The organism is Methylocystis heyeri (assembly GCF_004802635.2).
Lineage (GTDB): Bacteria > Pseudomonadota > Alphaproteobacteria > Rhizobiales > Beijerinckiaceae > Methylocystis > Methylocystis heyeri.
In genome coordinates this window covers 2,042,125-2,097,059 of the sequence record NZ_CP046052.1, presented here as the reverse complement: position 1 = coordinate 2,097,059, position 54,935 = coordinate 2,042,125, and the positions used below count along the sequence as shown (strand labels likewise).

General features: G+C 63.9%; 54 protein-coding genes (2 of these 54 only partly in view). 24 read left to right on the top strand and 30 right to left on the bottom strand.

Going from position 1 to position 54,935, the window contains the following annotated elements; translation table 11 throughout:
• From H2LOC_RS09575 to H2LOC_RS09565, 3 genes are all read left to right on the top strand, one after another.
• Window positions 1–1,310 carry the 3' portion of a cation diffusion facilitator family transporter gene (locus tag H2LOC_RS09575; protein WP_246207097.1) on the top strand. 136 nt of this gene lie to the left of the window's left edge, so 1,310 of the gene's 1,446 nt are visible here — the last part of the coding sequence; its start codon lies beyond the left edge, outside the window; it ends in the stop codon at window positions 1,308–1,310.
• 77 nt (window positions 1,311–1,387) lie between these two features.
• Complete coding sequence (locus tag H2LOC_RS09570) at window positions 1,388–1,636, top strand: exodeoxyribonuclease VII small subunit (RefSeq protein WP_136496196.1); 249 nt, start codon at window positions 1,388–1,390, stop codon at window positions 1,634–1,636.
• Window positions 1,637–1,722: 86 nt separating this feature from the next.
• Complete coding sequence (locus H2LOC_RS09565; protein ID WP_136496195.1) at window positions 1,723–2,277, top strand: hypothetical protein; 555 nt, start codon at window positions 1,723–1,725, stop codon at window positions 2,275–2,277.
• Between the two features lie 562 nt (window positions 2,278–2,839).
• Here H2LOC_RS09565 and H2LOC_RS09560 read toward each other — a convergent pair.
• The 3 genes from H2LOC_RS09560 to H2LOC_RS09550 form a co-directional block, all read right to left on the bottom strand.
• Complete coding sequence (locus H2LOC_RS09560; RefSeq protein ID WP_162009741.1) at window positions 2,840–4,936, bottom strand: TadE/TadG family type IV pilus assembly protein; 2,097 nt, start codon at window positions 4,934–4,936, stop codon at window positions 2,840–2,842.
• A 307-nt stretch (window positions 4,937–5,243) separates the two neighbouring features.
• A complete protein-coding gene (locus H2LOC_RS09555; protein WP_154331613.1) occupies window positions 5,244–6,557 on the bottom strand; it encodes a DUF3422 family protein in 1,314 nt (437 codons plus the stop codon).
• Between the two features lie 134 nt (window positions 6,558–6,691).
• A complete protein-coding gene (locus H2LOC_RS09550) occupies window positions 6,692–8,320 on the bottom strand; it encodes an alpha-D-glucose phosphate-specific phosphoglucomutase (RefSeq protein ID WP_154331612.1) in 1,629 nt (542 codons plus the stop codon).
• A gap of 502 nt (window positions 8,321–8,822) precedes the next feature.
• On the opposite strand from H2LOC_RS09550, the gene H2LOC_RS09545 reads away from it, so the two are divergent.
• Complete coding sequence (locus H2LOC_RS09545) at window positions 8,823–9,605, top strand: SDR family oxidoreductase (protein ID WP_136496193.1); 783 nt, start codon at window positions 8,823–8,825, stop codon at window positions 9,603–9,605.
• Window positions 9,606–10,276: 671 nt separating this feature from the next.
• On the opposite strand, the gene H2LOC_RS09540 is transcribed toward H2LOC_RS09545, so the two are convergent.
• The gene (locus tag H2LOC_RS09540; RefSeq protein WP_136496192.1) at window positions 10,277–10,927 is read right to left on the bottom strand and encodes a glutathione S-transferase family protein; all 651 of its coding nucleotides are present in this window, start codon (window positions 10,925–10,927) and stop codon (window positions 10,277–10,279) included.
• Between the two features lie 363 nt (window positions 10,928–11,290).
• On the opposite strand from H2LOC_RS09540, the gene H2LOC_RS09535 reads away from it, so the two are divergent.
• On the top strand, window positions 11,291–13,468 hold the full coding sequence (locus tag H2LOC_RS09535; protein ID WP_136496191.1) for a TonB-dependent receptor: 2,178 nt from the start codon (window positions 11,291–11,293) through the stop codon (window positions 13,466–13,468).
• 192 nt (window positions 13,469–13,660) lie between these two features.
• Window positions 13,661–14,107, top strand: coding sequence for a hypothetical protein (locus H2LOC_RS09530; protein WP_136496190.1), 447 nt, complete (start codon window positions 13,661–13,663; stop codon window positions 14,105–14,107).
• Window positions 14,108–14,363: 256 nt separating this feature from the next.
• Here H2LOC_RS09530 and H2LOC_RS09525 read toward each other — a convergent pair whose 3' ends face one another.
• From H2LOC_RS09525 to H2LOC_RS09510, 4 genes are all read right to left on the bottom strand, one after another.
• Complete coding sequence (locus tag H2LOC_RS09525) at window positions 14,364–14,810, bottom strand: Crp/Fnr family transcriptional regulator (protein ID WP_136496189.1); 447 nt, start codon at window positions 14,808–14,810, stop codon at window positions 14,364–14,366.
• A gap of 81 nt (window positions 14,811–14,891) precedes the next feature.
• Window positions 14,892–15,575: a winged helix-turn-helix domain-containing protein gene (locus H2LOC_RS09520; protein WP_202620559.1), complete on the bottom strand. Its 684-nt coding sequence runs from the start codon at window positions 15,573–15,575 to the stop codon at window positions 14,892–14,894.
• Window positions 15,572–17,587 (bottom strand): PAS domain-containing sensor histidine kinase, encoded by a 2,016-nt coding sequence (locus H2LOC_RS09515; protein ID WP_136496188.1) that lies wholly within the window; start codon window positions 17,585–17,587, stop codon window positions 15,572–15,574. Before H2LOC_RS09515 ends, H2LOC_RS09520 begins: the two co-directional genes overlap by 4 nt.
• 115 nt (window positions 17,588–17,702) lie before the next feature.
• Window positions 17,703–18,137, bottom strand: a complete 435-nt coding sequence (locus tag H2LOC_RS09510) for a four-helix bundle copper-binding protein (protein ID WP_136496187.1) — start codon at window positions 18,135–18,137, stop codon at window positions 17,703–17,705.
• Window positions 18,138–18,234: 97 nt separating this feature from the next.
• Here H2LOC_RS09510 and H2LOC_RS09505 point away from each other — a divergent pair, with 97 nt between their 5' ends.
• The gene (locus H2LOC_RS09505) at window positions 18,235–18,837 is read left to right on the top strand and encodes a L,D-transpeptidase family protein (protein ID WP_246207095.1); all 603 of its coding nucleotides are present in this window, start codon (window positions 18,235–18,237) and stop codon (window positions 18,835–18,837) included.
• A gap of 19 nt (window positions 18,838–18,856) precedes the next feature.
• On the opposite strand, the gene H2LOC_RS09500 is transcribed toward H2LOC_RS09505, so the two are convergent.
• Together H2LOC_RS09500 and H2LOC_RS09495 are read right to left on the bottom strand one after the other, a co-directional pair.
• The gene (locus tag H2LOC_RS09500) at window positions 18,857–19,360 is read right to left on the bottom strand and encodes a GFA family protein (protein WP_136496186.1); all 504 of its coding nucleotides are present in this window, start codon (window positions 19,358–19,360) and stop codon (window positions 18,857–18,859) included.
• Between the two features lie 36 nt (window positions 19,361–19,396).
• Window positions 19,397–21,067: a DUF3300 domain-containing protein gene (locus H2LOC_RS09495; protein ID WP_136496185.1), complete on the bottom strand. Its 1,671-nt coding sequence runs from the start codon at window positions 21,065–21,067 to the stop codon at window positions 19,397–19,399.
• A 347-nt stretch (window positions 21,068–21,414) separates the two neighbouring features.
• Between H2LOC_RS09495 and H2LOC_RS09490 the strand changes: the two genes are divergently transcribed.
• Together H2LOC_RS09490 and H2LOC_RS09485 are read left to right on the top strand one after the other, a co-directional pair.
• Window positions 21,415–21,768 carry an HIT family protein gene (locus H2LOC_RS09490; RefSeq protein ID WP_136496184.1) on the top strand — a complete coding sequence of 118 codons (354 nt, stop codon included), beginning with the start codon at window positions 21,415–21,417 and terminating at the stop codon, window positions 21,766–21,768.
• A 34-nt stretch (window positions 21,769–21,802) separates the two neighbouring features.
• Window positions 21,803–22,342, top strand: a complete 540-nt coding sequence (locus H2LOC_RS09485) for a hypothetical protein (RefSeq protein ID WP_136496183.1) — start codon at window positions 21,803–21,805, stop codon at window positions 22,340–22,342.
• Between the two features lie 37 nt (window positions 22,343–22,379).
• On the opposite strand, the gene H2LOC_RS09480 is transcribed toward H2LOC_RS09485, so the two are convergent.
• The 9 genes from H2LOC_RS09480 to H2LOC_RS09440 all read right to left on the bottom strand — a co-directional run bounded on the left by H2LOC_RS09480 (window position 22,380) and on the right by H2LOC_RS09440 (window position 30,338).
• Window positions 22,380–22,802, bottom strand: coding sequence for an MAPEG family protein (locus tag H2LOC_RS09480; RefSeq protein WP_136496182.1), 423 nt, complete (start codon window positions 22,800–22,802; stop codon window positions 22,380–22,382).
• An 82-nt stretch (window positions 22,803–22,884) separates the two neighbouring features.
• Window positions 22,885–23,493 (bottom strand): hypothetical protein, encoded by a 609-nt coding sequence (locus H2LOC_RS09475; RefSeq protein WP_136496181.1) that lies wholly within the window; start codon window positions 23,491–23,493, stop codon window positions 22,885–22,887.
• A gap of 138 nt (window positions 23,494–23,631) precedes the next feature.
• Complete coding sequence (thiD, locus tag H2LOC_RS09470) at window positions 23,632–24,456, bottom strand: bifunctional hydroxymethylpyrimidine kinase/phosphomethylpyrimidine kinase (protein WP_136496180.1); 825 nt, start codon at window positions 24,454–24,456, stop codon at window positions 23,632–23,634.
• A 5-nt stretch (window positions 24,457–24,461) separates the two neighbouring features.
• Complete coding sequence (locus H2LOC_RS09465) at window positions 24,462–25,469, bottom strand: WD40 repeat domain-containing protein (RefSeq protein WP_136496179.1); 1,008 nt, start codon at window positions 25,467–25,469, stop codon at window positions 24,462–24,464.
• A gap of 82 nt (window positions 25,470–25,551) precedes the next feature.
• Window positions 25,552–26,793 (bottom strand): hypothetical protein, encoded by a 1,242-nt coding sequence (locus H2LOC_RS09460; RefSeq protein ID WP_136496178.1) that lies wholly within the window; start codon window positions 26,791–26,793, stop codon window positions 25,552–25,554.
• A gap of 49 nt (window positions 26,794–26,842) precedes the next feature.
• The gene (locus H2LOC_RS09455) at window positions 26,843–27,901 is read right to left on the bottom strand and encodes a DNA methyltransferase (protein WP_154331611.1); all 1,059 of its coding nucleotides are present in this window, start codon (window positions 27,899–27,901) and stop codon (window positions 26,843–26,845) included.
• Window positions 27,902–27,970: 69 nt separating this feature from the next.
• Window positions 27,971–29,101, bottom strand: a complete 1,131-nt coding sequence (gene queG / locus H2LOC_RS09450) for a tRNA epoxyqueuosine(34) reductase QueG (RefSeq protein ID WP_136496177.1) — start codon at window positions 29,099–29,101, stop codon at window positions 27,971–27,973.
• Between the two features lie 72 nt (window positions 29,102–29,173).
• Window positions 29,174–29,866, bottom strand: a complete 693-nt coding sequence (locus H2LOC_RS09445) for a glutathione S-transferase family protein (RefSeq protein ID WP_136496176.1) — start codon at window positions 29,864–29,866, stop codon at window positions 29,174–29,176.
• Between the two features lie 262 nt (window positions 29,867–30,128).
• Window positions 30,129–30,338, bottom strand: coding sequence for a cold-shock protein (locus tag H2LOC_RS09440; protein WP_136496175.1), 210 nt, complete (start codon window positions 30,336–30,338; stop codon window positions 30,129–30,131).
• Between the two features lie 372 nt (window positions 30,339–30,710).
• On the opposite strand from H2LOC_RS09440, the gene H2LOC_RS09435 reads away from it, so the two are divergent.
• Entirely contained in the window at window positions 30,711–30,977 is a 267-nt protein-coding gene (locus H2LOC_RS09435) for an acyl carrier protein (protein ID WP_136496174.1), read from the top strand.
• Between the two features lie 277 nt (window positions 30,978–31,254).
• On the opposite strand, the gene H2LOC_RS09430 is transcribed toward H2LOC_RS09435, so the two are convergent.
• A complete protein-coding gene (locus H2LOC_RS09430; protein ID WP_162009740.1) occupies window positions 31,255–31,923 on the bottom strand; it encodes a peptidoglycan recognition protein family protein in 669 nt (222 codons plus the stop codon).
• Window positions 31,924–32,157: 234 nt separating this feature from the next.
• Between H2LOC_RS09430 and H2LOC_RS09425 the strand changes: the two genes are divergently transcribed.
• Entirely contained in the window at window positions 32,158–32,784 is a 627-nt protein-coding gene (locus H2LOC_RS09425; protein WP_136496172.1) for a hypothetical protein, read from the top strand.
• Window positions 32,785–33,093: 309 nt separating this feature from the next.
• Window positions 33,094–34,926, top strand: coding sequence for a dihydroxy-acid dehydratase (gene ilvD, locus H2LOC_RS09420; RefSeq protein ID WP_136496171.1), 1,833 nt, complete (start codon window positions 33,094–33,096; stop codon window positions 34,924–34,926).
• A 210-nt stretch (window positions 34,927–35,136) separates the two neighbouring features.
• Here ilvD and H2LOC_RS09415 read toward each other — a convergent pair whose 3' ends face one another.
• Complete coding sequence (locus tag H2LOC_RS09415; RefSeq protein WP_154331610.1) at window positions 35,137–36,099, bottom strand: 2Fe-2S iron-sulfur cluster-binding protein; 963 nt, start codon at window positions 36,097–36,099, stop codon at window positions 35,137–35,139.
• Between the two features lie 13 nt (window positions 36,100–36,112).
• Window positions 36,113–36,478: a group I truncated hemoglobin gene (locus H2LOC_RS09410; protein ID WP_136496170.1), complete on the bottom strand. Its 366-nt coding sequence runs from the start codon at window positions 36,476–36,478 to the stop codon at window positions 36,113–36,115.
• A gap of 77 nt (window positions 36,479–36,555) precedes the next feature.
• On the opposite strand from H2LOC_RS09410, the gene H2LOC_RS09405 reads away from it, so the two are divergent.
• Window positions 36,556–36,990, top strand: a complete 435-nt coding sequence (locus H2LOC_RS09405; protein WP_154331609.1) for an RrF2 family transcriptional regulator — start codon at window positions 36,556–36,558, stop codon at window positions 36,988–36,990.
• 53 nt (window positions 36,991–37,043) lie between these two features.
• Here H2LOC_RS09405 and H2LOC_RS09400 read toward each other — a convergent pair whose 3' ends face one another.
• Entirely contained in the window at window positions 37,044–37,463 is a 420-nt protein-coding gene (locus H2LOC_RS09400) for a Uma2 family endonuclease (RefSeq protein ID WP_136496169.1), read from the bottom strand.
• A gap of 44 nt (window positions 37,464–37,507) precedes the next feature.
• On the opposite strand from H2LOC_RS09400, the gene H2LOC_RS09395 reads away from it, so the two are divergent.
• Both H2LOC_RS09395 and H2LOC_RS09390 read left to right on the top strand, forming a co-directional pair.
• Entirely contained in the window at window positions 37,508–38,014 is a 507-nt protein-coding gene (locus H2LOC_RS09395) for a DUF3280 domain-containing protein (RefSeq protein WP_136496168.1), read from the top strand.
• Between the two features lie 67 nt (window positions 38,015–38,081).
• Window positions 38,082–38,672 (top strand): L,D-transpeptidase, encoded by a 591-nt coding sequence (locus tag H2LOC_RS09390; RefSeq protein WP_136496167.1) that lies wholly within the window; start codon window positions 38,082–38,084, stop codon window positions 38,670–38,672.
• A 2-nt stretch (window positions 38,673–38,674) separates the two neighbouring features.
• On the opposite strand, the gene H2LOC_RS09385 is transcribed toward H2LOC_RS09390, so the two are convergent.
• The 3 genes from H2LOC_RS09385 to H2LOC_RS09375 all read right to left on the bottom strand — a co-directional run bounded on the left by H2LOC_RS09385 (window position 38,675) and on the right by H2LOC_RS09375 (window position 41,904).
• Window positions 38,675–39,883: an MFS transporter gene (locus tag H2LOC_RS09385; protein ID WP_136496166.1), complete on the bottom strand. Its 1,209-nt coding sequence runs from the start codon at window positions 39,881–39,883 to the stop codon at window positions 38,675–38,677.
• A gap of 256 nt (window positions 39,884–40,139) precedes the next feature.
• Window positions 40,140–40,964: a Hint domain-containing protein gene (locus H2LOC_RS09380; protein ID WP_162009739.1), complete on the bottom strand. Its 825-nt coding sequence runs from the start codon at window positions 40,962–40,964 to the stop codon at window positions 40,140–40,142.
• A 322-nt stretch (window positions 40,965–41,286) separates the two neighbouring features.
• Entirely contained in the window at window positions 41,287–41,904 is a 618-nt protein-coding gene (locus H2LOC_RS09375; protein ID WP_136496164.1) for a helix-turn-helix domain-containing protein, read from the bottom strand.
• A gap of 547 nt (window positions 41,905–42,451) precedes the next feature.
• Between H2LOC_RS09375 and H2LOC_RS09370 the strand changes: the two genes are divergently transcribed.
• On the top strand, window positions 42,452–43,261 hold the full coding sequence (locus tag H2LOC_RS09370; protein ID WP_136496163.1) for a UDP-2,3-diacylglucosamine diphosphatase: 810 nt from the start codon (window positions 42,452–42,454) through the stop codon (window positions 43,259–43,261).
• Window positions 43,261–44,328 carry a glycosyltransferase family 4 protein gene (locus tag H2LOC_RS09365; protein ID WP_136497051.1) on the top strand — a complete coding sequence of 356 codons (1,068 nt, stop codon included), beginning with the start codon at window positions 43,261–43,263 and terminating at the stop codon, window positions 44,326–44,328. The genes H2LOC_RS09370 and H2LOC_RS09365 overlap by 1 nt, the downstream gene beginning before the upstream one ends.
• Window positions 44,329–44,627: 299 nt before the next feature.
• Here the strand turns inward: H2LOC_RS09365 and H2LOC_RS09360 are convergent, their stop codons facing one another.
• Together H2LOC_RS09360 and H2LOC_RS09355 are read right to left on the bottom strand one after the other, a co-directional pair.
• A complete protein-coding gene (locus H2LOC_RS09360; protein ID WP_136496162.1) occupies window positions 44,628–44,831 on the bottom strand; it encodes a hypothetical protein in 204 nt (67 codons plus the stop codon).
• Between the two features lie 56 nt (window positions 44,832–44,887).
• Window positions 44,888–45,232: a hypothetical protein gene (locus tag H2LOC_RS09355; RefSeq protein WP_136496161.1), complete on the bottom strand. Its 345-nt coding sequence runs from the start codon at window positions 45,230–45,232 to the stop codon at window positions 44,888–44,890.
• 111 nt (window positions 45,233–45,343) lie between these two features.
• Between H2LOC_RS09355 and H2LOC_RS09350 the strand changes: the two genes are divergently transcribed.
• Together H2LOC_RS09350 and H2LOC_RS21555 are read left to right on the top strand one after the other, a co-directional pair.
• Window positions 45,344–45,745, top strand: coding sequence for a VOC family protein (locus H2LOC_RS09350; RefSeq protein WP_136496160.1), 402 nt, complete (start codon window positions 45,344–45,346; stop codon window positions 45,743–45,745).
• 133 nt (window positions 45,746–45,878) lie between these two features.
• On the top strand, window positions 45,879–46,499 hold the full coding sequence (locus tag H2LOC_RS21555) for a DUF805 domain-containing protein (RefSeq protein WP_202620557.1): 621 nt from the start codon (window positions 45,879–45,881) through the stop codon (window positions 46,497–46,499).
• 13 nt (window positions 46,500–46,512) lie between these two features.
• Here the strand turns inward: H2LOC_RS21555 and ppdK are convergent, their stop codons facing one another.
• Together ppdK and H2LOC_RS09335 are read right to left on the bottom strand one after the other, a co-directional pair.
• On the bottom strand, window positions 46,513–49,194 hold the full coding sequence (gene ppdK / locus H2LOC_RS09340) for a pyruvate, phosphate dikinase (protein WP_136496159.1): 2,682 nt from the start codon (window positions 49,192–49,194) through the stop codon (window positions 46,513–46,515).
• A 402-nt stretch (window positions 49,195–49,596) separates the two neighbouring features.
• Window positions 49,597–50,178, bottom strand: coding sequence for an HdeD family acid-resistance protein (locus H2LOC_RS09335; RefSeq protein ID WP_136496158.1), 582 nt, complete (start codon window positions 50,176–50,178; stop codon window positions 49,597–49,599).
• 253 nt (window positions 50,179–50,431) lie between these two features.
• On the opposite strand from H2LOC_RS09335, the gene H2LOC_RS09330 reads away from it, so the two are divergent.
• The 5 genes from H2LOC_RS09330 to H2LOC_RS09310 form a co-directional block, all read left to right on the top strand.
• Window positions 50,432–51,328: an alpha/beta hydrolase gene (locus H2LOC_RS09330; RefSeq protein WP_136496157.1), complete on the top strand. Its 897-nt coding sequence runs from the start codon at window positions 50,432–50,434 to the stop codon at window positions 51,326–51,328.
• Window positions 51,329–51,367: 39 nt separating this feature from the next.
• Window positions 51,368–51,559 (top strand): DUF1192 domain-containing protein, encoded by a 192-nt coding sequence (locus tag H2LOC_RS09325; RefSeq protein ID WP_136496156.1) that lies wholly within the window; start codon window positions 51,368–51,370, stop codon window positions 51,557–51,559.
• Window positions 51,560–52,010: 451 nt separating this feature from the next.
• Entirely contained in the window at window positions 52,011–53,795 is a 1,785-nt protein-coding gene (aspS, locus tag H2LOC_RS09320) for an aspartate--tRNA ligase (protein ID WP_136496155.1), read from the top strand.
• 384 nt (window positions 53,796–54,179) lie between these two features.
• Window positions 54,180–54,854 carry an HAD-IA family hydrolase gene (locus H2LOC_RS09315; RefSeq protein WP_136496154.1) on the top strand — a complete coding sequence of 225 codons (675 nt, stop codon included), beginning with the start codon at window positions 54,180–54,182 and terminating at the stop codon, window positions 54,852–54,854.
• Between the two features lie 79 nt (window positions 54,855–54,933).
• Window positions 54,934–54,935, top strand: partial view of a ClC family H(+)/Cl(-) exchange transporter gene (locus H2LOC_RS09310; RefSeq protein WP_136496153.1) — a 2-nt sliver only. It continues 1,387 nt past the right edge of the window; just 2 of its 1,389 coding nucleotides fall inside the window; the start codon is cut by the window's right edge — 2 of its three bases fall inside, at window positions 54,934–54,935; its stop codon lies beyond the right edge, outside the window.

The following is a 54,935-nucleotide window of genomic DNA, read 5'->3' as shown; positions in this document are numbered from 1 at the left end:
TCGCCAAGCTTGCGGCGGGGCTCTGGTCCGGGTCGCTGTCGCTCCTTTCCGAGGCCGGCCACGCCGGGGTCGACACCGGCGCGACGATCCTGACCTATTTCGCCGTGCGCGCTGCGGACAAGCCCGCCGACGAGGAGCACCACTACGGCCACGGCAAGATCGAGTCTCTCGCCGCTCTGGTGGAGACCGGGTTGCTCTTCGGGCTGGCGCTGGTGGTGGTGGCGGAGGCGGTGCGCCGGCTCGGCGAAGGCGACCATGACATCGACGCCGGCTGGCCCGTCTTCGCCGTGCTGGGCGGCTCGATCCTGATCGATTTCGTCCGCTCCCGGCAGCTGTCCCGAATCGCCGAGGCGGAGGGCAGCGAGGCGCTCGCCGCCGACGCGCTTCATTTCGCGAGCGACCTCATTTCTTCCGTGCTCGTGCTGCTGGGGCTCGCGGCGACGCATTTCGGCTTCGTGGCCGGCGACGCCGTCGCCGCGTTCGGCGTCGCGCTGTTCATCGCGGTGGCGGGGTTTCGGCTCGGCCGGCGCACCATCGAGACCCTGCTCGATGCGGCGCCGAAGGAGCTGGTTCCGCATTTCAACCAGATCATCAACGACGTTCCCGGCGTCATCGCTCTGGAGAGCCTGCGGCTGCGCACCGTGGGCGCCAAGGTCATCGGAGAGGCCTCCATCGCGGTTTCGCGCACTTTGAGCGTCGAACAGGCGGCGCGCATCAAGGCCTTGGTCAATCGCGCCATCGCGGCGGATTCCGCCAATGCGGAAATCACGGTCACCATCGAGGCGCGCGCGCTGGACGACGAGACCATGATCGAACGCATCCTGCTCGTCGCGGCGCGGCGGCATCTGCAGTCGCATCACATCGTCGTGCAGCAGCTCGACGAAAAACTCTCCATCAGCCTGGACATGGAAATGGAAGGGGAGCTGGAGCTCGCCCGCGCCCATGCCGTCGCCTCGGAATTCGAGAGCGCGCTGCGGGACGAGTTCGGGGCCGATACGGAAATCGACACCCATCTCGAGCCGCTGGCGCCGCATGTTCTCATCGGCCGCGACGCCGACCCCGCCATGCGCGCCGCGGTCGAGAACTCGCTGCAGCGCCATGCCGCTGCGGAAGGGGCCGTTCACGACGTCCACGACGTGCGCGTTCGCGGCACCTCGAGCGGGCTGGTGGTCAATTATCACTGCCGTTTCGACGAAATGCTGACGGTCGAGGCCGTGCACGAGGCGCTCGACGGCATGGAGCGCAAGCTGCGCGAGGAGTTTCCGACCATCTTGCGCATCGCCGGCCACCCCGAGCCGATCGGCGCGTGACCGCCCGCCAGGGCGTTCGCAATTTCCCGGGCGATCGGGTAGAACTCTCGCAACCGCCGAAATCAAGAGAATATCCCTTGTCCGAAGCCCTCGCCGAAATCGACTCCATGCCTTTCGAGAAGGCTATGCAGGAACTCGAGGAAATCGTTTCCAGGCTGGAAAAGGGCTCGGTTTCGCTCGATGAATCCGTGAAGCTCTACGAGCGCGGCGACGCGTTGAAGAAGCGCTGCGACGCCTTGCTGGCGCAGGCCGAGGCGCGTATCGAAAAAATCAATCTCGGCGACAACGGCGCGCCCAAAGGCGTGGCTCCGCTCGACGTCGGCTGATTTGCCAAGGTGGGCGAAACAGGCGAAGCTGCCGCCCGCCCGGCTTCGGGCGCACAGGGAAATCTTTTTTCGCAGGAGTTGAGGTCATGGCCGAGCAACAGGGCGAATCGACGGCTCACGGCTTTTTCAGGCGCGACTGGCCCTATATCGCGATGCTTATCGCCGCCATCGTCGGCGTCGCCTTCGCCAGCGTCATGCCCGTGGCGACGACCTATTATTGGGAATTCCTCGTCCCCTGTTTCGCCGCGGTCTGCGTCTGGACCCGCCTGCACGACGCGCAGCATCAGGCGCTTCTCGGGCGCCTCATTCGCATCGAGGCGCTGCATTGGGGCGCGGTCTTCGTCGCCATGCGCATCGTCACCATGTCCGACGTCAGCCAGATGGTGAATGTGGTCGCCACGCCTCTGCTGGTTCTCACAGTGCTGGCGCTCGGCACTTTTACCGCGGGGGCGCAGATCGGGGCCTGGCGCATTTGCGTCGTCGGCCTGATCCTGGGAATCAGCGTGCCTTTCATCGCCTGGCTCGATCGCTCGACCCTGCTCGTGACGCTGATAGCGCTCGTCGTCGGCGCCATCGCCGCCTTCGTCTGGGGCCATCATAAGGGGTCGCCGAGGGCGTCCTCCTCGCATTTGCGGCTGTAGAATTCCGCGCGGCGCCGACAGGGGCGCGGATGGGGTTTGTGGTCGCCGGCGTGAGAGCGGCGACCGCGCGTCGAAGACCTTTCTATCGTCCGCTGCACTGGAAATTCCGACCCGAAGCCGAATTCAATAAAAATATCCTTCTATTTCCGACTGGTTGAATCGGTCTCAGAGCATTTTCAAGCTTGGACATTTACGGATCGGCGGTCGCTTCTCGTCGTCATGACCGGGCATTCGCGCCAAGACGCAGCGAACCGAAATCAAGCAAGACTGCATTATTTTCAGGATCTGCGCGGCTTCGTGGCGTGGCGGCTGCGACAAGCACAGGCACGGCGCCGGCATTGACCCGCTAGAAGCCTAGCCACTGATGGGAGTGGGCAGTTTGGCTCGCTCTGGTCGCCCGTGGTCCGATACTGGTTTCACGAGAGGGGCAGAGCGTTTCCAGCCGAAGTGGGCGCCGTTTCGGCGTGGGAAACGCGTAAAACACTCTAGCGACGCAGCAAGGAACCCAGGGATTGCTCATCCCTGGGTCCCTTGCCGCACTCTCAATCAGTCGAGGTCCAAATTACTTCGTCAGATGCAGCGGCGCCGCCGTGGCCGAACTCGCGATCGCGCTGAAGGCGCTGTTCAGCGAGACCGAGTCGGTCGCGAGATAAGCGTAGGTCGGCTGCGACGCGCATTGCTGCAGAAGCGAGGTGACATGGTTCTGTTGCGCCGTGGTCAGAAAGCCGGCGTGATTGAACATGACGGTGTAGATCTTCACCCCAGCCGCTTTGGCGTTGGTGCAGGCCGCCGTCAGGCGATTATCGAAATAGGTCGCCGCGGCGGTGTAGGTCTGAGCGCTGTTGGCGGACCAGAGCCGGTTGGCGCCGAGATAGCCATAGGCCGAGTAGTCGGAAACATTCGGCGTGTTGATGCTGGTCGAATTATTGCCGTTGTCGATCAGCTCGTTGACGCCGTCGGTCATCAGAACGATCACCTTCTGCACGCCGGGGGTGTTGTAAGCCTTGCCGTCGGAATAGGGCGCGTTGGGCGACAAGGTGCGCCATGCCCACATCAGACCTTCCGAGATCACCGTGCCGCCGCTCATCCAGTAGTTGAGGTTGGAGATCGCGGAGATGACATTGCCCTGGTTGTTGGTCAGGCGCACGACCGGGTCGGGGCAGCCGGCGTTGGGGCCGTAGGTGTAGCCTGCGGCGTCGGGGGTCTCCTGGATGATCGCGGCCTTGGTGGTTCCGTCGTATTTCAGGAGATATTGGCCGCCGCTCCAATTGGGATAGGACAGCGCCGCCCATCCCCAATTGTTCGGAATGGTTCCGTCATAGAGGTAGTTGTTGTGGAACCCCTTGGTCGTGGACGAGTAGGCTCCCGCGGCCACCGTGCTCCAGGTGAAGGGGGAATAATCCGGCTCGTCGGGCCAGAAGTAAGGCACGAATTTCGACAGCGGATCGCTGGCCGAGGGGGGCGTGTCGGTCACGTCGTAATCCTGCGACGCGGTCAACGACGTTCCGTAAGTGCCATTGTACCATGAGACGTCGGTCTTGGTCGGACGCGCCTCCACGCAGCCTTTCCAGGTGGCCGCTTTGCCAGTGCTGGTCATGACGCGGCTGAACAGGTCGTAATTGCTGATGACGCCCGGACCGGGATTTTCCAGCCACTCGCAGCCGCCCGTCGAATGCAGCCCCCAAATATCCTTGCCGACGGTGAGAAAGCCGTTCGGAACGGTGTAGGTCTTCTTGGTCTGGGGCGATTTCCAGCTATAGGTCAGCAAAGGCGGGATCGTATTGGGCGTGATGCCGCTGCTCGCCGCATGGGCCGAGGCGACGCCGAACAATTCCTGGGCGATGCGCCGGAAAGGATTGATCATCTCGATCAGATCATTGGCGTCGCCGCTTCCGCCGGCGCCGGCGCCGCCGCTTCCGCCGCCGCCGGACGACGATCCCCAATTCGGCGTGCAGCCGCTGTTTTGCGTCAGCCAAGTCCAGACATACCAGTTGCCGTTCCAGGGCGAACCGGCTGTCGTGTCGACCATGCTCATGTCGGTCAATCCGGGATTGACCGCAGCCACATAAGGCACGACCGAAACGCGCACAGAGCCGTTCTGCCCCGCCGACATCACCGTCTGGACGAGGGTCGTCGCGGCGCTTTTCAGGTCGGACATATTGTTCATCATGGAGCCGGTGTTATCCAGCGCGAGCGCCAATTCCAGCGGCGCCTGAGAAGAGACGCCGATGGTCTGCGCCGTCGACGTCACGCTCACATTCAGCGAATTGATGTGCGCGATCTTCATCACCGTCGTCGGCAGCGTCGCCGTGACGTTCACCGTGTAGGTGCCGGGCAGCGGCTCCGATTCCGTCGCCTGCAGGTTGACGGTCGACGCCAGCGATCCCAGATTCGCCTGCAGCGCATTCAGGACGATCTGCTGGCGCGCCGCCTGGGTGAGCGCTGATCTTGCTCCTGCGCTCAAGACGGCGGCGTCCGCCGCCTGCTGCAGCCGCGACTTCAGGGAAGCCGTGCGCGCATAGTCGGCGGCGACGCCCAGGGCCAGCATGAGCGGCACTGCCGCCAGGGCGAACAGAATCGCGACCGAGCCCGAGCGCTCTTTCAGCGCAGCGCGTAAATCACGGATGGGGGCAGCAGAGGGACGAGTCTCATTATCCATTGTTTTCATTCCACCAATGCAGTCCGCGAAAACATCCGGGCTAGAAATTAAAAAAGAGTGGTTTGAACCGCAGAGAATTCAGCCGTTTGAAAGCATTTTGCGCCTTCGTCGGCGCTTTATGCTTGTGGAGAATAAGTTTAGGCCGAAGAGGCGGCGTTCGAATTTTTGGTTGAGAAATGCTCAATAGCAATATCGCAGGATTTCATGCCTGTTCCAGCCGATCGGATGACGAGCGAAGCAAGCTCCCATCGAGCGGATATCCCATCATCATTCGGTGAAAACCGGTTCGGCGACCCCGAAAAAGGCCTCAGTCGACCTGCTCCTCCTTGGCCGCTTTCTTGGAAAGATGCCGCAGCCGTTCCATGAACAGCCAGGAAGCGAGAATCGACAAGGGAAGGGACAGCGCCGTGACTTCCTCTGCGGTCATTGCGGCGGGCAGCCAGCCGGCGTCCTCCACGCCCTTGGCGACGAAAGCGCTCAGGCCCAGGAGGTAATAAGTCAGCGCCGCGGTCGAGATGCCCTGCACGATGCGCTGCAGGCGCAGCTGCAGCCGCGCGCGGCGGTTCATGTCGTCCAGCAGGCTGCTGTTCTGGCGCTCCAGCTCGAAGGTGAGGCCCGTGCGCATCAGGGTGATCGCGCGCTCGACCTGGCTGGAAAGACGCGCCTCCCGCGCCTCCACGGCGTTGCAGGTCTCGATCGCGGGATCGAGCCGGGCGCGCAGGAAGGCGGAAAGCGTGACATATTCGCCCTCCTTGGTTTCCTGCAGCAGCTCCAGCCGGTGCTTCACCAGCGCGTGGTAAGCGCGGCTCGCGCCGAAGCGGAAGGCGGTCCTGGTCGCCAGCGCCTCGCTCGCCGCCAGAAGGTCCGACAGTCTCTGCAACAGATCCTGATTGGTGCGGGCGTCCTGCAACTGGCTCAGCGCATGGGTGATGCCGGAAACCTCGCGCTCCATCGCGCGCAGCTCGGGGCTGGCGCGGCGCGCCTCGGGCAGGCCGAGCAGCGCCAGCGTGCGATAGGTTTCGACCTCCAGCGCGCGCTGCGCGACGCGGCCCGCGCCGAGTTCGCCGGCGGCGTTGTAGCGGATCGCCATGCGGGTGAAGCCGTAGGCGTCGAGCGCGAAATCCGTCAGCACATGGGCCGCGCCCTTTGCGGCGCCGATGACGCAGAGGCTTTGCGAATTGAACAGCGCCGCGAGGCTTTCGAGATCATGCCCGCCGTCCACGACGCAAAGATGCGTCGCCACGATCAGCCGGCCGGGCGCGCGAAAGTCGATCTCGCCGCTTCTCAACGGGTCGGGATGCGAGAAGGGCGTTTGCGCGCCTTCTGAGGTGGACCAGGTGTAGGTGGTGAATTCGGTGTGCTGCTCCCAGCGCAATTCCCAGGCGCCGAAGCTCATCGTCAGGAATTTGGCGTCGCTCGCCGCCTCGCCCGGATGCGCCGTGGCGAGGCGTTCGATCTCCTCGCGGTCGTTACGGGCTTCGTCCTCATTGGTCGCGAAGGCGAAATGATAGACGCGGCGCGGCGTCGCGAGCGGCAGAAAAGGCCGGGCGTGAAGCTCGGCCATGATCGCTGCGCGCGATTCATGCTCGGGGAAAGAGCCGCGGGCGACGGACTGCAACATGGCTTGGCCTCTTATACGGCTTCCGCGAGATCGCTTCGCGATACGCGGACGCGACCGCCGCAAAAATCACCGATCGGCATCGATTTCTGCGGCGAAGGGATATGAAATGCCGCTCCAAAAGAGCGGAATTCGCATCAGGTGATCACGCTCGGCTCGGCGCGGCCGGTGAAGCGCTCGATATCCGCGATCGAGCGCGACTGGCCGATGAGATCCGAAAGCGCGGCCTGGGTTTCGATGTCCTGTAGCGCCGCGTCGGGCTGGTAGCGCTCGATATAGACGCGTAGCGTCGCGCCCGCGGTGCCGGTGCCGGAGAGTCGATAGACGATGCGCGAACCGTCCGCGAACATCAGGCGCAGGCCCTGATTGGCGGAGTCGGAGCCGTCGACCGGATCGTGATAGGCGAAGTCGTCGGCGTCGGCGATTTCGAGCCCGCCGAAGGTCTTTCCCTTTAACGTCGGCAGTCCGTCGCGCAGATTTTTGATCAGCGCATTGGCGCCGTCGGCGTCGACTTCTTCGTAGTCGTGACGCGAATAATAATTGCGGCCGTAGGTCGCCCAATGCTCTCGCACTATCTCGTCGACGCTTCTCTTGCGCGCGGCGAGAATATCGAGCCACAGCAGCACCGCCCACAGCCCGTCTTTTTCGCGCACATGGTTGGAGCCCGTGCCCGCGCTTTCTTCGCCGCAGATCGTCACCAGCCCGGCGTCGAGCAGATTGCCGAAAAACTTCCAGCCGGTGGGCGTTTCGTAAATGGCGATTCCCATCTTTTGCGCCACGCGGTCGGCGGCGCCGCTGGTCGGCATGGAGCGGGCGACGCCGGCGATCCCATTGCGGTAGCCCGGGGCGAGATGGGCGTTGGCGGCGAGAATGGCGAGACTGTCGGAGGGCGTCACGAAACGCGAGCGTCCGATGATGAGATTGCGGTCGCCGTCGCCGTCTGACGCCGCGCAGAGATCAGGCGCCAGGGCGGACATCGCGAGGTCGTAGAGATGCCTGGCGTGGACGAGATTGGGATCGGGATGGTGATGGCCGAAATCGGGCAGGGGCACGCCGTTGAGCACGCTGCCTTTGGCCGCGCCCAGCGCGTCTTCGAGGATCGCGCGCGCATAGGGGCCGGTCACGGCCGACATGGCGTCGAATTTGATCGCAAAGCCGCGTCTGAAGGCGTCGCGGATGCGGTCGAAGTCGAACAGCGTCTGCATCAGCGCCTGATAATTCTGCACGCTGTCGACGATTTCGATTTTCATGTCGCCGATTTGCGAGACGCCGAGTCGGTCGAGTTCGACGTCGCTCGCCTCTATGATCTTGTATGAATCGATGATGCGGGTGCGGGCGTAGATCGCCTCGGTGATCTTTTCCGGCGCCGGGCCGCCGTTGGAAATATTGTATTTGATGCCGAAATCGCCGTCCGGCCCGCCGGGATTATGGCTGGCGGAAAGCACGATTCCGCCGAAGGCTTTTATCGAGCGGATCAGCGCCGAGACGGCGGGGGTCGAGAGAATGCCTCCCTGTCCGACCACCGCGCGGCCAAAGCCGTTGGCGGCCGCGATTTTCAGGATTTTCTGCACCGCCTCGCGATTGTAGTAACGGCCGTCGCCGCCGACCACGAGAGTCTGGCCCGCAAAGCCTTCGAGGCTGTCGAAAATCGCCTGGACGAAGTTCTCGACATAATTGGCCTGCTGGAAGACGGGGACTTTCTTGCGCAGCCCGGAGGTGCCGGGGCGCTGGTCCTGATAGGGCGTGGTCGGAACAGTCTTTATCATCGGCGGGCGCTCCAGGGTGTTTTCGAGCGAAGTGGATACCGGTTCGCCTGAAGAAAACACGATAAAACTATCAAACCTTGGAGTCTTTCCGGTCAAAACCGGAAACACTCCAAGGCTGCGGCGGGGGCGAATCGCGCCCCATGGCCGGAGACCCCTTTGTTAAAGCGAAATGTGGCGGATTAGGAAGTGGGGGCGGGCGGCGCTACGATTGGGTGAAGCTGTCGCTTTCCCAACATCATCCTGAGGGCTCGCGGCGCGCTTTCCGCTCGAACGGATTCGTTCGAGCGATAAGAAATCGTGCCAGAATTAGATTGTGGGGCCGCATTCGTCTCGCAAAAGTCTTTCAACTTTTGCGGAATGCGCCCAAGCGGGCGTCTCGAAGGATGTGCAAAGGGAGAAATCTCCTAAACTCTGCGGGCGGCCCATCCCTTGAGACGGCCTCCTTCGAGGCCTCCTCGGGATGAGGGGATTGGCTCGGATCAACATAATTTGAGGAGCCCCAATGGATCTCGGCATTAAGGGCAGGCGCGCGATTGTTTGCGGCAGTTCGAAAGGGCTGGGGCGCGGCGTCGCCGAGAAATTGGCGGAGGCCGGCGTTGGTTTGACGCTCAACGCCCGCACCGCGGAAACGCTGGAGCGAACCGCAAAAGAGATAAGCGCGCGCTATGGCGTCGAGGTGCGCACAGTCGCCGCGGACGTGACGGTTGAGGCGGGGCGGCGGCTATTGCTCGAAGCGGAGCCCGCGCCCGATATTCTCATCACCAATGCCGGGGGGCCGCCGCCGGGCATGTGGTCGGATTGGGATCGGGACGCCTGGCTCGGCGCCATCGACGCCAATATGCTGACGCCCATCATGCTGATCAAAAGCGTTCTGCCCGGCATGATCGACCGCGGCTGGGGTCGGATCGTCAACATCACTTCGGCGACGGTCAAATCGCCGGTCGAGGAGTTGGGATTGTCCAATGCGGCGCGAAGCGGCCTTACCGGCTTCGTCGCGGGCGTGGCGCGGCAGGTGGCGAGACATGGCGTCGTCATCAACAATCTTTTGCCGGGGATGCACGAAACCGATCGTATCGCCTCGCTCCTTCAGAAAACGGCGAGCGCCCGGGGGATGTCGGTCGAAGAGATCAGAAACGAAGCCTACGCCGCCAATCCGACGGGGCGTTTCGGCTCTCCGCAAGAATTCGGCGCGATGGCGGCATTCATGTGCAGCCGATATGCCGGCTATATGATCGGCCAGAACATCCTGCTCGACGGCGGGGCCTTCAGGTCGACGATGGGGTAGCGGAGCTCCGCAAGCGTCAGTGGTTCACAACCACGCCGTCATCGCGAGCCGCAGGCGAAGCGGTCCAGAGCCGTAACAATCCCCTGGACTGCTTCGTCGCGTTGCTCCTCGCAGTGACGGCGCGCTCGCCCAATGAGGCGACCGCCCGACAGACGAAGGCCCCGCAGCGCGTTGAGCGCTACGAGGCCGACGAGACGACTTCGCCTTGCGAAACATCTCTGGGAATACCCAGCTATCGGCAGGCATGTGGCGCGCTTGGCCTTCGCGTTCCGCTTCCCGCTCGGAGATGTGTGATCGATATTGGCGTGTCTGGAATGTCAGTGTGGAGTTCTTCGAGACTTAGCGACCCTGGAGAGGCCGCCCCTTGCTACCCGGTGGAGTCATGCACACCTCGCTTACCTCTCGAAAGGATGAGCTCTGTTATCGCGCCGATTTGCGAGGTCCCTCTCGCCAAGGGCGGGTTGACTTGCCTGCCCTCACGCTCGCGATATGACACAAAGGTGAACCCATAAACCGCTTTCGTCAATGACGAATCAGCTGTTGCGACAATTTTGTTTTGCGCGCCTGCCATTTGCTCGGAGCGTCTCTTTCGTCTGCAACAGTCGTCAACGCCTCGCCCACTCTGGCCCGCTGGCGCGCTCTACCGCGCCGGCGTTTCGCCGCCTGCGCTACTACAGCTCATACCTCTCCAGAATCCACTCTTCCCTTGCCCCCTCGCGGAGCCATTCTTTCCATGAGGAAAGCCCCTTTATCGCCTCCATATAGGCGCGGGCTTGCGGAGAAACGGATAGGTCATAGCCTTCGATGCGAATGACCACGGGCGCGAACATGGCGTCGGCCGCGCTGAAGGCGCCGAACAGGAACGGCCCGCTCTCGCCGAAACGCGCGCGGGCGTCTCGCCAGGCTTCGTCGATGCGGGCGAGATCCGCGCGCGCGGCCTCGGACAGTGAGACCGGCTTGGGCCGGCGGCAGAAATTGGTCGGGCATTCGCTGCGCAGGGCGCCAAACCCCGAATGCATCTCGCAGGCGAGCGATCGGGCAAAGGCGCGGGCGGCGGGTTCGCGCGGCCAGATCGGCCGGTCAGGGAAAAGCTCGGCCAGATATTCGATGATCGCGAGAGAGTCCCATATGCTGCGTCCCTCGTGCAGGAGCGTTGGAACTTTTCCCGCCGGCGAATAGGCCAGAAGCTTCGCCTTGGAGTCGTCGCGATAGAGCGGGACCACTTCCTCGTCGAACGGAATCCCGAATTCCTTCAAAAGAATCCACGGCCGCAGCGACCATGACGAATATCGCTTGTTGCCGATGATCAGCTTGAAACTCATGCCTGCGCGCTCCGTTTGCATGCGTTCGCCCGATTTCGAGCTTGTCATACCCTCTTAGCACGGCGCGCCTTGCACCCTCCCGCCCCGGTCGATCTGCGTCAGTTTTTTCGCGCCGGCGGCGTTCCGGCGCCGGAAGCTGGACGGCTCTCTTGTAATGTTATATTGTTACATGTAACGTTATAACATGCTGGCTCTGAAACAGCCGGCGAGGGGCCGCCAATGATGAATCGAAGAGCGAGAGACGGAGCAATCCACGACGCCGCGGTCGGTCAGGCGATTCAGCTTTCGCTTATTCCTACAGATGTATGGTGTAACATGCTTCTAAATAGACCCTCCACTGGCCAATTTTCCGAGTAAGAAGCAATGAAAAGTCGAAAAGCCTGGCGGCTATTGTCCCTCGCAGGGGTAGGTTTAACGAGCTGCAACTGGGCGGCTTCGGCTCAGGAGGCGCTACCCACGATCGAGGTGGGATCGGCGTCCTCCGACATGGCGAAGCCGGCCCCGGCAGAACCCGCTCCCGCGCAAACCCCGCCGCCGACGCCGGCCGCTGCGTCCGACCCGCGCGCGGCCGCGCTGGAAAGGCTGCTGCCGAAGGAGGGGGCGAATGTCTATGCCCTCGACCGCAAGGACATCGAGTCCTTGCCGCAGGGCAATGAGACGCCGCTCGACAAGATTCTGCTTCAGGCTCCCGGCGTGACGCAGGATTCCGCGGCGGGCGGCAATCTTCATGTGCGCAACGAGCACGCCAATCTGCAATATCGCGTCAATGGCGTCATGCTGCCGGACGGCGTCGCCGGTTTCGGGCAGGTGATGGAGACCGGCTTCATCGGCTCCATGTCGCTCGTGACCGGCGCTTTGCCGGCGCAATATGGCCTGCGCACCGCGGGCCTCGTCGATATCGTCTCGCGCGAGGCGCCGGCCGCGCCTTACGGAAGCGTCACGGCCTATGGCGGCAGCCATGGAACCGGGCAAGGCGCTTTCGAATATGGCGCGAAGAGCGGCCAATGGGAGGTCTTCGCCGCCGGGCGGCTGACGCAAAACAACCTCGGCATTGAAAATCCGACGCCGAGCCATGAGGCGATTCACGACCTGACCCAGCAGGGGAAGTTCTTCGGCTATGCCTCCTACGCCATCGACGGCGCCAACCGGCTCACTTTCTTGACCGGAACCTCGGTCGCCAATTTTCAGATTCCGAACAGCCCGGGACAGGCGCCGCAATTTTCCGCTTTCGGAATCGGCTGGTTCAACTCCGCCAAGCTCAACGAGACCCAGGTGGAGCGCAATTTCTATAATGTGATGGCGGCGACCCATTCGGCGGGGGACGTCGACGCACAGCTTTCCTTGTTCTCGCGCTATTCGACCGTGCATTTTCTGCCCGACCAGATCGGGGACATGGTCTTCAACGGCGTCGCCTCGAACGTCTATCGCGCGAGCCTCGTCAACGGCCTGCAAGGCGACGGCGCCTGGCGTCGCGACGGCGGCCATACGCTGCGCGCCGGCTTCGTCGTCAGCGGAGAGCGCACGCGCAATGTCTCGAGTTCGTCGCTGGAGCCGCTGGACGGCGACGGCAATCCCATTGATGCGCCTTTCGGGGTTTATGATCTCGCCGCAAAGACCGGCTGGACCGCCGGCGTTTACGCGCAGGACGAATGGAAGATACGCGATAATCTGACGTTGAACGGCGGCCTGCGCTTCGATCAGATGTGGCAATATGTCGACGCCAATCAGCTCAGCCCGCGCGCTTCGATTCTTTTCAAGCCCGAGGAAGACACGACCTTCCATGTCGGCTATGCGCGTTATTTCACGCCGCCGCCGCAGGCGCTGGCGTCGCCGCCCAATCTTGCGCTTTACAACAACACGACGCAGCAGCCGGGGATCGCTCTTTCCGGCGCCGTAAGGCCCGAGCGCGCGGATTATTTCGACGGCGGCGTGACGCAGAAATTCAGCCGCGAATTCGAAGCGGGACTGGACGTCTACAACAAGCGGGCGAAAAATCTGCTCGACGACGGCCAGTTCGGCCAGGCTCTGGTTCAGACCGCCTTCAATTACGATCGGGCCTACAACACCGGGGTCGAGTTCAAGGCGAAATACGAGAGCGGCGATTTGCGCGCCTACGCCAATCTCGCTTGGGCGCGCCAGCGCGCGCGTTTTGTGTCGTCAAACCAGTTCCTGTTCGATCCCGACGAATACGCCTATATCGCAAGCCATTATATTTATACCGACCACGCCCAGACCTGGAGCGGCTCGGCCGGGGCTTCCTATGTGCTGTCGGGCGTGCGCGCTTCGGCGGATCTCGTCTTCGGCTCGGGCTTGCGGGCCGGTTTCGCCAATACGGCCCATGTTTCGCCATATACCCAGGTTAATTTGGGCCTGTCGCGCGAAATCGGAGCCGTCTTCGGCAAGCCGCTGTCGATACGCTTCGACGTCATCAACCTCTTCGACCATGCATATCAACTGCGCGACGGAACCGGGATCGGCGTCTTCGCCCCGCAATATGGGCCGCGCCGCGGGTTCTTCGTGGCATTGAAGCAGGAGTTCTAATCCTTCCCTCGGCGACGGCCCGGCCAACATCGGGCCATCGCGCTGATGGTGAGGTCATTTATGTGATTGTTCTATTATAAAACGGGAATTCAATAGCAAAACGCGATAAATTGCCGCACTGCACCATTTTTCATTGCAATGCAACATCGGCCCCCTATGTTCCTTCATGTCTTCGCGCAAGAGCGGGACCCTATGATCGAGGCAAACGAGCGCTTCGGTCGTAAGACTATGAAAGGAAGCACCATGAAGTTCGGAGCACACATTTTCAAACTGGCTCTCGCTGGCGCGATTGCCTGCGTAGAAGTGGCGCCGCTCCATGCGGCGGAAACGTGGTCGCCCCTGACGCTGAAGCCTATGCGCGCTGTGAGCCTCAATGAAGGCGGCAAGCATATCGTGACCTACTTCATTGACGCTGGCGGCGTCTGCAAGCTGACGATGATGATCGGCGAGAGCTGGGAGAGCTACAGCGACGAGCCTCCCCTCGCCAAGCCGTCGCGCGTGACCGTGGAAGTCGCCTCCGGGCAGTCCGCCATGGTGGACACCGCGGACGGCAAGGCGCTCAACTTTCACTGTGAAAATAGAGCGAGCCTGATGACCGCGACCGAAATCGATCGGGTGGCGTTCAGAACGACGCCCTGAGCGCGCTCCGCGCAAAAATGATCCGGCTTCCGCGAGATCGCTTCGCGATCCGCAGAAGCGACCGCCGCAAAAAAGAGGCGGTTCAACCGACGCAGCCGGCGTGAAATCCTCTCGCTCGAACGATCTCTTCGAGCGGAACCCGCCGGCGTGTTTTCATCGAGTTCTGTCGCGTGGGCATGACCCCGAGGGATTTTCGTCTCTCGGGGTTTTCTTCGCCGGCCAATCAACTGGAGGCGCCCGACCGAATGCCGAGGGATTAAGTTTCGTCGCCGCTAATCTGCAGGTTCTGGGCGAGCCGCATCAGCCGGTCCCTGAACAATTGCCGCATCCGCGCCGCGGTCGCCGGATGCCTCTCGAGCGTCTGGTGAACGAGCGCGCGCGAAATCTTCAGCACTGCGGACGGTTCGCGCGCAAGCGCCGTGATCGGCCGCGTCGTTGACGCGATGAGGGCGGTCTCTCCCAGCAGCGCCAGCGGCCGCAGGATTTTTTCGGCGGGTTTGGCGGGGTCGCGCGACTCGATCGCAGCCGACCCCGAGGTCAGGAGAAAGCCCCCGTCGGAGGCGTCTCCGCGCCGGAACAGCACGTCGCCGGCGCGCAGCAGCCGGGTCTCCGCGCCCAGAAGAAGTTCGTGCAGGGCGGACGTCTCGAAAACCGAGAAGGGCTCCAGATGCAGGAGATCGTCCAGGTTTATCTCGTCGGCCATGCGCTCTCCCGTCGCTCGGTTCGCCGCCCGTCCTATATGCGAATAACCGCTCCGGGCGCCCGAAATCCGCTTCGACCCCTATCACATCTCGTCGGGCGAGTCTGTCGCGAGCCTGTAACCGCCGGGCGCGGTCAGCAGGCGCCGGGGGCGCTGGGAGGTTTTTTCGATCTTGCGGCGCAGTCGGTGGATATGGGTTTCGAGCGTTCGGGTGGCGACGGAAGAATTGTAGCCCCAGATTTCGCGCAGCAGCGCGTCGCGCGAGACGACGCCGCCCTGCGCTCGCGCAAGCCGGGCGAGGATCGCGGTTTCCTTTTCGGTCAGGGCGCGGGCGCCTTCGGGCCCGGCGAGCGTCTGCGTCGCTTCGCAAAAGACCTGCTCTCCCAGGGCTATTCCGGAGACCGGCGCGTCGCGCGTCGCCGCGCAGGCCCGAATGCAGGAAATCAGGCGGCTGAAGCGAACCGGCAGATCGAAGGCGGCGTCGAAGCCGCGTTCCTCGGCGCCCGATCCATGAGCCAGCAAAATTGCGGCTCCGGAAAAGCCTGAGGCGCGCGCCGACCGCAGCAGCGCTTCGGAAGCCTCCCCGGCAGGATCTTCGCACACGAGCACGACGCCGAAACTCCGCGCCTCCATGCGCTCCAGGGCTTGCCCGGCGCTGGCCGCCTCGGCCGCCTGGAATCCGGCCGTCGCGGCGAAACATTCCAGCAGCGCGGCGCGTAATGCGGGGCCGCCCACAATGAGGACATCGGTTGTTTCGCTATCGGTCATGGTCCTTGAGCGTTCCGCGGGACATTGTCCGCTTCGCCCTCCAGAGCGTCGGCGGCGCGCCCTTCGACCGGAGTCTCGCCTGCTTCCTCGGCCTCGCCGCGATAATTGGCGAGGGGTATGGCGAAGCTGAAAACGGCGCCGCCTTCGGGCGGCGATTCGGCCCATATGCGGCCGTGATGCGCATTGATGATCGCGTGCGAGATGGAAAGCCCTACGCCCATGCCGCTAGGCCTCGTCGCGGCGAAGGGCTCGAACAGATGGGGTTTGATCTTTTCCGACAATCCGGGGCCGGTGTCGGCGACGTCGACCCTGATCTCCTTCTCGTCCGAGGCGCTCGAAATGACGAGTTCCCGCCTCGATGCGGGTCGCATCGCTTCGATGGCGTTGCTGATCAGATTCACCAGGACGAGGACCATTTGGGTCCTGTCGGCCAGAACTTCATCCTGCGTAGCATCGAGCAGGAGCGACGTCTTGACGCCCGCCGCATCGATATTGGCCGCCGTGGTATGCAACGCTTCGTGAATCAACCCGTGGGCGTTCAGGCGAAACTGGTCCGGCTCGCCATGGGCGATGAAAGAGCGCATTTTCGAAACGATCGCGCCGGCCCGCGCCACCTGCGCCGAGGCGTTGTCGAGCGTTTCGAGGACGCTCCTCGGGCGCTTGTCCTGAGGCATTTGCAGCAGCCGGCGCATCGCCTTCAGATATGTGCCCAGGGCTGCGAGCGGCTGGTTGATTTCGTGGGCGATGCCCGCGGCGAGGTTGCGCATCGTCGCGAGTCGGTCGGCATGGCGTCTTCTTTCCCGCTGTTCGTTCAGCTTCTGCTCGCTGATGTCGAGAACGAACGCCACCGCCTCGCAACTGGACTTATCCAGCAGGGCGCAAGCGACCAGCACGGGAATTCTGGAGCCGTCCGTGCGCAGGCCCTCCGACTCGAGATGAAGGATCTTTCCCGTTCGCATCAGCTCCGCCGAAGCGGCCTCCGCCGCGGCGCGATTGGCGGGGGAGGTCAGTTCTCGCCAATTCATTGCGCCGGCCTCCAGATCCTCGCGGCTGCGACCGACCATCTCGAGAAACCGGTCATTGGCGTCGGTGACCGCGCCGGTCGCCGCGTTGCAGTAAAAGACGCCGATCAGGCCGGCTTCGAAAATGGCGCGAAAACGCGCTTCGCTGGCGCGCAGCTCATCCTCGGCCCGTTTGCGGGCGGTGATGTCCTGGACATAGCCGTGCCACACGCAGCCCCCGTCCGACTGCGCCATGGGGGCGCCCTGAACTTCGAGCCAGACCATGCCCTTATGCGGGTGAAACCAGCGGAACTGGTGGTGAAGCACTGTTCCGTTTCGCGCGGATTCGAGGATGGCGGCCCTGTAGCGTTCCGCGTCGTCGGGGTGACGCCGCGCGACGATGGCGGCGAGGTCGATCTTCGCCTCTTCGGGATCGAGACCATAGACCTCGTTGAATTTTGCCGAGAGATAGGGAAAGCATTCCTTGCCCTCGGGGCTTCTGTACATGGTGCCGACGACGCCGGGCACCGATGCGACGCAGGCTCCCATGGTGGCGAGTTCTTCGGCGAGCCGGGTCTTCTCGGCGAGATGTCTCTGCGTCGAGACCTCATCCGTCACGTCGCGACAGGTTCCGATGACGCGCACCAGTCTGCCGTCGGAAAAGAAAGCCCGTCCGATGGATTTGATCCAGCGTTCCTCGCCATTGTCGGCCCGGCGTATCCTGTATTCGGCGCGATAATGTCCGTCGCCCCGGGGATCGAGCGCCCGCCTGAAGGCCTGACGCGCGTTCCCGCGCGCTTCCTCCGCAAGCATTGAAAAGATCGCTTCGGGAGTAACGAGCCGGCTTTCGCCCAAACCGAACATCGAACGCACTTCGGCGCTGACTATCGTCGAGCCGGTGGCGGGGTCGTAATCCCAGGTCCCGATCCCGCCGGCGGCGATCGCCAGCCGCAGCCATTCGTCGCTGATTTGCTGCGGACATGCCGCGCCGTTTTCCTCGCAGAGAGCCATCGCCTACCTTGCAACTGACAAGCAGGCAAAATAGCATCCCTTGGCGCCGGCAATCCAGCGCTCGCGGGCTCGAGCCGTACGCGGATGAGCCACACTCACGCTCGCGGCCGAAAAGTCAGGCCTTACGGCACTCATCCGCGCATTTCTTGCACGCGTCGCCGCAGGCGACGCAAGCGGCTATCCTCGAAAACTTGTCGCATTGGGTTTTGCAGTCGTCGCAAACCTGCGCGACCGTCCTGGCGAGAGCCTGGGTGTGGGACGAATTGACCGAGGCGAGCGCCGCGAGCGCGTTGCAGGCGGAAACGAGCTGAAACGCCGCGTCGGCGCATTCGGCCATGCTCGTGTCTTTCATCGAGAACATGCCGAAGCAGTGCCTCAGGCAATCATTGCCGGTGGCGACGCATTCGATGCTGGTCTGTTCCAGCGCCTTGAACTTTGGCGGATGCATCTCCTCCGGCGCCCCGGCTCCCGCGGTCTGGGCATAGGCGCGGGAAGCGGCGGCGAAAGCGGCGACGGTTCCGACTGAGGCGATGAATTCGCGGCGTTGCATGGCTGGCTCTCCTCCGCACGGCGGACCGGCCCCCGTCGCATGAACGCGGGAAAAGCCCCATCGGTTTCGATCCCTTCGCCGCCCCGGCGGCGAAATCATGCTATTTCCCGCAAGCACGGCCATGGCCGGGCAAGGGAGCCTCGGGAGGAAGCTTTTGATCGCAAAAGGGTCTGGCGCGAAGATCGCGCGGCTTCTGGTTTCGCGCATCGTCTGCGGCTCGCCGCATCGGGGCCGGCTCCGCTGCGGAACCCTGACACTGCCCTGCGCGATTGGGCGCGCAGGCGTGACCGGCGCAAAGCGCGAGGGCGACGGCGCCACTCCCAGGGGAAGCTTCCGACTGCTGTTCGCCTTGTTCAGGCCGGAAAGATTCTCGCGGTCGCAGTTCTCGCCGCCGGCCCGCATCCTGCGGCGCAGCGACATCTGGTGCGACGACGCCGATAGCTTCCTTTACAACCGGCCCCTGCGCGGCTCCTCGCGGCTGAGCCATGAGGAGCTTTGGCGCAAGGACGGGCTCTATGATTTCATCGGCGTGCTCGACTACAACATCAGCCCCCGCGTGCGCGGGCGGGGCAGCGCGATTTTCTTTCACATCGCCACGGAGGAACTCGGGGCGACGGCGGGCTGCGTGGCGCTGCGCCGCCGCGACATGGCCCGGCTGCTGCCGAGGCTGGCGAAAAAGGTGAGGGTCGAGGTCAGGTGAGGCGGTCGATGCGGCGAGCCTATCGCCCGAGCAGCATCGCGATACGCGCCGAGGCCAGCCTCCAGAACAGCCCAAGGGGAAATCCCGGGTAGCTCGGCGCGTCGGTCGGCGTCGCGTATTCCGGGTTTCGGCGCCGGGCGTTGGTTCTCATCTCTATGGGCGGTAGTTCGCCCTCATATCTCAGGCGATAGGTCGACACCCAAAATCCGGGGTCGAATTTCAGATACATACCGGAGTCGCAGCAGGACGCCACGACCCTCCGGGTGGGCGATCGCGGCTTCAGCCTGTAATCCGTCAGCAGCTCTTCTCCGGCGAGGCAGCGAAAGCGGTCGTCGCGATAGGTCAAATAAGGCGTGCCGCCGTCAGGGTCGCGGACGGGCGCCGCGCCCGGCAGAGCCTCGATGCGGCGGCCGCCTTCCTGACAATCGGCGCAATAGCAGACGGCGCTCAAGATCGGCGCGCCGACGGCCTCGCATTTGACGCGGCCGCAGGCGCAGGAATAGGTTCTGATGGTAGGCGTCATTTCAAGGAATCCCGCAGCTTTGAATTGCGGCGGCCGTTATTGACTCTGCGTCCGGGTCGGCAGATGGGCGCCCGTCGCGACCCAATGGTCGTAGGTCTGGAATTCGACGCCCAACCGATCGTAGAAGACCCTGAGATATCCGTCGCGCCCCACTGCGACCGCCTCGGGCATGACCGCCTGCACCTCTTGAGCGATCACGCCGACATAGGCGCGTTCTCCGCCATTATAGACGAAGCGATAGACCCCGAGGCCGTTTTCAAGGCGCCCCAGCAGCATCACGCCGTGCTTGAGCCTCAGATCCGACCGTCGTCCGCCGCCGCCCCTGAAACCGCCCCCGCCGCCGCCGCGATGGAATCCGCCGCCGCCGCCCCCCCTGAAGCCGCCGCCGCCGCGATGGAATCCGCCCCCTCCAAAGCCGCCGCCACGGCGAGCTCCGCCAAATCCTCCGCGATGAGCCCCTCCGAAGCCTCCGCGGTGGAACCCTGCCTGGGGTCTGGCTCCGTGATGGAACCCGGCGCGAGGTCTGGCGGCGGCTCCACGACGCGCGCCGCCCGCGTGTGGACGGGCGACGGGACGGGTCGCCGGTCTTGCAATCGGCCGTGGGCGAGCGCCCGGCCGGCCGCCGACCCCACCGCCGAGGCCCGGCCGGCCGCCGACCCCACCGCCGAGGCCCGGCCGGCCGCCGATCCCCCCGCCGAGACCCGGCCGGCCGCCGATCCCCCCGCCGAGACCCGGCCGGCCGCCGATGCCGCCGCCGAGACCCGGCCGGCCGCCGATGCCGCCCGGGGGGCGTCCGCCCGGCCTGTAGCGGCCTCCATCGGGACGCCAGGGACCATTCGCGATCGGAGGACGGGCGCCGATGCCGCCCCCGACCGGCTGGCCGGGGCGCCAGCCCGCATAGGGCGGACGCCAGCCGGGATAGCCCGGCCACACCGGCGGATAAAAGGCGCCTGTCCCCCAGTTCCAGTAGTTGCCGCTCCAGGCGGAGCCGATCGCGACCGCCGCTCCGAAGGTCAAAAGGCCGGCGGCGACGGCGGCTCCAGTCGCGTCGTAAGCCGGCTGCTGATAGACCGCGTTGGGATCGTAAGAAGGGACATAGACGACCGACGGGTCCTGGGACTGGATCGTGACGACCTCGCGACCGCCCTGTGTCTCGGTCGCGACCTTCTGCTCCCTGGTCGTTTTCAGAACCCCGGCCTTTTGCGCCTTTGCGCGCAGGAGCTGAATGACGTTGGCCACGTCCTGGGGCTGGTTGACGATGGCGTCGCCCAGATTGGTCGTCCAGCCGAGATCGTCGTTCATCTTTCTGAGCACTTCCGGAAAGCGCGCCATGGCCTTCACGGAAGGGTCCCAGTTCTGGGCGTCGACGCCCGAAAAATCCTGCGCTGCGACGACGGACTTGTTGCTCTCGAGCCAGCGCGCCGCCTGCACGATATCGAGGGGATAGGCCGAGGCCGGCAGAAGTTGCGCCAGCAGGGCGTCGGGATAAAGAGCGATCGGCGCGAGAAGCGTCTCGAGCTGCTGTTGGGTGAAGCGGCTTTGGGCCGGCGCCTCCGGCGCCGGGGGAGTGGCGGGCGTGGCGTTCGGGACCGGGGCGGGAACCGGATCCTCCGCCAGGGAGACCTGCGGGGCCAGCGCTATCAGCAAGCACGCCACGCTGCTGACCATTCTCTCGCCGAGAGTCGGTCTGTTCTTGCCGAGGGTCATTCTTCACCCCTTCCACTTGATTTGAGCGCCTCCAGCCGAAGCGGATGCCGATTCGGCGTGGGAAACGCGTTAAAACAAAAGCATCTAAATGCGACGCCGCCAGCGCCGATTTGAACGATCCCCACGATCGCCCCCGCTCGCTTCGCCGAGATCGGCTTTGCGAACCGGGAGTCCATGTTGCGTTCAGGCTACAGCATTTTTCCATGCGACTTCCAGCCGCATCGGTGGAACGGCGCCGAGCGAGGCCTCTGCTCGGGTCGCGCCGCATTATAATGGGCGAGGCGGTCCCGCCATCGCGGCTGCAAAGGTCGTCAGCCGGTTATGAAGAAATTTTCAGGAGGCAAAAAATGTCGAGCGATCGCTGTCCCTTTTGCTCTGTCGATTCGCTCAGCCTTCTAGGCGAAAACGAACTGGCCTTCGCCGTGAGGGATAGGTTTCCGATTCGCCCGCTTCACACGCTGCTCATCCCGAAGCGGCACGTGACGGATATATTCAAGGCCACCGCCGAGGAGCGCGAGGCCCTGCACCAGCTCGCCGCCGTCTGTCGCGAGGCGATCATGCGCGAAGCTCCCGAGGTGCAGGGGTTCAATTTCGGCTCCAATATCGGAGCCGCCGCAGGGCAGAAGATTTTTCACGCCCATGTCCATCTGATCCCACGGCGCCACGGAGACACGCCGCCCCCGCCGGCGAGGCCGGATTGAACGGCGCGCGAAAATTAAAGGTGCGAGGCAGGCGATGAGAAAGTTTTTCAATTCATTGCTTGCGCATAGTGCGACCATATTGGCGGCTCTGGCGCTGCTCTTGGCGGTATTCATCGCCGTCAGCAGAGACTTCGGCGCGTTCGTAATGGGTCTCGTCGTGTTTCCTGCGCTGCTCTTGATCACTCTTGGCGGCATCCTGGCGTGCATCTGGAAGCCGCAAGGGGCGCGCGACGCTCGTGCGGCGGTCGTGCTGCTGATCTTGACGCCTTTCGCAGCCTATGCTTCGGCGTATCTGAGGGATCGCGCGCTGTTCGTCGTCTGGGCGGCGATGCATCAGACCCAACTGCGCGAGGCGATGAAAAAGGATGGCGTCGTAGTTCCGTGGGATAGCTGGGGATTAGCCGGCTCCGGCAATGACTCGTACCTGATCTACGACTCCGCGGACGAGAGTTTGTCTGTCTCCTCGGCGGAGAAATGGAGAGAGCGCATGGGTCTCGATTGCAATATCGTCGAGACCCAAAGAATGTGGCCGAGGCTTTATATCGTCACGACCCATAATTGCCCGCTTCAATAGAAGCCTGAAAACTCATCAATTTCGCTGACCCGACGCCCTAAAAAGCCAGCACCGCAGCGCGCAGAGTCAGCGCCAGCAGAACCAGAGACGAGGCGAAGAATATCCAGAACCGCCGCAATATGATGTTGCTGGTCGCCTGCACCAGGCTGTGGACGATGCGCAGCGCCACATAGCTCCAGGCGAGCGTGATGTTGATCCAATCGTCCGCGCCGAGCATGGCGAGAGTCAAAGTCACGGCGTAGAAGAGCGTCGGCTGTTCGAGAAGGTGATTGTAATTGTCCGCCTTCCAGCGCGCCTGCGCCGGAATCTGCGCATTGAAGGCTTCCTTGGTCTGCTCGGGAATGAGTTTTATGCGCCCTTTTCTGATGGCGGGAATGCGGGTGGCGTAGAGCCAGGCCCACATGACGAAAGTCCATAGAACCAGCGCGATGATCGGCGCGAAAAGCAGATTGTGCCGCATCTGTTTTTTTCCTCCGTGATAAAATGGCTGATATGCGCTGTGCCGGCCCTCGGGGTGAGGGTGACCGAAAAATCGTGCTCGCCTAATGCGGACAGGCGTCCGGCTGGCCGTCGAGGTCTTCGCGCCGGTGCGAGAAATCGGCCTTGGCTGCGCCGATGGTGACGACATAGATGCTGTCGAAGTCGTCCTTGCGCCATTTGGGCACGACCGAGGGATCGCCGCCATGGGCGGAAAGAAGCGCGCGCGCCATGTCTTCGGCGTAATGATGCTCCCAGGCGATGAGCACGACGGCGTTGCGATAGGCGGGCTGTTCGATCGCAGCCTGCAGACCGGCTATGTCGGCGTAGCCGAATTTGGCGTTGACGGGCAACCCGAAGAAAATCGCGGTCGGCTCCACTGTGACGAGCGGCCGCACATAGTCGTATGGCACGCCGTCGTCGTCTTTTTCATGGGAGGGATTGGGCGCGAAAATCGCGCTCGGCCGTCCGAAGGCCTTCGCGATCACGGAAGGCAGCGCCAGCGCGCGATTGAGGCCGCGGCAGTTGAGCTGGCCCAGTCCTTTTTCCGGTTTCTCCCCATGCCGGATCAGCACGATCGTCTCGACCGCCTCTTCGCCGCGCGCGGCGGGAGGCGACGACAGCAACGCAGAGAGGATTGCGGCGGCGACCGCCGATGTCTTTAGCGAAATCACGAGGCCTCGGAGCTTCAAGGAGTTGAGGGCGGCCTCATGTTAAGCCGTGGCTGCGCTCTCGCGGAAGGGCTAACCTGGAAAAACTTCGCGATTCCCTTGGCCCTTTCCCTCCAGAGAAGCCGCATGACGGGCGGCGTCCTATCGCCCTTCTGCCGGCTCTCCTCGCGTCTCCCAGAAGAAATCCGGCGGGCCGGCGCCGTGGCCGAGACGAAAAGCCTCTCCGGCGATGAGGGCGTGCTCCAGCCAGGTCTTGGCGCGGGCGACCGCCTGTTCCAGCGCGAGGCCTTGGCCCAGCCCGGCCGCTATCGCCGAGGAGAGGGCGCAACCGGTGCCATGGGTCTGGCCGGTCTCGACCCGCGCGCCGCCGAACAGCATCGATTGGCCGGCGGCGAACAGCACGTCGACCGGAGCGCCGTCCAAATGCCCGCCTTTGACCAGCGCGGCGCCGGCTCCGAGGGAAACCAGCGCGCGCGCCTGGCGCTCCATCTCGGTCACGCTGCGCGCGGCCGGCGTGGCGGTGAGCGCCGCCGCCTCGGCAAGGTTGGGCGTGACCAGCGCCGCCATCGGCAGCAGGATTTCGACGATCGCCGGCGCGAGATCCCCGGAGGAGAAATCTTCGCCCTGCGACGGCGCCAGCACCGGATCGAGCACGATGTTTTTAGCCTTGCCCCGCGCGAGAGCCTCGGCGACCGCATGCGCGACATCGGCCTGGGCCAGCATGCCGATCTTGACCGCATCGACCTCTATGTCGGCGAAGATCGCGTCGATCTGGGCCGCGACCAGCTGCGGCGCGACCGGGACGCTGGCGAGCACGCCCTGCGTATTCTGCGCGGTGAGCGCAGTGATGGCCGCCATGCCGTAGCCGCCGAGCGCGGAGAAGGTTTTGATGTCGGCCTGCGCGCCGGCGCCGCCGGAAGGGTCCGAGCCGGCGATCGCGAGCAGTTTTGCGGCGGGCCGGACCATGGCTTTCAGGCTTGGGGCAGGGCGAGGAGGCCGGCCGCGCCGTTTTCGCCGCCAAAGAGCAGCCGCGCGCCGCGGGCGTCCCAGGCCAGCGCGGATATCCTGGCGTCGGGGCCGGAGTCGGGACGCCGCACCAGAAGCTCGGAGCCGTCGGTCACGCGGCACAGCAGCACCATGCCGTCCTCGTAACCGACCGCGATCACGAGAGCCGTGGGGTGGAAGGCGACCCGCGTCGCCTGCACGCCGGCGCGCACGCCGCATTCGCGCGGTTCTGCGCCCATCGGTCCGTCCTTGCCCTGGAACGGCCACAGAATGCAGGCGTCGGCGCCGGAAGTCGCCAGCCATTTGCCGTCCGGAGACCAGGACAGCGAGCGCGTCTTGGCGGGATAGCCGGACATGCGCATGTGCTTGTTGTCGGAGAGCCGCCAGCCGTGCAGCGCGTTCTCCTGCATCGAGGTGATGAGGAAGCGGCCGTCCGGCGAAAGGGTGACGTCGAGATGGGAGCCTTTCCATTCCAGCGTCTCGGGCTTGGCCTGCGCGCCGGGAAACCAGAGGCTCACGCCGTTGTAATGGGCGATGGCGAGCCGATACCCCTTATGCATGAAGGCGAGCCCGCGCGAGGCCGAGGGCAGATCCAGCGAGCGCGTCTCCCCCGAGGCGGCGCGCGCCCGCGCCGCGCGTCCTGCGGTCCAGGCGATTGCGCCGTCGCTGCGCAGCGCCACGGCGTCGATCCATTTGCCGCCCTCGTCCGCGATCTCCTTTATGTTTCCTGCCGCGTCCACTTCCACGAGCCGCCCGTCGTCCCCGCCCGTCGCCATGCGCCGCCCGTCGCTGGCCGTGCAGAGAATGGCTCCATCGGCGTGGGCTGCGGCGCGCTTGCCGGTCGCGGGGAGCAGCGCGACGCCGTTCGCCAGCGCCAATATCGGGGCGGTCTCGATAAAGGCGGCGCTGATGACCGCCTCTCCGGCCTCGATGGGCGTCACCGATGAAGTGAGGCTCGTAGCTGCGTCGGTCAATTTCGGCGAAACTCCTGATGGCGCGTCGGAAGACTGCAGTCTCTTTCTGGGGCGGGCGAGCGCCGTCCGGGGCGCAATGCGGCTATTTTTCCTCCGCCGGGGAACTCCAGCTCGTCGGAACCTGCGGGCGTTTCTTGCGGAACTGGCCCCTGATTACGAGAACATAAGCAATGGCGTCGAGCCCCGCCAGCGTGAAGGCCCAGAGCTGTTCCGCCGCGGGACCCAACAGGCAGATGGACAGGCCCGCGCCGAGGCCGGCGAGGAGGAAAGGCGCAAGGGCGGGGCGCAGGGGGCCGATGCGCGAAAACGCCTTGGCCGCCATGGCCGCGAAGGCGCCGGCCCCCAGCGCGCCGAGATCGAACCATATCTGGAACGCCAGGCTTCGGGGCGTGCGGGGATCGAGATAACCCCCGAAGAGGCCGTAAAAGGCCGAGCCGAAGCCATGTCCGATCAGGGTGCGCGGTCCGTCGGTCGCGACGATCCGCCCCCAGACGTCGAGCGAACGGGCGAAGTCGGGCGTGCGGGGGCCGAGCGCGAAGTGAACTGCGAGCGCCAGGATGGGCGCGAGGGCGATGATCGCGGCGGCGACCGAGCCGAGAGGACGGGCGACGCGGCGCGAGCGGCCGAAGGAAAGCAAGAACACGGCGCCGCCCGCAATCAGCGCCGGCGCGACATTGGGCGCGCCCGAAAGAAGAACCGCCGCCGTGGAGAGCGCCGTCAGCGCCCCGGCCAGATACCATCTTCCCCGCACTGCGAGAGCGCCCGCCGCGGGCCACATGAGCAGACAGAGGCCGACGCCCGAGCGCGCCAGGGCGGTTCCGTCGATGAGCTCTTCGATGGTGAGCTGCTTGCGCGCCCAAAGGCTCAAGGCGCCGGCCGCGGCGAGGGAGGCCGCCGCCGCGGCCACGCCGATGGGCAGGAGGTTGAGATTGCAGGTGCGGGTGCGCTGCGGCAGAAAGCCGGCGGCGATCGCGACCAGCGCGAGCGTCGCGCCGTCCTTGACGAAACGCTCCACGGACTGGGACGCAAACGGCGTCCAGGTCAGGGAGAGGCCGGTGAAGGTGACGAGGAACAGGGCTCCCACCACCGGGGGCTTGGCCAGCATCTCGCGCAGGGATTTGGTCTTCTCGCCGGTTTCCGGAGAGACGGTGGCGCCGGCCAGCAGCAGCGCCGCCCCCACCGGCAGCAGGATATAGATCGTCTGCCCCGCGAGAATGGGCGCGAGCAGCGAGACCATGAAAAGCAGGAACACGCCGATGCGGGTCAACAGCGCGGAGGCGGCTCCGGCGGGGTTTTCGTTGGCGCGGCGTGCGGAAGCTGTCATGGGAGGTTCTAATGAGCGTTGTGCGAAAAAGAGAATAGGCGGCTGCGGTTCATGATGCGACGCGGTCCGGCGCCTCGCGCCGGTCTCGCCCGAGTTCGGCGCGAAGCCGCGCCGCCCCCGCCTCGAAAAAATCCGGGTCGGGCTCGGCGGCGTGGGCGATGCGGCCGGCGCGCAGGGCGGCGACGCTCGCGGACATCAGCCCGCCAAAGGGCTCCCAGACCACGTCGCCGGGGTCGCTGGAGGCCACGATCTGCCGGGTCATCAGCGAAAGCGGCTTCTGGTTGGCGTGGAAAGCGCCTTTGCCTCCGGGACGCTCGACCCGCTCGGCGCCGCGGGCGGGGAGCTCCCGCCAGACGTTGGTGAGCGCATGGGCGTGGTTCCATTTGGGTCGCAGCCTGTCCCATTGCGCGGCTTTGGGAGGATTGACCCCGTCGATGGAGAAATAGGGCCGCGAAGTCTTCGGGCCGAAACGTTCGCACCACGCCGCCATCGCCGCCACGGCCTCGCCGGGCGGGCAATACCAGAGATCGCAGGCGGTGAGATATTTGCGCGTGGCGGCGTTGGCGACTCCGCAGGCGGCGTTGGCCTGGCCCAGCGGCAGGCCGGAGCGGCGCCATTCCGCGCGCAGCCATTGCTGAAGCGGCAGCTCCGCGCCGTCTTCCGAGCGCAGATTGGTCCTGCGCGTGTAGCGCGCCGCGATTTCGGTGACGATGGGCAGGCCGCGAATGGTGCGGGAGTTCACATTGCCGGCGATATGCGCGACGCCCTTGTCCCAGACGACGGTTTCCTCATAGCGCCAGCCGTGCATTTCCAGCGCCGGATGGGCCTTGGCCCAGCCGATTTCGCTGTTCCAGAACCACAGGGTCGTGTCGGGCTTTGCGCGCCGCGCCCAGGCGGCGGCGTGGGGCGCATACCATTCCGCGAGCGCGTCCGGAGAGGTCGGTTCGCCGGGGAATTTGCCGAGTCCGTAGGGTCCGTCGGAAACGATCGCCGTCGGCGCGAGCCAGCTGTCATAGGCGCGCAGGGCGTCGCCCTTGTAGACCGACGCTCTGCCGAGCCGGAGGCTCGGGTCTTCCGAGCGGAGAAGAGCAAGCTGACCGTCGCGCATGACGCACCTTTCTGCTCAGTCTTGCCTTTCTTTGATTGCGCAACGCAATAAGTAAACGGACGGGTTCTTTCAATTTTTGTCGGACTGTGTCTCTTTTGCCCATTCCTCTATAACATCCGCGTCATCTTCGGCTTTCGCGCGGCGTTGCGCCAGCGCCGAGAACGCTTGCGAATCGATGAGCCGGGCCAGCGCCCAGACCGCGGCGCCGCGAACCAGCGGGGAGGGGGAATCGAGCAGGTCCCCGGCGCGGCGGGCGAGGCCGACGTCGCCGCTGTTTCCTATGGCGATCAGCACATTGCGCAGGAACCGAGAATGGCCCAGCCGTTTGACCGGCGAGCCGGAGAACAGCGCCCGAAAGCCCGCGTCGTCCAGTGCGGCGAGTTCCGCCAGCGCCGGATTTTCCAGTTCCTCGCGCGCGACGAGCTTGGCCTCGCGGGTCGCTTTTGCGAATTTGTTCCAGGGGCAGACGGCGAGGCAATCGTCGCAGCCATAGACGCGATTGCCTATTGCGGCGCGAAATTCCCGTGGAATGGGGCCTTTGTTCTCGATGGTGAGATAGGCGATGCAGCGGCGCGCATCCAAACGGTAGGGTGCGGGGAAGGCCTGTGTCGGACAGGCGTCGAGACAGGCGCTGCAGGAGCCGCAATGATCCGCGCCAGGCGCATCGGGCGCAAGCTCGAGGTCGGTGAAGATCGAGCCGAGGAAGAGCCAGGAGCCGAACCGTGTGGAGACGAGGTTGGTGTGCTTGCCCTGCCAGCCCAGCCCCGCAGCCTGCGCCAGCGGCTTCTCCATCACCGGCGCAGTGTCGACGAAGACCTTCACCTGAGCCCCGGGGCGCTGCGTGACGATGAAGCCGGCGAGCTGCTTCAGCCGGCCCTTGACGAGATCGTGATAATCGCGATTGCGGGCGTAGACCGAAATCGCGCCGCGGCCCCGGCGCTCCAGGGCGGCCAGCGGATCGCCCTCGGGCCCGTAATTTGCGCCTAGCATGACGAGGCTTCGCGCCTGCGGCCACAGCGCGCGCGGGGAGGCGCGCCGCTCGGCCGTGTCCGCCATCCAGGCCATGTCGCCATGCGCGCCTTGTTCCAGCCATTGCGCCAGCCTTGCGCCCGCCTGCGGCGCAGCGTCGGCGGGCGCCAGGCGGCATGCGTCGAAGCCGAGGCTCAGCGCCTTCGAGCGAATGGCGTCTTCAAGGGGCATGACGGCGGGCTCGCCCGGCGCGGGGCGGGAGCGGCGCCGATGGCGCGCCGCCCGCCGGAACGCCTTGTTCCTTTAAAAATCCAGTTCCGCATAGTAGCGGCCCGGCGTCATGCCGGGGGCGCGGTCGGCGAGGAGCGGCCGGAAGGCGGGCCTCGATTTCACGCGCTGATACCAGTGCTTGGCGCTTTCGTCCTCGTCCCAGGGCGCGTCGCCGAGATAATCGGCGCAGGAGATGTGCGCGGCGGCGGCGAAATCGGCGTAAGAGAGGCGGTCGCCGGCCAGCCATTTGCGAATGCCGGTGAGATAGCCGACATAGCGCATATGGGGCTTGACGTTGGCGCGCGCCACCCGGACCACGTCCATGTCAGGCGCGCCGCCGCCGTTCTCGGCCGAGGCGTAGCGCTTGTAGACCTTCTCGTTGACGAGCCAGTTGCTCACTTCATCGAAGAATTTGACGTTGAACCATTCGACCAGCCGGCGGGTTTCGACCCGCTCCGCGAGGTCCAGAGGCATCAGCCTTCCGGAACCGGCTGCGGCTCCGCGGGTCTCGTCGATATATTCGGCGATGACGGAAGCCCCCGCGACCACGAGCCCATCGTCGTCGATGAGGACGGGCGTGCGTCCGGCGGGGTTGAGGCGCAGAAACTCAGGCCGGCGCTCGCTGGCGCGCTCCTCGATCAAACGCGTCTCGACGCCATACTCGTTGAGAATCAGCCGGATGAAGCGGGAATGAGGGCAGAGCGGGTGGTGTATGAGCGTTGGCATGTGGCCTTTGCAGAAGCGTTTCCAGCGAAGAGTTATCTATTTCGCGTTAAGAAAACGCGTCCAATCTAAATTGCCGGGAGGTTCGCCCGGCCGCCGCGGCGCGCAGCCTAATTCGCGATGACGGGCGAGGGCTTATAGGCTGTGCTCGATAGCTAAACAAGCGGGCGGATTTGAGGAAAATCGTCGCAATTGCGGGGGCGGGCCCGTGACGCAAAAAGGCCGCCCTGACGGCGGCCTTTGAAAACGCTGACCGTTCGGCCGTTCAGATCGCCTTGATCTGGTCCGCCGAAGATTTGCCGGTGCGGCGGTCCTGAGCGATTTCATAGCTCAGCTTCTGGCCTTCGCGAAGATCGCGCAGGCCCGCGCGCTCGACGGCGCTGATATGGACGAACACGTCCTTGTCGCCGTCGTCGGGCTGAATGAAGCCGTAGCCCTTCTGGGCGTTGAACCATTTGACAGTGCCGGTAGCCATGGATGTCTCCCAAAATCTTTTAGAGGAGATGGCCCGCATGCGCGGGGCCGGTCGATCGAGTTCGGGAGAGTCTTCGACGCCGCCGGCAAAGGTGGCGAATAAGTCGTCAGGCCTAAATTCGATGGCAGCGAATATAGGGGGCGGGCGCCTCGATTGCAATGAGCAAAGCCCCGGAAAGCCGAGCTTTCAGGGGGATTAGAGGTGTCTAAAATGTGGCAAATAAAGATTTTGGCAACCATTATTGCCTAGAAATTTATTCAGTTCATTCACGGTTCAGGCGCGCGGCGCTAGCCTTCCCTAGATATCAAGGACCGGTCCGCCGAAGGCGCAAGAAAGCGCAGGGCGCGGAGCCGGATGTAAGGAGTCGGACTGATGCAAGAGATTATCCGTCAGTTGCTCGCGCAACATGGCCGTCTGCACGAACCCGTCGAGAATTTATCCTCGACCGCGGACCTCTATGACGCCGGACTGACCCCCTTCGCAGCGATCCGGGTGATGCTGGCGCTCGAAGAGCATTTCGGCCTCGAATTTCCCGTCAGCCTGCTGAAGCGCCAGAGCTTCGCCTCGATCGAGGCCATCGCCGGCTGCATCGAGGAAATCGCGCCCCAAGCGCGCGGGATCGAAAGAGACGCGGCTTAGAGGCGCGGGCGCTGCGGCTCAATGGCTTTCGTTTGAGCGGTAAGCGTGTCGGGGCTTTTTTTTGCTTTAAGCGGGCGGCAGAAATTTTAGTTCCGCCGCCTGCCTGTCTGCCGAGAGCCGGGCCTGTCCAAACATAGCGTCCAACTTGTTCGGCGACGGCAGAGCTCAACTCGCCAGCTCAGACCACGGCGGATCGCCTGTAGTCTCAGCCGCACGCGCGAATGAGCCCTCCCAGTTTGTGAGTGCGGTATGAGCTGAGCAAAATTGATTGAGGAGGCTACTTCGTCAAATCTTCCTCTGGGAGGATTAGGCTGTGATGATCAATCTCGTTTGTCTCGTCCTCTATTGTATAATGAAGATGCTTCGGATCTATGTGGGCGGGCTCTTTGCTCAAGATCGCCCTCTTTCCGGATGCCAATTCTGCCGCCGCCTCGGCGACAAGAGCCTTGAAGGCTATCCACTTCGCTCCCTCGTGGTGATGGTCGAGGAGTAATTTTGGGCAGACTTTACCGGTCCAGTGATTGTGTGAATAAAGGCACGTGATATCAAGCTTAAAGTCGTGGAGCAATCCGGCGGCCAGTTGAGCGGCACGCTTGTTTGCTGCGCTATGATCGATCCCCGCATTCATGCAGATTTCGATTGCAAGAGTCTTTGTGTTGCCTCGGCCAGCATGCCAGCCGATTTCGTCAGTCGGGAGATGATGATAAATCTCGTGGTCATCTACTGTGAAATGCCAAGATACATAATGCTTTTTTCCTTGTAACATGTAATACCCTGTTTTTATAAGAAATTTTGAATGAGCTTTTGCATCCGCTCCTTTGTTTGTGTTGTCGGTGTTATGGATTGTGACGCCAGAAACTAGCAGTTTTTTCCCGGGTCTGTTGGGGTGTCCTGCCGGGATTATGGCATCAACAATATTAAGTACTTTTGTTAGTATCGTTGCCATTTTTGAACACTCCTCTGAAGAATCCATGTAAGACTATCATGTGCGGTTATGATCGCAAGGTCATTTATGGAAGGATGAAGAGTGATGTCTTTGACAGGCAGAAGCATATACATTGTTGATATAAAAAAGATATTGCATGCAGAAGGCGAGAGGTTGTTCCTTGAGCGATGCAGGGATGCTCGATTCACCTCGATTTGGATTCGGGTTGGCCGAGGTCAAGGCAGGGATCCGAATATGAGGCATCAAATTACGCGAACGATACGCACAGAATGTGCAAATCTCGGAATCTCAGTATGGGGCTGGCATGTCCCGTTTTGTAAGACCGAGAGCGATGCCAAGCTTGAAGCTGATCTGGCCGCTGAATGGGTTGTAGACGCAAATTTTTCCGGCCTGATAATCGACGCGGAGCGAACTAAACATCCACCGCGTTTTCAGGGCGGCCGACACGAGGCGCAAGCGTACGTTGAACGCCTCAATGTGCTTTTGCAAGGTAAGCTCGCATTCTCAAGTCATGATCGTCCGTCACTACATAATGATTTACCTTTTTCAATATTTATTGATAAAATTAATGATGTATTACCTCAAGTGTACTATAAATACAGGAATGTATCCGAGCGACTTGAAAAATCAATGAACGATTACGCGTCCGCTGGGCTTGCGACCCAATTAAAAGAGCGATTCAAGCCAACTGGGAACATCTCTGTCCTGGGAGATCTACCGGTAGGTACGGAGAAACAATGTATCGATGCAACTAAAGCGTTCATTGCGAGGGTGAAAGTAATCGGCTTAACCGGTTATAGCTTCTGGTGCTGGGACGATGCCCCCGAGGAAATCTGGCCGCTTCTAGCGGCAACGAATTAAAGAGCTTTCGTTTGAAGCGGGTGGAATGCGGTAAATGTCTGTAGTATCTGCGGAAAGCCAAGTAAAGACCAAGATTAACCTCGAGTCAATTACGCCTTTCCTGCAGAGCATCCAGAGCAAATAGTGTCGGTGCGGTTGTCACAGCTCCGCGAGAGGGCTACCGCCCTGCTGTTCGGATAGCAGTGATCGAGGCGCCCCCAACGCGGCCCCACCCGGACATAGTCGCTGGTTGCGGCGGGGGCCGCCTTCCGCTAGGTCATCTTCACGTTTTTAGATGCGCCCGCCGCGCTCAGGAAGAAGAGACCGCAAATGCCTCCCTATCGCTCCCGCACCACCACCCACGGCCGCAATATGGCTGGCGCGCGCGGCCTTTGGCGCGCCACGGGCATGAAGGACGAGGATTTCGGCAAGCCCATCATCGCGGTCGCCAATTCCTTCACCCAATTCGTGCCCGGCCATGTCCATCTGAAGGATCTCGGCCAGCTGGTCGCGCGCGAGATCGAGAAGGCCGGCGGCGTCGCCAAGGAGTTCAACACCATCGCCATCGACGACGGCATCGCGATGGGCCATGACGGCATGCTTTATTCTCTGCCCTCGCGCGAGATCATCGCCGACAGCGTGGAATATATGGTCAACGCCCATTGCGCCGACGCGATGGTCTGCATCTCCAATTGCGACAAGATCACTCCCGGCATGCTGATGGCCTCGCTGCGGCTGAACATCCCGGTGATTTTTGTCTCCGGCGGGCCGATGGAGGCGGGCAAGGTCCAGCTCGGCGGCAAGAACCACGCGCTCGACCTCGTCGACGCCATGGTGGCCGCTGCGGACGACCACGTCTCCGACGCCGACGTCGCGGCGATCGAGCGTTCCGCCTGTCCGACCTGCGGCTCCTGCTCGGGCATGTTCACGGCCAATTCGATGAACTGCCTCGTCGAGGCTCTGGGCCTCGCGCTGCCCGGCAACGGCACCGCGCTTGCGACGCATAAGGACCGCGAGCGGCTGTTCGTCGAGGCCGGCCACGCCATCGTCGATCTCGCGCGCCGCTATTACGAGCAGGACGACGCCTCCGTGTTGCCGCGCTCGATCGCGACCTTCGAGGCCTTCGAGAATGCGATGGCGCTCGACATCGCCATGGGCGGCTCGACCAATACGGTGCTGCATATTCTCGCCGCCGCCAATGAGGCCGAGGTGAATTTCACCATGGCCGATATCGACCGCCTGTCGCGCCGCGTGCCGGTGCTGTGCAAGGTCGCGCCGTCGCGCCCCGACGTGCATCTCGAGGACGTTCACCGCGCCGGCGGCATCATCGCCATTCTCGGCGAGCTTTCTCGCGCCGGCCTGCTGCATGGCGACCGCCCCACCGTGCATAGCGAAAGCCTCGACGCCGCCATCGCCCGCTGGGACATCGCCGTCACCAACAGCGAGACGGCGAGAACTTTCTTCCGCGCCGCGCCGGGCGGCGTGCCGACCCAGACCGCTTTCAGCCAGGAGCGGCGCTTCGAGTCGCTGGACGACGACCGCGCCCATGGCGCAATCCGCGACGCCGCCCATGCCTATTCCAAGGACGGCGGCCTTGCGGTGCTGACCGGCAATCTCGCCCTCGACGGCTGCATCGTGAAGACTGCGGGCGTCGACGAAAGCATCCTCAAATTCTCCGGCCCGGCGCGGGTCTATGAGAGCCAGGACGCCGCGGTGTCAGGGATCCTCACCGGTGAAGTCGTCGCCGGCGACGTGGTGGTGATCCGCTACGAGGGGCCGCGCGGCGGGCCCGGCATGCAGGAAATGCTCTATCCGACCAGCTATCTGAAATCGAAGGGTCTCGGAAAAGCCTGCGCGCTCATCACCGACGGGCGTTTTTCGGGCGGCACCTCGGGCCTTTCCATCGGCCATGTCTCGCCGGAGGCGGCGGAAGGCGGCCTGATCGCGCTGGTGAAGACCGGCGATCGCATCGAGATCGACATTCCGGGCCGCAGCATCGTGCTCGCGGTGGACGAGGCCGAGCTTTCCGCCCGCCGGGCGGCGCAGCAGGCCAAGGGTTTTGCGCCCGAGAAGGATCGCCAGCGCAATGTCTCCAAGGCCCTGCGCGCTTACGCCTCCATGGCCACCAGCGCCGCCAGGGGCGCGGTGCGCGAGGTGAAGTGAACGCGGCGGGCTGGTGGGTGACGACTACGCTGTGAAGTGAGGCGCTTCTCCCTCGCCCCGTTACGGGGAGAGGGGCTGGGGCAATAGAGAGTCACGGAAAACATGGCGAGCTGGCGCTAGGCTTGATCTGCTTAGTGGGATTAAGGCCCAAGCCCCTCACCCTAACCCTCTCCCCGCAAGCGGGGAGAGGGAATAACGTGAACAGCCGGCCTAAACGGCCTGCGTAAACACATCGGCGCGGATGTGTTTCAGCTTGGCTCCGCCCAAAAACAGCTCCCGCTTGAGCCGAGCCACCAGTTTCTCGCCGCCGCAGAGAAAAAACGCGGCATGCGCCAGAGACGCCTGTTCATCGGCCAGCGCAGTCGCCGCGACGTCGCCGCCATGAGCGGCGGCGGTATCACGCACGCAGGGGCGATAGGCGAAATTTTCGCGCGCGCGGGCGAGAACCTCCATCTCCTCGGCATGATAGGCGCTCTCGCGGTCGCGCGCGCCGTGATAGAGGCGGATCGGGCCGCGGTGGCCGCGCCGCAGCGCGTCGCGCAGCACGCCCCACAAGGGCGCGAGCCCGGTCCCGGCGCCGATCAGCACCAAGGGCTGGTCCGGCTCCACGCCCTCGTAAAAACAGTTTCCTTCCGGGCCTGCGATCTCGATCCGGTCGCCGGGGGAAAGGTTCTGCGAGAGATGCCGGCTCATGCGCCCGTCGGGGTGAAGCCGGATGTGCATTTCAAGGAAGGGGTCTTCTTCGGGGTGGCTTGCGAGCGAATAGCAGCGCTTGAGGTCCTCGGAGGCGACGAGCTCCAGAAATTGCCCGGCCCGATAGGGGAAGGCGGCTTCCGGCTCTATGCGCAGCCGCATTATGTCCGGCGCGAGCAGATCCATCGATCGCACGATGGCGTCGAGGCGCGGACTGGAGCTCTCGATCGGCGCGAGGATCAGCGGCGATTTCGGCGCGCATATGCAGGCGAGGAAAAACCCTTGCGCCTTTTGCGCGTCGCTGAGGCCCTCCTGGGCTTGCGCCGGCGGCTCTCCCTGGAGCGCCCGCTGGACGCAGCCCTGGCAGACGCCGGCCCGGCAGCCGTGCGGAGCCTTTATGCCGGCGCGCAGAAGCGCGGAGAGCACGGTTTCGCCCTCCGCGATCTCTACGGGCCGGTCTCCGTAAGACAACAGAGACATCTGGCCCTCTTTTTCAGCGATTGAGAACGTCGTCCCGCACCGAATTGGCGAGCGTGACCACTTCCTTCACTTCCGCCTCGCCGACATTGAGCTGGCGCAGGGTGGTGGCGAGGTTTTCGAGGACCGCGTCGACATGGGAGTCGTTGAGTCCCTTTTCCACGAGATGCTTATGACCTTCGCGCATGTCCTTGCCGGTGTAATTGGCGGGGCCGCCGAACACCATGGTCAGAAAAGCCTTTTGTTTCGCGGCCTGGCGCTCCATATCCACAGTGTCGAAGAAACGGGCGATGCGTCCGTCGGCGAGCACGCGGCGGTAAAAAATATCGACGGCGGCGTCGACGGCTTTTTCGCCGCCGAGACGTTCATATAGCGTGGACACGGGCTGCTCCCTTTAAAAGAGGTATTTGCGATACCTCTTTTAAAGCGGGAGCGTGTTCGTCGCAAGCGGAGATGACAATGCGTTTGACGATTCATAGCGATCTCGCCTTCCGAACGCTGATCCTCCTCGCGGCGGCGGGGGAGGAGGGCGTCGACATTCCCAAAATTGCGAAAACCTACGACGTCTCCGAAAACCATTTGCGCAAGGTGGCGCAACGCCTCGCCCAGTTCGGCTGGGTGACCTCGACCCGGGGGCGGGGCGGCGGCCTTCGGCTCGGGGTCGAGCCCGACAAGATTTTCATCGGCGAAGTGTTGCGGCGGATGGAGACCGATTTCGCGCTGGTCGACTGCCTAGGCCACGCTCCCGAACGCTGCTTGATAACCGGAAATTGCGGCCTGCAGAATATATTCGGCGAGGCCCTTCGCGCCTGGTTCAAGGTGCTGGATCAATACACGCTCGCCGACGCCCTGAGCAGATCGCGCGGACTGGAAAAGGCGCTGCAATTGGGTTGAGCAGAGGGAGCAACTCAACCCAGTGACGCATTTTCGGCCAAATGATTGCCTCGTCAGCCGCCATGAATCTCGGCGAATTCAAAACTCAACCCCGGCGGCTCCAGCAAAACCAATCCTTCGCGGAGGATGCGGGTCAGGATCGTCTCGCCCTCGCCCACGACAATGGGGTTCTCGACTGCAATGGCGTCGGGCGTCAGTTCCGGTCCACAATAGATCTGCGCGTCGGGCTCGTACACGCTCGCCTCGCCCACCCTCACGGCTATGCCGTCTGGCAGCACATGGCAGGGAAGCCCCGCTTTCTTCACGGCGTTTTGCAACGTCATGAATGCGGCCCCCTTGATCTTGGCGTGTATCGCTCTCTCGGCGGCCTGAGCCAGAACCTCTCCGTCGACGAGCTCGAAACGGCCCTCGGCGCCGCCCGCCCAGGCCAGAAACTGTTCGGCGCTCATGCGTTGTTGCGGGATCGCGCTCATGAATTCATTTTATGGCAAACCGCGCGCCTGAACAGGACCGATGGATGAAAACGCCTACCGCTCGCCTCGCTCAAAATCTGCTTCTCTCGGTTCTTCTTCTTTTTGCTGCGCCGGCCGGCGCGGCGGAAAAGCTCAAGGTCGCCTTTTTCGGCTTCGAGATGTTCAACACCTCGCCGCTGCCGACCAGCGCGGAGGAAAGGGCGCGAATCGCCCGCATCGAGGAGGTTTTTCGCGAGATGCTGAGCGCCTCGGGGCGTTATGAGGTGGTCGCGATACCCGAAGAGCTGCAGAGGAAGATCGCGCAAAGCTCGAAAATCACCGGCTGCAACGGTTGCCAGCTCGACTGGGCCATGGAGGCGGGCGCAGAAATCGCCGCCTTCGGCGTGGTGCAGAAGGTCAGCAATCTGATCCTGAACGAAAATCTCTACATGGACCGGGTCGACGGTTCGGCTTTCTTTTCGCGCAGCGTCGATATCCGCGGCAACACCGACGAATCCTGGGAGCGCGGGATGCGCTATCTGATCGGCAACTATCTCCTTAAGGAAAAATAAATATCCCGCCCTGCTTCGGCCGCATTCGGGCAAGACAAGCTTCGCCGTCGCAAAAAGGGGCAGGATCATGAAGATTCGAGACATCCGCATCGGCGTCGCGCGCCTCGGGGCCGCGCTTTCGCTTTCCGCTTTGCTGGTGTCGCCGGCGCTGGCGCTGCAAAATCCGCTGGATCGCGGGCCGCTGGCCGATTTCCTCAATATTTTTCGCGAGCAGGCGATCCCGCGCCAGGTCGTGGCCTGGAAGCATCCCGAATATAAGAAGGGCGCGGTGGTCGTCTCCACCAAGGAGCGCCGGCTCTATTATGTGCTCGGCGACGGGCAGGCGATCGAATATGGCGTCGGCGTCGGCCGCGAGGGTTTCACCTGGTCGGGGGTCAAGACGGTGAGCCGCAAGCGCGAGTGGCCCGACTGGACGCCGCCGTCCCAGATGCTGAAGCGCCGGCCGGATCTGCCCCGCCATATGGAAGGCGGCATGGACAATCCGCTGGGCGCGCGGGCGATCTATCTCGGCTCCAGCAATTACCGCATCCACGGCTCCAACGAGCCGGACACCATCGGCGCGGCCGTTTCCTCGGGCTGCATCCGCATGACCAACAACGACGTGGTCGATCTCTACAATCGCGTGAAGGTCGGGACCAAGGTCGTGGTGCTGAAATAGGCTCAGGCGGCCGCCTCCCTCGGCCTTACGCGCAAAGCCAATCCCGCTGCGGCCGCCAGCATGAACCCGGCGGTCGCCAGCGCCGCCATGCCGAGATAGCCCAGCTCGCCGAACCGCTCGTAAAGCAGGCCGGAGCTGAAGGTGACGAGGCTCGTCGCCGCCGCATTGGCCGCCCCCAGCCAGCCCTGCGCCTGGGCGAAGCGCCCGGCTCCGCACAGCGAGGCCAAAAGATAGGCGGGGCCGAGCTGCACCGCCGCGCAGGAGATTCCATGAAGCGCCTGCGCGGCGATGACGCCGAAGGCGCTGGGATCGCTCGCCATGGCGAGCCATCGCAACAGCGCGGCGACGCCGCCCGCAAGCAGAAAGGACAGCGCCCGGCTCTCTCCGCCGAACCAGCGCCCGGCCATCAGAAAAAAGCCGGCTTCCGTCACCAGTGCGGTCGACCAGGCCAGCGAGACAAAAGCTTCGCTATGGCCGCAAGCCTTCCAGTGCAGCGAGCCGAAGGAATTGACCATGGCGTGGCTGCTCTGGATCATCGCCGTGGCGACTATGATCGTCACGACGAGCAGGGGCCTTGCCAGTTTTTCCGGCGGGGTCTCCGGCCGCTCGCGCTTCCTGCCGCCGCCGAGCCCGCGCAAGGCCAGGAAGGCGGTCGCGGCCGACGCGAAAGCGATTGCAGCGAGCAACCACGCCAGAGCGGCGTTGGGAATGGCGCTGGCGAGAGGCCCGCTCGCCAGCATGCAGACCAGGATCGAGACCGAGCCCCAGCCGCGGACGAAGGAGTAATGCAGCTGCGCGCGTCCAGCCGAGCTGCGCCGGTGCGCCGCTCCCAGAATAATGCCGTCGCCGAGCGCATAGAGCGGCCCCTGCGCCAATGCGAGCAGCAGCGCTCCGGCAAGAATGGGCAGAAAGCCGTCGAGCAGGGCCAAAAGCGCATAGGCCAGTCCTTCGGCGGCCAGAAAAGCGATCAGCATCGGCGCGTGACGCCCGGTGCGGTCGGCGCGGCGCGAGGCGACCAGCGTCGAAATGGTGCGAAAGGCGGGCGGGGCGCCCATAACGGCGCCGATTTCGGCGGGGCCGAGCCCGCGGGAGTGCAGCCACAGCGGGAAGAATGGAAGCTGGACCCCGACGACCGCGTAGACGGCCGCCATGAGAAGAGAAAGCCGCAGCTCTTCGCTGCGGTCCTGCGCATCCTGGTCGGGGGAGTTCATCGAGATTGGCCTTACGCCGCGCCGGCTGGAACGTTTTCCGACCGGATGGAAGCATCCGGTCGATAAGAAATCGTTCCAGATCACAGGGTGGAGCGCATGTCTTTAGCAAAAGCGTCGCTTTTGCGGAATGCGCCCTGTGTGTTCGGGCGAAGTGGACACCGATTCTCGGGGGAAAACCGACCAGAAGGACTCCCGGTGGACATGTATGATGCGCGGCGCCGGCCGGGGATGGGCGGGGGCGCGAAGCCCCCGCAGTTCATCGAGTTGATTGCCCCAGCGCGAGCGAGGCGCAGCGCCGCTCCAGGCGGTTGCGGATTTCGTCGAGCTTCGCATGACGAGCCGGCCAGGCGAGCGCGCTCCAGAGTTTCGTCCTGAACCCGGCGTTTCTGGCGTCGAGCGAGAGAAGCGGCGCGCAGAGAGCCTCGTCCATCCGCGGCGCGCCGAATATTCTGTAATAGTCGGCGAAGTTCACCGCATTTTCGTCGACTCTCTGCAGGCTCTCGACGGGAGCGCCCTCGGCGTAGATCACGTCGTGCCGATCGAGCTTGATATGGAAGAACGCCAGCTCGTCGCGCTCCGCGGCGTCATACAGGGAGATGGTCGCTCCGTTGACGAGCTCGCCCGCCGGCGCGAGCGCGCCGTCCACGAATATGGCGTGTCCTTGCGTCACATAGAGATCTGCGTGGGGAACGTTTTCCGCAAGCGCCGAGCGGGCGATCCGCACCGGCAGGAAGTCCTTCGCCCAGGGCCTGGAGGGATCGGTCTTCCGGCGGGAGTAGCGCCCGATCCATTGGATGGCCCTCGTTCCGCCGAACAGCGTCGGCAGAAGGTCGCCGGGCTTCAAATCCTCGATTCTGCGGTCGCCGTCGACGGTGCGTATCGAGGTTCCCTCGAGGAAACAGTGGCCGCCGCTTCCGCTATGGGGACCTTCGTAGCGCCTGTAATTGACCTCGGCGCGAGCCCTGCCGATGCTGAGAGCCGTCGAGGCGAGGAGGGCGCCGACCGCCTGTCCGTAGCTCTTGAGGAATTTGCGTTTGCTTTGCGCCGGCGCGGATGGGAACCCCTTGTCACTTACGTCCATTGAGACCTCCCGAAAGAACATCGTGGCGTTGCGCGACCGGCAGAAGCAGAGGCCGCCCCTGCGTTCACCCGAACCGGCGCGTTTTCCGCTCGACATAGCCCGTCGTGCACGACCGGCGTCCAGCAGGACGATCGTTCGAGCGACGAAAAATCGCGCCTCTTTGAGAATTGGAGCGCATTCTCGCCGCAAAACGCCAGTCGGCCTTTGCGGAAGAGCGCTCGAAGTCACCATAGGATTTGTAACGCGGGCGCACAGCCTGCGCCATAATCAGGAGGAAGTAGGCAATTGGAGCAAGGCCGCCCGGAGCGGCTTCGATCGGGACTCATTCCATCGCCGCGGCTTTCAGGATGCAGACCATGGTCGCCTGGGCCGGCGTCTCGCCGAGATTGCGTATGACGTGCGGACGATCGCAACGATAACGCAGCGTCTCTCCCGCCTTCACGCACTCGATCGCGCCGCCCACCTCGACGGTCAGTTCGCCCTCGCGCACGGAAAGGCTCTCGACCGAGCCGCGCTGATGCGCCTCGGATTCCAGAACGCCGCCGGGCTCGGAAAAAAAGTCGTAGGCCTGCAGCCATTCCACGGTCTTGATCCAGCCGATGATCGCGAGACGGCATTTGCCGTCGTCGGACACCAGGATCGGCGTGTCCGCCCGGCTGGTTTTTTCCAGAAAGGGCTCGTCCTGCGAACTTTGCAGCACCCGTTCTATCGAGACGTCCAGCGCCTGCGCCAGGCGCCAGATCGTGGCGAGGGTGGGGTTGGTCTCGTTGCGTTCGATCTGGCTGATGATCGACTTGGCGACGCCCGATTGCGCGGAAAGCTCCGAAAGTGACAGATTATACGCCTTGCGAAGCCGCTGCACGGTCGCGCCCAGCTGGCCCGACAGCGCCAGCGCGCCCGCTTCCAGAATCTTCTGTTTCTCGCGTCCTTCGACGCCCATGGCGTTCGCCGCTCCGTCCGTTGCCGGACGGAATAATAACCGGTCCTGGCCGAAATATCGAACTCTTCTATATTTTCAATGTCCGTCCCCCCAGAGTGATGATTTCGACGCCGGTTCTGCGCTCTATTACTTTGCGGATGTCGTCTGTCTGAATATCATAGGCGCATGATTTATGTATGATCCCGAGACTGTCATATTCGACGGACTCGAAACGACATACGAGGTCTTTAACGGTCGTCGTTATCTGCTTGTATGTCTCCCCACCGAGTTCAAAGAAGTATTGTTTTTTGCATATTTCTGGTATCATTGGGTTTTAATTCCTGAGCGACCGACCTTGGGTGATCGCAGGAACCCAGCATAATTTACGTAATTGCGCATAAAATTAGTATTCGTACGTATCTCATTGCTCGACGATCCGGACAAGCGCCGCTGCGGGACCCGGGAAACGCCTTTTACATCTGAGGCCTACGCCCGGCTTTCCATTGTCATGATCCCGCAATGCGAATCTGGTGTTTTGCGGCCAGCAAAATAAGATGGAAGCTTCGCAATGGACGACTCTGCGGCGACCAAATATCGGACCCTGTTTCTTTCGGACCTGCATCTTGGCGCGCGAGGCTCCCAGGCCGAGCTTCTTTTGGATTTTCTGCGCCACAACGACGCCGAAACGATCTATCTCGTCGGCGACATCGTCGATGGCTGGCGCCTCAGGAACGGCTGGTATTGGCCGCAGTCGCACAACGACGTGGTGCAGAAGCTGCTGCGCAAGGCGCGCAAGGGCGCCCGCGTGATCTACGTGCCCGGCAATCACGACGAGTTCGCTCGCGATTACACCGGCTTGTTCTTCGGCGGGGTCGAGGTGATCGCAAACGGCGTTCACGAGACCGCCGACGGCAAGAAGCTGCTCGTCATCCATGGAGACGAGTTCGATATCGTGGTGCGCAACGCGCGCTGGCTCGCGTTCCTGGGCGACTGGGCCTATGAATGGGCCATCTTCATCAACACGCATTACAATCGTATCCGCCGCATGTTCGGCGTGGGCTATTGGTCGTTCTCGGCCTGGGCGAAGCTCAAGGTGAAGAACGCGGTCAACTTCATCGGCGACTTCGAGAAAACCCTGGTGGCCGAAGCCGCGCGGCGGGGCGTCGACGGCGTCGTGTGCGGCCATATCCATCACGCCGCCATCAAGACCATCGACGGCAAGCTTTACGTCAACACCGGCGATTTCGTGGAAAGCTGCACCGCCATCGCCGAGCATGAGGACGGCACGCTGGAAATATTGCATTGGCTGACGACGGCGGAGGAACGCGCGCCCGCTCAGCCTGCGCCCCTGCGTCTCACAGCGAAAGCCGCCGCATGATGCGCATCCTGATTGCGACCGACGCCTGGCGTCCGCAGGTGAACGGCGTGGTGCGATCGCTGGAGTCCATGTCCGCCGCGGCGAGCGAACTCGGCGCGCGGATCGACTTCGTGACGCCGCGCGACTTCAACTCCATGCCGATGCCGACCTATCCGGAGATCGATCTCGCTTTTGCGACGCCGCGCGCGGTCAAGCGGCGGCTCGATGCGGGATATGATCACGTCCACATCGCCACCGAGGGACCGGTCGGGCTCGCCGCGCGAGCCTGCTGCATCGATCAGGGCCGCTGTTTCACGACCAGCTACCACACCCGTTTTCCGGAATATGTCCAGGCCCGCATCGGTGCGCCGCTCAGCCTGACCTATGCGCTGCTGCGCTGGTTCCACAACGCCGGCGCCGGCACGATGGTCTCCACGCAGAGCCTCGCGCGGGAACTGACCGAGCGCGGCTTCAAGCGCATGCTGCGCTGGTCGCGCGGGGTCGATCACAAGACCTTCAGTCCCGACGCCGCCGTCGAACTCGACCTACCGCGCCCGATCTTTCTTTACGCCGGCAGGCTCGCCGTCGAAAAGAACCTCGACGCCTTTCTGTCGCTCGATCTGCCGGGAACGAAGCTCGTGGCCGGCGACGGACCCGAGCGCGCGCGGCTCGAGGCGCAATATCCCGAGGCGCGCTTCGTCGGCATGAAAACCTCGCAGGAGCTCGCCAAGCTCTACGCCAGTTGCGACGTTTTCGTCTTCCCGAGCCTCACCGACACCTTCGGCATGGTGCTGCTCGAGGCCATGGCCTGCGGCGCCCCCGTCGCGGCCTTTCCCACGCCGGGCCCGCTGGATGTCGTGGGAACGAGCGGCGCCGGAGCGCTCGACGCCGATCTCAGAAAGGCGGCGCTGGAAGCGCTCGGGATCGAGCGCGATGCAGCCATCGCGCACGCCCGCACCTTCACCTGGGAAAACAGCGCGCGGCAGTTTATCGACGCCATCAATCTCGCCCGCGGCGCCACGACGACGAAGCTGGCTCCGAGCGAACAGCGCGACTTTGCTTTCCGGAGAACGCCGATCCAACCGTGACGGCGCGGCGCGGGTCTCGGCCCGCGTCCCATTGAAGCGGTTCCCGACGCAAGCCGCCGCTCGACCGGAAGTCTGTTCCGGCGGAGCGGCTTTTTGGACGAAGAGAATAAGAAACGCGCGGCGTCATGGCGGAACGCCTTTTTCCGCATGGCGCCGTCCGCCGATCATACGGCCTAAATTGCAAGGCGTCCGCCGGCGGGCGAACGGGATGGCCCCGAGGTCTGGCGGACGACGGCGTTCGAGCTGATCGAAGGGACGTGTCGCATCGTCCCGAAACCTCTGAGCGCAGCCTGTCTCCGTCAGGCTCCGGATTTGTTGGCGTCCTCGTCCATTTCCCGCAGCTTGGCCCGCACTTTCGGCGCGGTGCGGTTCATGAAATCTTCGGCCTCTTCCGCCGTGGCGAAAACCTGGGCGATGGCGGGACCATTTGGGGTGAAGGCGACCACGAGGAAGGGATGGCCCTTGCCCGGCGGGGGATAAAGCACCAGCTCGTAGTCCCTCACGGCGATTGTCTCCCGTTTTCCTGCTTCCAGCCTATGGGGCCGGTTTCATCGGTTAGTCAACCGTCGATCGCCGCAAGGGCTTCTTCCTGCAGCAAGGTTCGAATCCGCTCGATTTCGCGCGCGCCGCGCAGCCCGCCACGCTGCAAAATCATCTGCATGAACCAGCGGTCGCGCTCGAGGTTTCTCTCGTCCTGGGTCGGAACATGCATCAGGTAGCCGCATAGACGGTGCAGATACTCGAGAGATTTGTGAAGCGCCTCCGCCTTCGCGTCATATTCATGATAGGCGACGCGTGCGTGAATGGTTTCCCAATGGGCCACCCGCGCGATGAAACGCGTTTTATTCGGCGCCGGAAGCCCGGAAAATTTCGCCGTCAGTTCCTCGATCAGTTTTTCGTCCATTCTCGGCGGGCTCAGACGTTGGGGTTGCGATCAAATCGGCAGCGAGCGACAATTCGCGCTCCCTGTGGAAATTCTTCGTCCCGGCGAAGGCCGTCGATATGAAAAGAGGCCATGTTCTCGCACGTCTTTATCGGCGTAACCGACTTCGAGCGTTCATTCGCATTTTATTCGGCGGTTTTGAACGAACTCGATCTCGTTCTCAAATTCAAGGTGAGCGAGAAGCCCTGGGCCGGCTGGCGGGGCAGGGAGGCGCCGCGGCCCCTGCTGCTGATCGGCTATCCCTATAATGGTGAAAAGGCTCATCCCGGCAACGGGCAGATGATCGCCCTATCGGCGCCGGACAGAGGCGCCGTCGACAGATGCTACGCCGCCGCAATCGCCAATGGCGGGACCTGCGAAGGCGCCCCGGGCCTCAGGCCTCATTATCACCAGGATTATTACGGAGCCTATTTCAGGGACCCTGACGGCTCCAAGATCGCAGTATGCTGTCACGAACCGCCTCGGACGCGCTGAGACATCCGGGCGAGACTCAATCTGCGACAAAATGTAGTCTTGCACGCCTCATGCGGTTGCGGTTGCACTGGATTCGAACTGAATTTGATTGAAATCCAATCTGGGCCTCCCTCGTTGATGAAGGTCAAAGAAAGTGAATCTCGCCTGGCTGCTCTATTCCTTTGAAGGACGCATCGGCAGAAGAACTTTCGTTCTGCTCTGGGTTTCGACACTGGCCGTCCAGCTCGCGGTCGCGGCCTTTCTTCCGCCGAACATCGACGACGACCCCACGCCCCAACTGGCCGCCGCGCATTTCAACAAAATTTGGCCGTCGCTGCTGGCCGGCTTTTTTTGCGCCTGGGCCAATCTGGCGAGCATCGTCAAGCGCCGGCATGACTTCGGGGGAACCGGCTGGCCGCTGCTGGCGGATATTCTGGCCTGCGCTGCGGGGCTCGCGCTGTGGTGGGTCAGCGCGGTCTACCGGAATGTCCCGCTCGCCGCGCTCACGGGCGAGGCGGTTTTCTTTCTCGGCGCCGCTTACGCTCTGTGGCTGGTTCTGCTGTGCGCTTTCTACCCCGGGGAAAAGGTCGCCAATTTCTATGGCCCCTCCCGCGTGACGAAGAAACAGCCGTCAGGCAAGACGCAACGATGCGTCGGGGCGCCCCCGAGGATCGTCGGCAAGCCGCGGCCAGTGGAGCCGGCCCCGGCGCCTGCGCCCGCGCCTCAATCTTCGCCTGCGCCAAAGGCGGCGGCGCAGAAGTTCGGACGGAGATGAAGGACCGCGCTCCTCAAGCCGTCGTATCGCTCGCCTTGCCTCCCAGCGCCGCCTGGGCCGCAGCCAATCTCGCGATCGGCACGCGGAAGGGCGAGCAGGAGACGTAATCGACCCCGATCCGGTCGAAAAAGGCGATGGAGGCGGGATCGCCGCCATGCTCGCCGCAGACGCCGAGGGCCACATCCGTCCTGGCTTTGCGCGCACGGGCGCAGCCGAGGGCGACCAGTTCGCCGACGCCCTCCTGGTCGATGGTGACGAAAGGATCGGCGGGGAGAATGCCTCTTGCGGTGTAGGGGCCGAGAAAGGCGCCGGCGTCGTCGCGCGAAATCCCGAGAGCGGTCTGGGTGAGGTCGTTGGTGCCGAAGGAGAGAAATTCGGCCGTGCCGCAGATGTCGCCGGCCCGCAGCGCCGCGCGGGGAAGTTCTATCATGGCGCCGATCTGATATCCGGGCTTGACGCCGGTCTCTTCCTCGACCGCGCGGGCCGTGGCCTCGACGCAGTTCTTCACGAAGTCGAGTTCAGCGCGGGTGAAGACGAGCGGAACCATGATCTCGATATGGGCCGGCTTGCCGGTCTCCATCGCCGCCATGATCGCGGCCTCGAAAATGGCGCGCGCCTGCATGGCCACGATCTCGGGAAAAGTGACGGCGAGGCGCACGCCGCGAAAGCCCAGCATGGGGTTGAATTCGGACAGCTCCTGCGCCCGCTTGCGCAGTTTTGCGGGATCGGCGCCCATGGCCGCCGCGACGCTGGAAATCTCGGCGTCGTTATGGGGCAGGAATTCGTGCAGGGGCGGATCGAGCAGGCGGATCGTGACCGGCTGCCCGGCCATGATCTCGAACAGATCCTTGAAATCCTCGCGCTGCATGGGAAGCAGCTTGGCCAGCGCGGCGCGCCTTCCTTCGGCGTCGTCGGCGAGGATCATCTCGCGCACCGCGAGGATGCGCTCGCCTTCGAAGAACATATGCTCGGTGCGGGCGAGGCCGATGCCCTCCGCGCCGAATTTGCGGGCGAGGCGCGCGTCGGCGGGCGTTTCGGCGTTGGCGCGGATTTTCAGGCGCCGCGTCGCGTCGGCCCATCCCATCAGCACGGCGAATTCGCCCGTCAGCTCGGGGCGCTGCATCTTCACCGCCCCGGCGATGACATGGCCGGTCGAGCCGTCGATGGTGATCCTGTCGCCGCGGACGAAGCGCTTGCCGAGGACGGTGAAGCACTGCTCCTCGTAGTCGACGCGCAGGCCCGCCGCGCCGGTGACGCAGGGCTTGCCCATGCCGCGCGCCACCACGGCGGCGTGGGAGGTCATGCCGCCGCGCGCGGTGAGGATTCCCTCCGCCGCATGCATTCCGGCGATGTCCTCCGGGCTGGTCTCCATCCGCACCAGAATGATCTTGCGTCCCTCGCCGGCGAGTTGGACCGCCTCCCTGGTGTCGAAAACGATCTCGCCGAAGGCCGCGCCGGGCGAGGCCGGCAGGCCGCTGGTCAGAATGGCGCGCTTGGCCTCGGGGTCGATGGTCGGATGCAGGAGCTGGTCGAGCGAGGCGGGGTCGATCCGGTTCAGGGCGTCGGCGCGGCTGATGAGCCCTTCATCGGCCATGTCCACGGCGATCTTGAGGGCGGCGGGGGCGGTGCGCTTGCCGCTGCGGGTCTGCAGCATCCAGAGGGCGCCGCGCTCGACCGTGAATTCGATGTCCTGCATGTCGCGGTAATGCGCCTCCAGCCTGCGCGCATAGTCGCAGAGCCTGGCGAATACGCCCGGCATGGCGGCTTCCAGCGAAAGGCCAGAGCATTTTGCGGCGAGGCGGGCGGTTTCGGTCAGCGGCTGCGGATTGCGCAATCCGGCCACGACGTCCTCGCCCTGGGCGTTGGCGAGAAATTCGCCGTAAAGCTCGCGCACGCCGGTGGAAGGGTTGCGGGTGAAGGCGACGCCGGTGGCGGACTCGTCGTCCATGTTGCCGAACACCATCGCCTGCACATTGACCGCCGTGCCCCAGTCGCCGGGAATATTGTGCAGCTCGCGATATTTGACGGCGCGGGGATTCATCCAGGACGAGAACACCGCCTTTATTGCGCCCATGAGCTGAGCGCGGGGGTCCTGGGGAAAGTCCGTTGCGGCGCGTTCCGCCACGATCTGCTGATAGAGGGCGACCACGGCGCGCCAGTCCGCGGCCCCGAGTTCGGCGTCCAGGGCGACGCCGCGCGGCTCCTTATAGGCGTCGAGCGCTTCCTCGAATTCATGATGCTCGACGCCGAGAACGACCGAGGAATACATTTCGATGAAGCGGCGGTAGCAATCGAGCGCGAAGCGTTCGTCGCCGCATTTTCTGGCGAGCGCGCCCACAGTCTTGTCGTTCAGGCCCAGGTTCAGGACCGTGTCCATCATGCCCGGCATCGAGACGCGGGCGCCGGACCGCACCGACACCAGCAGCGGCCATTCGGGATCGTCGAAACTATGCCCCGCAACCCGGCCGATCTGCGCCAGCGCGGCTTCCAGCTGGGTGCCAAGATCCGGCGGCAGCGCTCCGTCGTTGGCGTAGAACCAGTCGCACACCTTTGTGGTCAGCGTGAAGCCGGGCGGGACCGGCAGGCCGAGGCGGGCCATTTCGGCGAGGCCGGCGCCCTTGCCGCCGAGCAGTTCGGCCATTGCGGCCGAACCTTCGGCCTCACCTTCGGAAAAACTATAGGCCCATTTGGTCATATTCTTCGGGGTCCGGAGCGCTGGCTGCAACGCTACGCCTTTCGTCGCCGAGGCATCGGCGCGCTTTTGCCGCCCGACCGGAATCGCCCGGCCATGCGGAACGCATTCTGACGCAAAACCCTTTCGAATTTTACCGAATGCGGTCTAGCGCGCTTTCCGGGCGGACGGAACGTCCGCTCGAAAAGAAATCGCGCCAGATCGAAAAAGCCGCTTTCCGGGCGGACGGAACGTCCGCTCGGCGGAAGGTCGGGAAAGCAAGGAGCGAGCGGGGGCCGGCCCTGCTGGGCTTTAGAGCGCATTCCGTAAAAGTTTACAGACTTTTACGACGAGAATACGCTCCAGCTATTCGAAGCTGGCGCGATTTCTCATCGCTCGGACGAGTCCGTCCGAGCGGAAAACGCGCTAGTGATGGCGCGGTCGCAGGAACAGGCCGAAATTGAGCCAGCTCGCCCCATAGACCAGCATGTCGACGCCGAGGAAAATCCCGAGCACATAGGCCGAGTTTTCGGGCCAGCCGATCAGGATGAACACCCCGAGCAGGGTCGTCACCACGCCCGCGATGGCGACGTAGAGCCGAGGGCCCTCGGGGAGGCGGGTGGCGAAATAGATCCGCAGCAGGCCGGTGGCGAGCAGCGCCGCGCCGAGCATGAGGGTGAGACCGACCGCGCCCTGTTCCGGCCGCGCCAGCACGAAGGCCGCGGTCACGATATAGGCGAGGCCGACCAGCACGAACCAGACGCCGCTGCCGAAAGTCGGCGCCTGAAAACCGACCGTGATCTCTATGCCGCCGATCAGGATCATGAAGGCGGCGATGAGCGAAACCGAGATGAGCGTCGCAAGACCCGCGGCGCTGAGCAGGCCGAGGCCGAGAAGAGCGGCGATGACGCCGAAGCCTACGAACCAGGCCCAGCGCTCGCGCATGTGCTCCATGATCCGGCCGATGTCGCGCCGAACGGTTAAATTGGGATCGCCTTCAAAGGCCATGATGTGCTCCGTCGAAAAGGCTGGTTCAATGCAAGCGCGCCCGGCGCGCCGCCGCAAAGGCTGAAGGGAGTCCTTTCTACCACAATCCGCCGGGCGCGTCTTTGTTCCCTCGGCTCCGGGACTGTAGCTAATTGCCGCGCGTGCGTGCGGAGGGTTTCGGGCGCCCGGCGCCGGGCGCCTCTCGTGTTATATAGACGCCAATTGCTTAAGTTGCGTTTCGTGGAGGCGTCGCCGTGACCGAAGACCCCAGCAAATGAGCTTGCGCGCCGAGATCGTCCGCTTCTGCCTGCCCTGGTTCATGCGGCAGAGATTGCAGCCGGGCGTTCGGATCGAGGATGTGCGCCGGCTCGTGGCCCTCTATGGGCGCCTCGCGCCGTCCCCGCCGCGCGGAACCGAGCTGACGCAGATCGACGCCGGCGGCGTCGAGGCCGAATTGGTGGCGACGCCCCGCTCGCGGCCGGATCGCTATATCCTGTATCTGCACGGCGGCTCTTATCTCGTCGGCTTTCCCGCATTGTTTCGCGACTTGACCTGGCGCATCGCCGACGCGGCGGGCGCCCGATTGATATGCATCGATTACCGGCTCGCGCCCGAGCATCCGTTTCCGGCGGCGATCGAGGATGCGACGGCGGCCTATAGATGGCTCGCCTCGGAACGCGCAGAGCCTCGCCGCGTGGCGCTTGTCGGGGATTCGGCCGGCGGCGGGCTCGCGCTCGCGACCATGATGCGCTTGCGCGACGAAGGCTCACACTTGCCGGCCGCGGCCGTCGCGCTTTCGCCCTGGACCGATCTCGCGCTCACCGGCCGATCGCTCGCCGATTACCGCTCATCCGATCCAATGGTCCCGGTTGACACGATGCCCGAGGCGGCCCGGCTTTATCTCGCCGGGGCGGACCCCCGCACGCCCTATGCCTCGCCATTATATGGCGATCCGAGGGGCCTGCCGCCCACGCTCATTTTTGTAGGCGACGACGAGGCCTTGCGCGACGATGCTGTGCGGATGGCCGAGCGCCTGCGGGAAGGCGGCGTCGATGTCGAACTCGAAGTCTGGCCGCGCATGTTCCATGTCTGGCCGGCCTTCGCCCGCATCGTGCCCGAAGGGCGCGCGGCGATCACGCGCATCGGGGCCTTTTTGCGAGAGAGGCTCTGACTTTGATCGGCGCGTAGCAATATTCCAAGGGAGGACTTTATGGCCGAAGACCCCGACGACAAACCCCGCCCCGCGCCGACCCATGCGCTGGGCCAGCCGCTGGAAACGCTTTCCTTGCGCGAGATCGACGAGCGCATCGAAGCCCTGCGGGCGGAAATCGCCCGGCTGGAGGCCGCCCGTGAGGCCAAACAGGCCGCCAGCGCCGCGGCGGAGGCTTTTTTCAAAAGGTGAGGGCGGGGGCGAAGGGGAAACGGTATCGCTCAGAGTGGGCGGCGCGTCCCCCCTGCGTGGCTAGCGAATGCACAGATCTTTCCCGGGAGCCGTCTTGGCCGGGCTTGTGCCGGCCATCCACGCCGGGACGCTGGGGTTTCTTGCGAAGTTGCGCGTCGCTTCGCAATGGCGACGGTCGTCCTCCAGCCGCTTGAAAGCGCTTCGCAGAAGCGCGAGAATATCAATATATTTCAAATTTTTATCAGTCGCGTGGCGTGGATGGCCGGCACAAGCCCGGCCATGACGGGGCTGGCGACTTTCGAGACGTGTGCATACGATAGCCCTCGAGGGGAGGGTAAAGGCCACCCTTTCCTCATCCCCCGCCTTGACAGAGCCGCCCGCTCTATGCGCTGTTCCGCGCCAAAGCGCGAAAACGCGCGCGCCCCCGTTCAAGCCGAGAAGACCTGAAAAAATGCATCGTTACCGCTCGCACACATGTGGAGACCTCCGCGAAGCCCACGCCGGCCATACGACCCGTCTTTCCGGCTGGTGCCACCGCATCCGCGACCACGGCGGCGTTCTGTTCATCGACCTGCGCGACCACTATGGCGTGACCCAATGCGTGGTCGATCCCGATTCGCCGGCCTTCGCCCAGGCGGAAAAGCTCCGTTCGGAATGGGTTGTCCGGCTCGACGGCGAGGCTCGCCTGCGCCCGGCCGGCACCGAAAACCGCGACATGCCCACGGGCCTGATCGAGGTTTATGTGAAGGACATCGAGGTTCTCGGCCCGGCCGCCGAGCTGCCGCTGCCGGTGTTCGGCGATCAGCTCTATCCGGAGGAAACCCGACTCAAATACCGCTTCCTGGACCTGCGCCGCGACAAGCTGCACAGCAACATCATGCTGCGCTCGGCGATCATCGACAGCCTGCGCAGCCGCATGAAAGCGGGCGGCTTCTTCGAGTTCCAGACCCCGATCCTGACCGCCTCCTCGCCCGAGGGCGCGCGGGACTTTCTGGTTCCTTCGCGCCTGCACCCCGGCAAGTTCTATGCGCTGCCGCAGGCGCCGCAGCAGTTCAAGCAGCTGCTGATGGTCGCTGGGTTCGACCGCTATTTCCAGATCGCGCCCTGTTTCCGCGACGAGGACGCCCGCGCCGACCGCTCGCCCGGCGAATTCTATCAGCTCGACGTCGAGATGAGCTTCGTCACCCAGGAGGACGTCTTCTCCGCCATCGAGCCGGTGCTGCGCGGGCTGTTTGAAGAATTCTCGGGCGGCAAGCCGGTGACGCAGAGCTTCCCGCGCATTCCGTACAAAGAGGCGATGCTCAAATACGGCTCCGACAAGCCGGATCTGCGCAATCCGCTGGTCATCGTCGACGTTTCGGAAGAATTCGCCCGCGAGGACGTCTCCTTCAAGGCCTTCAAGGGCAAGACCGTGCGCGCCATTCCGGCGCCGGGGGCCGCCGGCCAGCCGCGCAGCTTCTTCGACAAGCTCAACGACTGGGCGCGCGGCGAAGGCGCGCCGGGCCTCGGCTATGTCATCTTCGAGGAAGAGAACGGCGCGCTTTCCGGCAAGGGGCCGATCGCCAAATTCATCCCTGCCGAGGCTCAGGCCGCCATCGCCGCCAAGGCCGGCGTGAAGGCCGGCGACGCCGTGTTCTTCTCGGCGGGCGAGGAGGGCGCCGCGGTCAAGCTCGCCGGCGCGGCGCGGCAGCGGATCGGCTCGGAACTCGGCCTCTCCAAGACCGACGTGTTCGAGTTCTGCTGGATCGTCGACTTCCCAATGTACGAGTGGAACGAGGAAGAGAAGAAAATCGACTTCTCGCACAACCCGTTCTCCATGCCGCAGGGTGGGCTCGACGCGCTCGACATGGAAGATCCGCTCAACATCTATGCCTGGCAGTACGACATCGTCTGCAATGGTATCGAGCTGTCTTCGGGCGCGATCAGAAACCACCGTCCCGACATCATGCGCCGCGCTTTCGAGATCGCGGGCTATGACGAGGACGTGCTCATCGAAAAATTCGGCGGCATGTATCGCGCCTTCCAATATGGCGCCCCGCCGCATGGCGGCATCGCGCCGGGCGTCGACCGCATCGTCATGCTGCTGGCCGGCGAGGAAAACCTGCGCGAGGTGACTTTGTTCCCGCTCAACCAGCGCGCCGAGGACCCGCTGATGGGCGCGCCTTCTCCGGCCACCAACAAGCAGCTGCGCGAACTGCATATAAGGGTGAACCTGCCGGAGAAGACGGCGCAGTAAGGCCCGCAGCAGGCGGGGCGATTGGGCGAAGGGCGCTTACCCTCCCCTTGAGGGGGAGGGCCGCCGCCGGGGCGCATTCCGCAGAAGTTGACAGACTTTTGCGATAAGAATGCGCCCAACGCTTCAGGCGGCGGCGCAGGGTGACTTTCTGCTGTAATTTTCGCTATTTACCGCCACCCGTCGCGCTGCGCGCTCCGCCCTCCCCGCAAGGGGGAGGGATGGCCCTTCATCCGATTCCCCTGAAGCCCGGTCATGACGGCTTCCGGGAGAAATGTGTGCCTACGCCAGACGCTCTTAATCTTCACCCGATAGCGGGCGTCTCGAAGGGCGAGGCGCGAAGTTCTCCGCTTGCTTGGTCGCGACAAGGCGTTTAAGCCGCAGGCCATGTCCAACCTTTCCCCCATTATCATCTTCGATCTCGACGGCACGCTCGCCGACACGGCGCCGGACCTCATCTCGACGCTGAATGTTCTGCTGGCGCGCGAAGGGCTGCCGCCGCACGCAAACGAGGTCGCGCGGGTGATGGTCGGGGCAGGGGCGAGGGCGCTCATCGAGAGCGGCTTCGCCGCCGGCGGGGCGCCGCTGCCGAAAGAGCGCGTTCAGCCGCTGGTCGACGATTTCCTCGCCCATTACGAAGAACACATCGACGACGAGACCCGGCTCTTTCCCGGCGCGCGCGCGGCGCTGGGCCGGTTCAAGGAGGCGGGCTTCAACCTCGCCGTCTGCACCAACAAGACCGAGCGGCTGGCGAAACTTCTGCTGGACCGCCTCGACGTCGCGCCGCTGTTTCAGGCCATCTGCGGCCGCGAGACCTTTGCGACTTCCAAGCCCGATGGTCGCACCCTGCTCTCAACCATAGCGCTGGCCGGCGGCGATCCCGCCCGGGCCGTGATGGTGGGCGATTCCAAGACCGACATCGACACTGCCCGCAACGCCGGCGCGCCGGTGGTGGCGGTGGATTTCGGCTACAGCCTGCCCTCGGTGCGCGAGCTGGGCCCCGATCGCGTGATCTCTCATTACGACGAGCTTTGGGACGCAGCGAGGGCGCTGCTGGGCTGATGCGCCCGGCCCAAGCAGCGCCGGATATTGACGGGCGGGGGGACGCCAGGATTACCGCCTGCGCGCGCGTGGAGCTGCGAT

Excerpts from the sequence above, each read along its gene's own strand:
- H2LOC_RS09565 (WP_136496195.1), top strand. The coding sequence starts at position 1,723 with ATGGCCGAGCAACAGGGCGAATCGACGGCTCACGGCTTTTTCAGGCGC.
- H2LOC_RS09560 (WP_162009741.1), bottom strand. The coding sequence starts at position 4,936 with ATGGATAATGAGACTCGTCCCTCTGCTGCCCCCATCCGTGATTTACGC.
- H2LOC_RS09555 (WP_154331613.1), bottom strand. The coding sequence starts at position 6,557 with ATGTTGCAGTCCGTCGCCCGCGGCTCTTTCCCCGAGCATGAATCGCGC.
- H2LOC_RS09550 (WP_154331612.1), bottom strand. The coding sequence starts at position 8,320 with ATGATAAAGACTGTTCCGACCACGCCCTATCAGGACCAGCGCCCCGGC.
- H2LOC_RS09545 (WP_136496193.1), top strand. The coding sequence starts at position 8,823 with ATGGATCTCGGCATTAAGGGCAGGCGCGCGATTGTTTGCGGCAGTTCG.
- H2LOC_RS09540 (WP_136496192.1), bottom strand. The coding sequence starts at position 10,927 with ATGAGTTTCAAGCTGATCATCGGCAACAAGCGATATTCGTCATGGTCG.
- H2LOC_RS09535 (WP_136496191.1), top strand. The coding sequence starts at position 11,291 with ATGAAAAGTCGAAAAGCCTGGCGGCTATTGTCCCTCGCAGGGGTAGGT.
- H2LOC_RS09530 (WP_136496190.1), top strand. The coding sequence starts at position 13,661 with ATGATCGAGGCAAACGAGCGCTTCGGTCGTAAGACTATGAAAGGAAGC.
- H2LOC_RS09525 (WP_136496189.1), bottom strand. The coding sequence starts at position 14,810 with ATGGCCGACGAGATAAACCTGGACGATCTCCTGCATCTGGAGCCCTTC.
- H2LOC_RS09520 (WP_202620559.1), bottom strand. The coding sequence starts at position 15,575 with ATGACCGATAGCGAAACAACCGATGTCCTCATTGTGGGCGGCCCCGCA.
- H2LOC_RS09515 (WP_136496188.1), bottom strand. The coding sequence starts at position 17,587 with ATGGCTCTCTGCGAGGAAAACGGCGCGGCATGTCCGCAGCAAATCAGC.
- H2LOC_RS09510 (WP_136496187.1), bottom strand. The coding sequence starts at position 18,137 with ATGCAACGCCGCGAATTCATCGCCTCAGTCGGAACCGTCGCCGCTTTC.
- H2LOC_RS09505 (WP_246207095.1), top strand. The coding sequence starts at position 18,235 with ATGCTATTTCCCGCAAGCACGGCCATGGCCGGGCAAGGGAGCCTCGGG.
- H2LOC_RS09500 (WP_136496186.1), bottom strand. The coding sequence starts at position 19,360 with ATGACGCCTACCATCAGAACCTATTCCTGCGCCTGCGGCCGCGTCAAA.
- H2LOC_RS09495 (WP_136496185.1), bottom strand. The coding sequence starts at position 21,067 with ATGACCCTCGGCAAGAACAGACCGACTCTCGGCGAGAGAATGGTCAGC.
- H2LOC_RS09490 (WP_136496184.1), top strand. The coding sequence starts at position 21,415 with ATGTCGAGCGATCGCTGTCCCTTTTGCTCTGTCGATTCGCTCAGCCTT.
- H2LOC_RS09485 (WP_136496183.1), top strand. The coding sequence starts at position 21,803 with ATGAGAAAGTTTTTCAATTCATTGCTTGCGCATAGTGCGACCATATTG.
- H2LOC_RS09480 (WP_136496182.1), bottom strand. The coding sequence starts at position 22,802 with ATGCGGCACAATCTGCTTTTCGCGCCGATCATCGCGCTGGTTCTATGG.
- thiD (WP_136496180.1), bottom strand. The coding sequence starts at position 24,456 with ATGGTCCGGCCCGCCGCAAAACTGCTCGCGATCGCCGGCTCGGACCCT.
- H2LOC_RS09460 (WP_136496178.1), bottom strand. The coding sequence starts at position 26,793 with ATGACAGCTTCCGCACGCCGCGCCAACGAAAACCCCGCCGGAGCCGCC.
- H2LOC_RS09455 (WP_154331611.1), bottom strand. The coding sequence starts at position 27,901 with ATGCGCGACGGTCAGCTTGCTCTTCTCCGCTCGGAAGACCCGAGCCTC.
- queG (WP_136496177.1), bottom strand. The coding sequence starts at position 29,101 with ATGCCCCTTGAAGACGCCATTCGCTCGAAGGCGCTGAGCCTCGGCTTC.
- H2LOC_RS09445 (WP_136496176.1), bottom strand. The coding sequence starts at position 29,866 with ATGCCAACGCTCATACACCACCCGCTCTGCCCTCATTCCCGCTTCATC.
- H2LOC_RS09440 (WP_136496175.1), bottom strand. The coding sequence starts at position 30,338 with ATGGCTACCGGCACTGTCAAATGGTTCAACGCCCAGAAGGGCTACGGC.
- H2LOC_RS09435 (WP_136496174.1), top strand. The coding sequence starts at position 30,711 with ATGCAAGAGATTATCCGTCAGTTGCTCGCGCAACATGGCCGTCTGCAC.
- H2LOC_RS09430 (WP_162009740.1), bottom strand. The coding sequence starts at position 31,923 with ATGGCAACGATACTAACAAAAGTACTTAATATTGTTGATGCCATAATC.
- H2LOC_RS09425 (WP_136496172.1), top strand. The coding sequence starts at position 32,158 with ATGAGGCATCAAATTACGCGAACGATACGCACAGAATGTGCAAATCTC.
- ilvD (WP_136496171.1), top strand. The coding sequence starts at position 33,094 with ATGCCTCCCTATCGCTCCCGCACCACCACCCACGGCCGCAATATGGCT.
- H2LOC_RS09415 (WP_154331610.1), bottom strand. The coding sequence starts at position 36,099 with ATGTCTCTGTTGTCTTACGGAGACCGGCCCGTAGAGATCGCGGAGGGC.
- H2LOC_RS09405 (WP_154331609.1), top strand. The coding sequence starts at position 36,556 with ATGCGTTTGACGATTCATAGCGATCTCGCCTTCCGAACGCTGATCCTC.
- H2LOC_RS09400 (WP_136496169.1), bottom strand. The coding sequence starts at position 37,463 with ATGAGCGCGATCCCGCAACAACGCATGAGCGCCGAACAGTTTCTGGCC.
- H2LOC_RS09395 (WP_136496168.1), top strand. The coding sequence starts at position 37,508 with ATGAAAACGCCTACCGCTCGCCTCGCTCAAAATCTGCTTCTCTCGGTT.
- H2LOC_RS09390 (WP_136496167.1), top strand. The coding sequence starts at position 38,082 with ATGAAGATTCGAGACATCCGCATCGGCGTCGCGCGCCTCGGGGCCGCG.
- H2LOC_RS09385 (WP_136496166.1), bottom strand. The coding sequence starts at position 39,883 with ATGAACTCCCCCGACCAGGATGCGCAGGACCGCAGCGAAGAGCTGCGG.
- H2LOC_RS09380 (WP_162009739.1), bottom strand. The coding sequence starts at position 40,964 with ATGGACGTAAGTGACAAGGGGTTCCCATCCGCGCCGGCGCAAAGCAAA.
- H2LOC_RS09375 (WP_136496164.1), bottom strand. The coding sequence starts at position 41,904 with ATGGGCGTCGAAGGACGCGAGAAACAGAAGATTCTGGAAGCGGGCGCG.
- H2LOC_RS09370 (WP_136496163.1), top strand. The coding sequence starts at position 42,452 with ATGGACGACTCTGCGGCGACCAAATATCGGACCCTGTTTCTTTCGGAC.
- H2LOC_RS09365 (WP_136497051.1), top strand. The coding sequence starts at position 43,261 with ATGCGCATCCTGATTGCGACCGACGCCTGGCGTCCGCAGGTGAACGGC.
- H2LOC_RS09355 (WP_136496161.1), bottom strand. The coding sequence starts at position 45,232 with ATGGACGAAAAACTGATCGAGGAACTGACGGCGAAATTTTCCGGGCTT.
- H2LOC_RS09350 (WP_136496160.1), top strand. The coding sequence starts at position 45,344 with ATGTTCTCGCACGTCTTTATCGGCGTAACCGACTTCGAGCGTTCATTC.
- ppdK (WP_136496159.1), bottom strand. The coding sequence starts at position 49,194 with ATGACCAAATGGGCCTATAGTTTTTCCGAAGGTGAGGCCGAAGGTTCG.
- H2LOC_RS09335 (WP_136496158.1), bottom strand. The coding sequence starts at position 50,178 with ATGGCCTTTGAAGGCGATCCCAATTTAACCGTTCGGCGCGACATCGGC.
- H2LOC_RS09330 (WP_136496157.1), top strand. The coding sequence starts at position 50,432 with ATGAGCTTGCGCGCCGAGATCGTCCGCTTCTGCCTGCCCTGGTTCATG.
- H2LOC_RS09325 (WP_136496156.1), top strand. The coding sequence starts at position 51,368 with ATGGCCGAAGACCCCGACGACAAACCCCGCCCCGCGCCGACCCATGCG.
- aspS (WP_136496155.1), top strand. The coding sequence starts at position 52,011 with ATGCATCGTTACCGCTCGCACACATGTGGAGACCTCCGCGAAGCCCAC.
- H2LOC_RS09315 (WP_136496154.1), top strand. The coding sequence starts at position 54,180 with ATGTCCAACCTTTCCCCCATTATCATCTTCGATCTCGACGGCACGCTC.